The 41,884-nt window shown below is 63.2% G+C and carries 42 protein-coding genes (1 of these 42 cut by a window edge); 27 read left to right on the forward strand and 15 right to left on the reverse strand.

Annotation, left to right across the window (positions count from 1 at the left end):
* The 5 genes from peaA to OO258_RS09150 all read left to right on the forward strand — a co-directional run.
* A protein-coding gene (gene peaA, locus OO258_RS09130; RefSeq protein WP_416309200.1) for a quinohemoprotein amine dehydrogenase subunit alpha crosses the window boundary here: on the forward strand, positions 1-1,165 show its 3' portion. The gene continues 401 nt to the left of window position 1, outside the view; 1,165 of the gene's 1,566 nt are visible here — the last part of the coding sequence; the start codon falls outside the window, past its left edge; its stop codon occupies positions 1,163-1,165.
* A gap of 48 nt (positions 1,166-1,213) precedes the next feature.
* On the forward strand, positions 1,214-2,644 hold the full coding sequence (gene peaB, locus OO258_RS09135) for a quinohemoprotein amine dehydrogenase maturation protein (protein ID WP_266029912.1): 1,431 nt from the start codon (positions 1,214-1,216) through the stop codon (positions 2,642-2,644).
* A 1-nt stretch (position 2,645) separates the two neighbouring features.
* Positions 2,646-2,969 (forward strand): quinohemoprotein amine dehydrogenase subunit gamma, encoded by a 324-nt coding sequence (gene qhpC, locus OO258_RS09140; protein ID WP_014590799.1) that lies wholly within the window; start codon positions 2,646-2,648, stop codon positions 2,967-2,969.
* A 31-nt stretch (positions 2,970-3,000) separates the two neighbouring features.
* A complete protein-coding gene (peaD, locus tag OO258_RS09145; RefSeq protein ID WP_266029915.1) occupies positions 3,001-4,122 on the forward strand; it encodes a quinohemoprotein amine dehydrogenase subunit beta in 1,122 nt (373 codons plus the stop codon).
* Between the two features lie 76 nt (positions 4,123-4,198).
* Positions 4,199-5,872 (forward strand): fatty acid CoA ligase family protein, encoded by a 1,674-nt coding sequence (locus OO258_RS09150; protein ID WP_266029917.1) that lies wholly within the window; start codon positions 4,199-4,201, stop codon positions 5,870-5,872.
* Between the two features lie 129 nt (positions 5,873-6,001).
* On the opposite strand, the gene mobA is transcribed toward OO258_RS09150, so the two are convergent.
* The 3 genes from mobA to OO258_RS09165 all read right to left on the reverse strand — a co-directional run bounded on the left by mobA (position 6,002) and on the right by OO258_RS09165 (position 10,954).
* A complete protein-coding gene (mobA, locus tag OO258_RS09155; protein ID WP_266029919.1) occupies positions 6,002-6,577 on the reverse strand; it encodes a molybdenum cofactor guanylyltransferase MobA in 576 nt (191 codons plus the stop codon).
* 61 nt (positions 6,578-6,638) lie between these two features.
* The gene (locus OO258_RS09160) at positions 6,639-9,767 is read right to left on the reverse strand and encodes an efflux RND transporter permease subunit (RefSeq protein ID WP_266029920.1); all 3,129 of its coding nucleotides are present in this window, start codon (positions 9,765-9,767) and stop codon (positions 6,639-6,641) included.
* Between the two features lie 11 nt (positions 9,768-9,778).
* Complete coding sequence (locus OO258_RS09165) at positions 9,779-10,954, reverse strand: efflux RND transporter periplasmic adaptor subunit (RefSeq protein WP_266029921.1); 1,176 nt, start codon at positions 10,952-10,954, stop codon at positions 9,779-9,781.
* Between the two features lie 209 nt (positions 10,955-11,163).
* Between OO258_RS09165 and OO258_RS09170 the strand changes: the two genes are divergently transcribed.
* The 4 genes from OO258_RS09170 to ilvA all read left to right on the forward strand — a co-directional run bounded on the left by OO258_RS09170 (position 11,164) and on the right by ilvA (position 15,539).
* Positions 11,164-11,865: a response regulator transcription factor gene (locus OO258_RS09170; RefSeq protein ID WP_110744396.1), complete on the forward strand. Its 702-nt coding sequence runs from the start codon at positions 11,164-11,166 to the stop codon at positions 11,863-11,865.
* 6 nt (positions 11,866-11,871) lie between these two features.
* Entirely contained in the window at positions 11,872-13,170 is a 1,299-nt protein-coding gene (locus OO258_RS09175; protein WP_266029923.1) for an ATP-binding protein, read from the forward strand.
* Positions 13,171-13,367: 197 nt separating this feature from the next.
* Positions 13,368-13,799: a PACE efflux transporter gene (locus OO258_RS09180; RefSeq protein WP_110744394.1), complete on the forward strand. Its 432-nt coding sequence runs from the start codon at positions 13,368-13,370 to the stop codon at positions 13,797-13,799.
* 180 nt (positions 13,800-13,979) lie between these two features.
* On the forward strand, positions 13,980-15,539 hold the full coding sequence (ilvA, locus tag OO258_RS09185) for a threonine ammonia-lyase, biosynthetic (protein ID WP_266029925.1): 1,560 nt from the start codon (positions 13,980-13,982) through the stop codon (positions 15,537-15,539).
* A 106-nt stretch (positions 15,540-15,645) separates the two neighbouring features.
* Here ilvA and OO258_RS09190 read toward each other — a convergent pair whose 3' ends face one another.
* Positions 15,646-16,185 (reverse strand): type 1 glutamine amidotransferase domain-containing protein, encoded by a 540-nt coding sequence (locus OO258_RS09190; protein WP_266029927.1) that lies wholly within the window; start codon positions 16,183-16,185, stop codon positions 15,646-15,648.
* A gap of 232 nt (positions 16,186-16,417) precedes the next feature.
* Here OO258_RS09190 and OO258_RS09195 point away from each other — a divergent pair, with 232 nt between their 5' ends.
* Together OO258_RS09195 and xth are read left to right on the forward strand one after the other, a co-directional pair.
* Entirely contained in the window at positions 16,418-16,660 is a 243-nt protein-coding gene (locus OO258_RS09195; RefSeq protein ID WP_110744391.1) for a hypothetical protein, read from the forward strand.
* Positions 16,657-17,454, forward strand: coding sequence for an exodeoxyribonuclease III (gene xth / locus OO258_RS09200; RefSeq protein ID WP_266029929.1), 798 nt, complete (start codon positions 16,657-16,659; stop codon positions 17,452-17,454). The genes OO258_RS09195 and xth overlap by 4 nt, the downstream gene beginning before the upstream one ends.
* A 71-nt stretch (positions 17,455-17,525) precedes the next feature.
* On the opposite strand, the gene OO258_RS09205 is transcribed toward xth, so the two are convergent.
* Positions 17,526-19,313, reverse strand: a complete 1,788-nt coding sequence (locus OO258_RS09205; RefSeq protein ID WP_266029930.1) for a thiamine pyrophosphate-requiring protein — start codon at positions 19,311-19,313, stop codon at positions 17,526-17,528.
* Between the two features lie 147 nt (positions 19,314-19,460).
* Here OO258_RS09205 and OO258_RS09210 point away from each other — a divergent pair, with 147 nt between their 5' ends.
* Positions 19,461-19,985, forward strand: coding sequence for a cupin domain-containing protein (locus OO258_RS09210; RefSeq protein ID WP_266029932.1), 525 nt, complete (start codon positions 19,461-19,463; stop codon positions 19,983-19,985).
* Positions 19,986-20,039: 54 nt separating this feature from the next.
* On the opposite strand, the gene OO258_RS09215 is transcribed toward OO258_RS09210, so the two are convergent.
* Positions 20,040-20,372: a hypothetical protein gene (locus OO258_RS09215; protein WP_266029934.1), complete on the reverse strand. Its 333-nt coding sequence runs from the start codon at positions 20,370-20,372 to the stop codon at positions 20,040-20,042.
* A 256-nt stretch (positions 20,373-20,628) separates the two neighbouring features.
* On the opposite strand from OO258_RS09215, the gene OO258_RS09220 reads away from it, so the two are divergent.
* The gene (locus tag OO258_RS09220) at positions 20,629-21,738 is read left to right on the forward strand and encodes a Gfo/Idh/MocA family protein (RefSeq protein ID WP_266029936.1); all 1,110 of its coding nucleotides are present in this window, start codon (positions 20,629-20,631) and stop codon (positions 21,736-21,738) included.
* 37 nt (positions 21,739-21,775) lie between these two features.
* On the opposite strand, the gene OO258_RS09225 is transcribed toward OO258_RS09220, so the two are convergent.
* Complete coding sequence (locus OO258_RS09225) at positions 21,776-22,240, reverse strand: hemerythrin domain-containing protein (protein WP_266029938.1); 465 nt, start codon at positions 22,238-22,240, stop codon at positions 21,776-21,778.
* A 245-nt stretch (positions 22,241-22,485) separates the two neighbouring features.
* On the opposite strand from OO258_RS09225, the gene OO258_RS09230 reads away from it, so the two are divergent.
* On the forward strand, positions 22,486-24,102 hold the full coding sequence (locus OO258_RS09230) for a histidine kinase famiy protein (protein ID WP_266029940.1): 1,617 nt from the start codon (positions 22,486-22,488) through the stop codon (positions 24,100-24,102).
* Positions 24,103-24,297: 195 nt separating this feature from the next.
* Positions 24,298-26,373 carry a PAS domain-containing protein gene (locus OO258_RS09235; protein ID WP_416309201.1) on the forward strand — a complete coding sequence of 692 codons (2,076 nt, stop codon included), beginning with the start codon at positions 24,298-24,300 and terminating at the stop codon, positions 26,371-26,373.
* Between the two features lie 97 nt (positions 26,374-26,470).
* On the opposite strand, the gene OO258_RS09240 is transcribed toward OO258_RS09235, so the two are convergent.
* On the reverse strand, positions 26,471-27,292 hold the full coding sequence (locus tag OO258_RS09240) for a helix-turn-helix domain-containing protein (protein WP_266029942.1): 822 nt from the start codon (positions 27,290-27,292) through the stop codon (positions 26,471-26,473).
* 2 nt (positions 27,293-27,294) lie between these two features.
* Positions 27,295-27,513, reverse strand: coding sequence for a hypothetical protein (locus OO258_RS09245; protein WP_266029944.1), 219 nt, complete (start codon positions 27,511-27,513; stop codon positions 27,295-27,297).
* 19 nt (positions 27,514-27,532) lie between these two features.
* On the opposite strand from OO258_RS09245, the gene OO258_RS09250 reads away from it, so the two are divergent.
* The 5 genes from OO258_RS09250 (at position 27,533) to OO258_RS09270 (ending at position 31,866) form a co-directional block, all read left to right on the forward strand.
* A complete protein-coding gene (locus OO258_RS09250) occupies positions 27,533-27,712 on the forward strand; it encodes a hypothetical protein (protein ID WP_266029946.1) in 180 nt (59 codons plus the stop codon).
* Between the two features lie 126 nt (positions 27,713-27,838).
* Positions 27,839-28,765 carry a universal stress protein gene (locus OO258_RS09255; RefSeq protein ID WP_266029948.1) on the forward strand — a complete coding sequence of 309 codons (927 nt, stop codon included), beginning with the start codon at positions 27,839-27,841 and terminating at the stop codon, positions 28,763-28,765.
* 149 nt (positions 28,766-28,914) lie between these two features.
* The gene (locus OO258_RS09260; protein ID WP_266029950.1) at positions 28,915-29,841 is read left to right on the forward strand and encodes a universal stress protein; all 927 of its coding nucleotides are present in this window, start codon (positions 28,915-28,917) and stop codon (positions 29,839-29,841) included.
* Positions 29,832-31,199, forward strand: coding sequence for an MBL fold metallo-hydrolase RNA specificity domain-containing protein (locus tag OO258_RS09265; protein ID WP_266029952.1), 1,368 nt, complete (start codon positions 29,832-29,834; stop codon positions 31,197-31,199). The genes OO258_RS09260 and OO258_RS09265 overlap by 10 nt, the downstream gene beginning before the upstream one ends.
* Before the next feature lie 22 nt (positions 31,200-31,221).
* Positions 31,222-31,866, forward strand: coding sequence for a hypothetical protein (locus tag OO258_RS09270; protein WP_266029953.1), 645 nt, complete (start codon positions 31,222-31,224; stop codon positions 31,864-31,866).
* 72 nt (positions 31,867-31,938) lie between these two features.
* Here the strand turns inward: OO258_RS09270 and OO258_RS09275 are convergent, their stop codons facing one another.
* On the reverse strand, positions 31,939-32,364 hold the full coding sequence (locus OO258_RS09275) for a potassium channel family protein (RefSeq protein ID WP_266029955.1): 426 nt from the start codon (positions 32,362-32,364) through the stop codon (positions 31,939-31,941).
* 165 nt (positions 32,365-32,529) lie between these two features.
* Between OO258_RS09275 and OO258_RS09280 the strand changes: the two genes are divergently transcribed.
* From OO258_RS09280 to OO258_RS09310, 7 genes are all read left to right on the forward strand, one after another.
* Positions 32,530-32,745, forward strand: a complete 216-nt coding sequence (locus OO258_RS09280; RefSeq protein WP_266029957.1) for a hypothetical protein — start codon at positions 32,530-32,532, stop codon at positions 32,743-32,745.
* A 33-nt stretch (positions 32,746-32,778) separates the two neighbouring features.
* Positions 32,779-33,204 carry a YeeE/YedE family protein gene (locus OO258_RS09285; RefSeq protein ID WP_266029959.1) on the forward strand — a complete coding sequence of 142 codons (426 nt, stop codon included), beginning with the start codon at positions 32,779-32,781 and terminating at the stop codon, positions 33,202-33,204.
* Position 33,205: 1 nt separating this feature from the next.
* Positions 33,206-33,649, forward strand: a complete 444-nt coding sequence (locus tag OO258_RS09290) for a DUF6691 family protein (RefSeq protein ID WP_266029961.1) — start codon at positions 33,206-33,208, stop codon at positions 33,647-33,649.
* A gap of 148 nt (positions 33,650-33,797) precedes the next feature.
* Complete coding sequence (locus OO258_RS09295; RefSeq protein WP_266029963.1) at positions 33,798-34,973, forward strand: MFS transporter; 1,176 nt, start codon at positions 33,798-33,800, stop codon at positions 34,971-34,973.
* A gap of 27 nt (positions 34,974-35,000) precedes the next feature.
* Entirely contained in the window at positions 35,001-35,657 is a 657-nt protein-coding gene (locus tag OO258_RS09300) for an alpha/beta hydrolase (RefSeq protein WP_266029964.1), read from the forward strand.
* A gap of 128 nt (positions 35,658-35,785) precedes the next feature.
* Positions 35,786-37,141 carry an MFS family transporter gene (locus OO258_RS09305; protein WP_266029965.1) on the forward strand — a complete coding sequence of 452 codons (1,356 nt, stop codon included), beginning with the start codon at positions 35,786-35,788 and terminating at the stop codon, positions 37,139-37,141.
* Positions 37,142-37,153: 12 nt separating this feature from the next.
* Positions 37,154-38,197 carry a hydroxyacid dehydrogenase gene (locus OO258_RS09310; RefSeq protein WP_266029967.1) on the forward strand — a complete coding sequence of 348 codons (1,044 nt, stop codon included), beginning with the start codon at positions 37,154-37,156 and terminating at the stop codon, positions 38,195-38,197.
* 75 nt (positions 38,198-38,272) lie between these two features.
* Here the strand turns inward: OO258_RS09310 and OO258_RS09315 are convergent, their stop codons facing one another.
* The 5 genes from OO258_RS09315 to OO258_RS09335 form a co-directional block, all read right to left on the reverse strand.
* The gene (locus tag OO258_RS09315; RefSeq protein ID WP_266029969.1) at positions 38,273-38,851 is read right to left on the reverse strand and encodes a TetR/AcrR family transcriptional regulator; all 579 of its coding nucleotides are present in this window, start codon (positions 38,849-38,851) and stop codon (positions 38,273-38,275) included.
* A gap of 184 nt (positions 38,852-39,035) precedes the next feature.
* Positions 39,036-39,851, reverse strand: coding sequence for an HpcH/HpaI aldolase/citrate lyase family protein (locus OO258_RS09320; protein ID WP_266029970.1), 816 nt, complete (start codon positions 39,849-39,851; stop codon positions 39,036-39,038).
* Positions 39,848-40,690, reverse strand: coding sequence for an FAS1-like dehydratase domain-containing protein (locus tag OO258_RS09325; RefSeq protein WP_266029972.1), 843 nt, complete (start codon positions 40,688-40,690; stop codon positions 39,848-39,850). Before OO258_RS09325 ends, OO258_RS09320 begins: the two co-directional genes overlap by 4 nt.
* 13 nt (positions 40,691-40,703) lie before the next feature.
* Positions 40,704-41,633 carry an electron transfer flavoprotein subunit alpha/FixB family protein gene (locus OO258_RS09330; protein ID WP_266029974.1) on the reverse strand — a complete coding sequence of 310 codons (930 nt, stop codon included), beginning with the start codon at positions 41,631-41,633 and terminating at the stop codon, positions 40,704-40,706.
* On the reverse strand, positions 41,633-41,884 hold a 252-nt coding region (locus OO258_RS09335; protein ID WP_416309202.1), incomplete at its 5' end, for an electron transfer flavoprotein subunit beta/FixA family protein. The genes OO258_RS09330 and OO258_RS09335, both read right to left, overlap by 1 nt.

Raw genomic sequence — 41,884 nt, forward strand, 5'->3', positions numbered from 1 at the left:
TCGCGTCGCCTTGCAACGTCGCCCGGCCAAGGAGTGGGAGCACCTGGTCAACTTCCACCTGGGCCAGTGGCCGTCCCTCGAATACCAGGCCCAGGCGCGGGACCGCGACTGGTTGCCAATTGCCCTGCAACAGGTGGTGCCGGAACTTGCCAAGCGCTATCCGCTGGACAACCCGGCCTGGGCTGAATGGCAGCAGGCAAAACCGAAGGCCGACGTGCTGGCGGGGCAGTGGGCGTTCAGCGGCCACATGCTGGCCAAGGGCGATGTCCGTGGGGTGATGAGCGTGACCGCCGACGAGGGTGACACCTTCAAGGTCGAGGTCAAGGGCGCTTACGCCGACGGCACGCCGTTCAACGGCAGCGGTTCGGCGATCCTTTACAACGGCTACGAGTGGCGGGGCAACATCAAGGTCGGCGACGCCAGCCTGCGCCAGGTGTTCGCCGCGCTGGACGGCGAGATGAAAGGCCGTATGTTCGAAGCCGAGCACGATGAGCGTGGCCTGGACTTCAGCGCCGTGAAAGAGGGCAAGGCGCGGTTGCTGGCGGTACAGCCGGCGTTCATCAAGGCTGGCGCTGAAAGCGAAATTACCCTGGTCGGCAGCGGCCTGAGCGGCAAGCCGGACCTGGGCGCCGGGGTGGAAGTGAGCGAAGTGCTGGAGCAGACCCCGACCCTGGTACGGGTCAAGGCCCGCGCTGCGGCCGATGCCAAGCCTGGCCAGCGCGAGGTCGCGGTAGGGGCGCTCAAAGGTGGCAACCTGGCGGTCTACGACAAGGTCGACGAAGTGAAAGTGGTGCCGGCCTTCTCCATTGCCCGCATTGGCGAGAACGGCGCCTCGGTGCCAAAAGTGCAGGGCCGTTTCGAGGCCGAAGCCTGGGGTAAGGATGCCAACGGCCAGCCGCTGCGCATCGGCTACCTGCCGGCCAGCTGGAAGGTCGAGCCCTTCAACGAGCGTGCGGTAGAGGACGAAGACCTCAAGTTCGCCGGCAAGATGCAGGCCGACGGGGTGTTCGTGCCAGGCGGTGCGGGCCCCAACCCCGAGCGCAAGATGATGACCAACAACGCCGGTAACCTGAAGGTCATCGCCACCCTGGCCGACGGCGGCCAGACCGGCGAAGGGCACCTGATCGTCACCGTTCAGCGCTGGAACAACCCGCCGCTGCCGTAACGGCAAGGCGCAACGGTTTTCCAACGGATCGATTATCGGGAGGTCGCCATGGGCGCACAACTGAACCTGGTCGAACGCAACCTGCATGAAGTGCAGGTCGATGCCGACCGCATGCTGTTCCATATCCCCAGCAGTTCGCTGTTTGCCACCGATGCGGTGACCGGCAGCATCATCGACGCCTTGCGCCAGCACGGCTGCTCGGCCGAGGAGCTGATGCAGCGCCTTGGCCAGCAGTTTGCCGGCGACGATATTCAGGACACCTTGCGCGAGCTGATCGCGCTGGAGCTGGTCAGCGACGGCTCGCCGCTGACCCCGGAAATCGCCCTCAAGCAGGTCGAGCGCACCGCGCTGAATACCGTGGTACTCAACGTCAACACCGGTTGCAACCTCAGCTGTACCTACTGCTACAAGGAAGACCTGGACAAGCCTTCGGCCGGCAAGAAGATGAGCACTGACACCGCCGAAGCCTCGGTAGAGATGCTGCTCAAGGAGTCGCCCGACGAGACGCGCTACAGCGTGGTGTTCTTCGGTGGCGAACCGCTGTCAAACCGGCCGTTGATCGAGCACATGGTGGCCTACTGCGAGCGGCGTTTTGCCGAGGCGGGCAAGCAGGTGGAGTTCATCATGACCACCAATGCCACCTTGCTCACCGAAGAAATCATCGATTGGCTCAACGCCCACCGCTTCGGCCTGTCGATCAGTATCGACGGCCCCAAGACCGTGCACGACCGCAACCGCATCACTGTGGGCGGGCAGGGCACCTATGACGTGGTGCGGCGCAAGGCCGACCTGTTGCTGTCGCGCTATACCAGCCGCCCGGTAGGCGCGCGGGTCACGCTGACGCGTGGCATTACCGATGTCGAAACCATCTGGAACCACCTGTTCAACGAAATGGGCTTCGCCGAGGTCGGCTTTGCCCCGGTCACCTCAGGCGACATGGCCGACTTCAACCTGACTGGCGAAGAGCTGGTGCAGGTGTTTGCCAACATGAAGGCGCTGGGCCGCAAGTACCTGGAGGCGGCGCTGGAACACCGCAATATCGGGTTCTCCAATCTGCACCAGCTGATTACCGATATCCACGAGGGCCACAAGAAGGCCCTGCCGTGCGGTGCCGGGCTGAAAATGCTGGCGGTGGACCACAAGGGCGAATTGAACCTGTGCCACCGCTTTACCGGCTCCAACCTGCCGACCTTCGGCAACGTGCACCAAGGTGTCAAGCAAGCTCAGCTCAACGACTTCCTGTCGCAGCGCCTGGACCGCAGCAACACAGGGTGCGAAAGCTGCCGCATCCGCAACCTCTGCTCGGGCGGCTGCTACCACGAAAGCTATGCGCGCTATGGCGATCCGCAGCACCCGACCTACCACTACTGCGAACTGATGCGCGACTGGGTGGACTTCGGCATCGAAGTCTACAGCCGCATCATGGCCGCCAACCCGGCCTTCATCGATCGCTACATCACCCCGCGGAAGGCGCACTGACATGAAGCACTTGAAGCCCCTGAACAACAAGGCGCGCATCCTCGAGCAGGCTGCCGCCGAAGACCGTGTCGAAGAAGTGATGGCAATGAGTGCGGTGGCAGGCTGCACGGCCACTACCGACCCGGGCTGGGAGGTGGACGCCTTTGGTGGCGTGAGTTCGCTGTGCCAGCCGATGGAGGCCGACCTGTATGGCTGCTCCGACCCTTGCTGGTGGCCGGCCCAGGTGCCGGACATGATGAGCACCTACCAGGACTGGAACGCCCAGGCGACCAACTCGGCAGAGGACTGGCGCAACCTCGGCACCGTGTTCCCGAAAGACAAGTGACGGCCCAACAAGAATGACAAGGGGAAACCGCATGAAAGCTGGACGCTGCGCGCCACTCGCGCTCACCATCGCCGCCACGGCCTTTGCCGGCCTGGTACAGGCCGACGACACCGGGCCGGCACTGAAGGCTGGCCACGAATACATGATCGTGACCAATTACCCGAACAACCTGCATGTGGTCGATGTCGCCAGCGACACGGTGTACAAGAGCTGCGTCATGCCCGACAAGTTCGGCCCTGGCACCGCAATGATGGCGCCTGACAACCGCACCGCCTACGTGCTCAACAACCACTACGGCGACATCTACGGCATCGACCTGGACACCTGCAAGAACACCTTCCACGCCAACCTGTCGAGCGTGCCAGGCGAGGTGGGCCGGTCGATGTACTCGTTCGCCGTCAGCCCGGACGGCAAGGAGGTGTACGCCACGGTCAACCCGACCCAGCGCCTGAACGACCACTATGTGGTAAAGCCGCCACGGCTGGAAGTGTTCAACAGCGCCGATGGCCTTGCGGCCAAGCCGGTGCGTACCTACCCCATGCCGCGCCAGGTGTACCTGATGCGCACCGCCGACGATGGCACGCTGTATTTCGCCGGGCCGGATATCTACAAGATGGACGTGAAGACCGGCAAGTACACCGTGGCCTTGCCGCTTCGCAATTGGAACCGCAAGGGCTACAGCGCCCCGGACGTGCTGTATTTCTGGCCGCACCAGAACCCGCGCCACGAGTTCTCGATGTTGTACACCATTGCCAAGTTCAAGGATGAGAAGCAGGACCCGAACGACGCCGAGCTGCTGTACGGCTACCTCAGTGTCGACTTGAAGACAGGCAAGACCCACACCCAGGAATTCGCCGACCTGACCGAGCTTTACTTCACCGGCCTGCGCTCGCCCAAGGACCCTAACCAGATCTACGGCGTACTCAACCGCCTGGCCAAATACGACATCAAGCAGCGCAAGCTGATCAAGGCGGCTAATCTGGAGCACACCTACTACTGCGTCACCTTCGACAAAAAGGGCGACAAGCTGTACTTGGGCGGCACCTTCAATGACCTTGCGGTGTTCAACCCCGATACCCTGGAAAAGGTGAAGAACATCAAGTTGCCGGGTGGTGACATGTCCACCACCACGCCGCAGGTGTTCGTCCGCTAAACCGATGTGCGCTGCTTCGCGGGGTTAGCCGCGAAGCAGCCGGCACAGAAAGCACAAGAACAACAAGAGAACGCCCATGCCCCAGCCAAGCTACTCCCAGGGCAACCAGGACAAGCCCCTGCTTACCCAATGCATCGGCGACGCCTTCGACACCACCGTCGCCCGCTTCCCCGAGCGCGAAGCCTTGGTGGTCCGCCACCAGGCCCTGCGCTTTACCTGGCAGCAACTGGCCGATGCCGTCGATCAGCACGCTCGTGCGCTGATGGCCCTGGGCGTGCAACCGGGTGACCGCCTGGGCATCTGGGCACCCAACTGCGCCGAATGGTGCATTACCCAGTTCGCCAGCGCCAAGGTTGGCGCGATCCTGGTCAACATCAACCCGGCCTATCGCTCCAGCGAGCTGGACTACGCGCTTGGCCAGTCCGGCTGCCGCTGGATCATCTGTGCCGACGCGTTCAAGACTTCCGATTACCACGCCATGCTGCTCGGTCTCATTCCGGGCCTGGGGAACGGCCAGCCGGGCGTGCTGACAAGCGAACGCTTCCCTGAGCTGCGCGGCGTGGTCAGCCTGGCTGCCACGCCGCCGGTGGGCTTTCTCGCCTGGCCCGATCTGCAAGCTCGCGCTGAGTCCGTCAGCCGCGAGGCCCTGGCCGAGCGCCAGGCCCAACTGCGCTGCGACGACCCGATCAACATCCAGTACACCTCTGGCACTACGGGTTTCCCCAAAGGCGCCACGCTTAGCCACAGTAACATCCTCAACAACGGCTACATGGTCGGCGAAAGCCTGGGCCTGACCGAGCACGACCGGTTGGTAGTGCCGGTACCGCTTTACCACTGCTTCGGCATGGTCATGGCCAACCTGGGCTGCATGACGCACGGCAGCACGCTGATCTACCCCAATGACGCCTTCGACCCACTGGCCACGTTAAGTGCGGTGGCCGAAGAAAAGGCCACCGCGCTGTACGGCGTGCCAACCATGTTCATCGCCGAGCTGGACCACCCACAGCGGGGCGAATTCGACCTGTCGAGCCTGCGTACCGGCATCATGGCCGGCGCCACCTGCCCGATCGAGGTCATGCGCCGGGTGATTGGCGAGATGCACATGGCGGAGGTGCAGATTGCCTACGGCATGACCGAGACCAGCCCGGTGTCGCTGCAGACCGGCGCTACAGACGACCTGGAACGCCGCGTGACCAGCGTCGGCCGCACCCAGCCACGGCTGGAGAGCAAGGTGATGGATGCCGACGGCAACACCCTGCCGCGCGGCGAGATCGGCGAGCTCTGCACCCGTGGCTACAGCGTGATGCTGGGCTACTGGAACAACCCCAAGGCCACGGCTGAAAGTATCGATGAAGAGGGCTGGATGCATACCGGTGACCTGGCGGTGATGGACGAGCAGGGCTACGTGCGCATCGTCGGGCGCAGCAAGGACATGATCATTCGCGGCGGCGAGAACATCTACCCGCGCGAGCTGGAAGAGTTCTTCTTCACCCACCCGGCGGTGGCGGATGTGCAAGTGATTGGCGTGCCGTGCAGCAAGTACGGTGAAGAGATCGTGGCCTGGGTGCGCTTGCACCCGGGGCAAGTGGCCAGCGAGGAGGACCTGCGCGCGTGGGCCAAGGCGCGGATCGCGCACTTCAAGGTGCCCCGGTACTTCCGCTTTGTCGACGAGTTCCCGATGACGGTGACCGGGAAGGTGCAGAAGTTCAGGATGCGCGAGATCAGTGTCGCGGAGTTGGCTGCTGGATGATGCATTACCTGTACCGGCCTCTTCGCGGGTAAACCCGCTCCCACAGGTTCATCACCGTGTTCGAATTCCGTGCGGTCCCTGTGGGAGCGGGTTTACCCGCGAAGAGGCCGGTACAGGCAGCAGAGAATCTCAGCCTTGCAGCAGTTCCGGGCTGTTGAAGTTGCTCAACCGGCGATCATCATCGGCACACTCCAACCCCTGCACCGCCTCGCGCAGCAAGGCCTTCTGCAAACTCCGCTCTCCCGTCGCCCAGACCTGCTCCAGCATTGGCAGTATCCGGCGTGGCAGCACGCTGAACATCGGCTGCCAAAACCCACCCTGACGTACCATTGCCGCACTGTCACTGGCCACCGCCAGCCTTAGCAGCTCCTCGATCAAATCGCGGTCAACCAGTGGTGCATCGCAGGCCAGTACCACCATCCACTCATGCCGTGCCACCTTGAGCCCGGCAATCACCCCCGCCAACGGCCCGGGGAAGTCCGCTTCGGTATCGCCCACCAACTGGTCAGCGTACGTACGGTAAGCCTCCTGGTTACGGTTGCAGGAAATCACCAGGTCATCGCTTAGCGGCCGCACCACCCGCTGTACATGCGCAACCAGCGGTTCGCCCTGCCACGCGACCAGGCCTTTGTCACGGCCGCCCATGCGTTGGCCACGGCCGCCGGCGAGAATGAGGATGGAGCAGGGGGGCAGTGCATCAGGCATGAAAAAGGGCTCCGGGCAGTCATTGCCGGGAACCCTCCCATTTCACACGGGGCTTGTCCAGTCAGCTTTCGCTGATCCCGGCTTGTGCGTTGGCGTCACGCGCCTGACGCCGTCCCGCAAGGCGCATCACCACCACGAAGAACACCGGCACGAACACCACCCCCAGGGTGGCGCTGAGCATGCCGCCGATCACCCCGGTTCCAATGGCCTGCTGGCTGGCCGAGCTCGCGCCGGTGGCGATGGCCAGCGGTACCACCCCGAGGATGAACGCCAGCGAGGTCATCACGATCGGCCGCAGGCGCAGGCGAGCAGCCTGCACGGCGGCGTCAACGGCGTCCATACCCTGGTCGACCAGGTGCTTGGCAAACTCGATGATCAGGATGGCGTTCTTCGCCGACAGGCCGATCAGGGTAATCAGGCCAACCTTGAAGAACACGTCGTTGGGCATGCCGCGCAGGGTCACGGCCAGCACCGCACCCAGGATACCGAGCGGTACCACCAGCAGCACGGCGGTCGGGATCGACCAGCTTTCGTACAGCGCTGCCAGGCACAGGAACACGATCAGCAACGACAATGTCATCAGCATCGGCGCCTGGCTGCCGGACAAGCGCTCCTGCAGCGACAGGCCGGTCCACTCCAGGCCAGCGCCGGGTGGCAGCTGCGCCACCAGGCGTTCGATTTCGGCCATGGCTTCGCCCGAACTGTGGCCGGCTGCCGGCTCACCGGAAATCGACACCGCCGGGTAGCCGTTGTAGCGGGTCAACTGCACTGGGCCGCTGACCCACTTGGCCTGGACGAATGCGCCCAGTGGCACCATCTTGCCGCTGTTGTTGCGTACGTGGATTTTCAGCAGGTCTTCGACCTGGCTGCGCTGGTCGCCTTCGGCCTGCACCACCACCCGCTGCATGCGGCCCTGGTTGGGGAAGTCGTTGACGTAGCTGGAGCCCACCGCCACATCCAGTACCGAGCCGATGTCGGCAAACGACACGCCCAGGGCATTGGCCTGGCGGCGGTCGATCTCCAGTTGCACCTGCGGGCTTTCGGCCAGCGAGGCTTCGCGCACGTTGGTCAGCACCTTGCTTTTGCCGGCAGTGGCCAGCAGCGTATCGCGGGCGGCCATCAGCTCGGCGTGGCCCATACCACCGCGGTCCTGCAGGCGGAATTCGAAGCCGGTGGACTCGCCCAGGCCGTCGATAGGCGGCGGCAGCACCGAAAACGCCACGGCGTCCTTCAGCTGAGAGAAGGCCGCGCTGGCGCGGTCGGCAATCGATTGGGCGCTGTCGTCGGCACCACGCTCGGACCAGTCCTTGAGGGTGGTGAAGGTCAGCGCCGCGTTTTGCCCGCTACCAGAGAAGCTGAAGCCGAGGATCACGGTGGTGTTGCCCACGCCGGGTTCTTCGGCGTTGTGTGCCTCGATTTGCGCGGCCACCTGCTCGGTGCGCATGCGGCTGGCCCCTGGTGGCAGCTGGGTGTCGGTGATGGTGTAGCCCTGGTCTTCGGTGGGCAGGAACGCCGTGGGCAACTGGCTGAAGCCATAGCCCAGGACCGCCAGCAGCACCGCGTACACCAGCAGATAGCGGCCGCTGCGCTTGAGCGCCTGCACCACCCAGCGCTCATAGCCGTTGCTCATGCTTTCAAAGCGCCGGTTGAACCAGCCGAAGAAGCCTTTGCGTTCATGGTGCTCGCCCTTGGCCACCGGCTTGAGCAAGGTGGCGCACAGCGCCGGGGTGAGGCTGAGGGCCAGGAATGCCGAGAACAGGATCGACACGGCCATCGACAGCGAGAACTGCTGGTAGATCACCCCCACCGAGCCCTGCATGAAGGCCATGGGCAGGAACACCGCCACCAGCACCAGGGTGATGCCGACGATTGCACCGCTGATCTGGCCCATGGCCTTGCGCGTCGCTTCCTTGGGCGGCAGGCCTTCCTCGGTCATGATGCGCTCGACGTTCTCCACCACCACGATGGCATCGTCGACCAGAATGCCGATGGCCAGCACCATGCCGAACAGGGTCAGCACGTTGACCGAGAAGCCCATGGCCAGCATGACCGCGAAGGTACCCATCAGCGCCACCGGCACCACCAGGGTAGGGATCAGGGTATAGCGCAGGTTCTGCAGGAACAGGAACATCACCGCGAACACCAGCAACATGGCTTCGAACAGGGTGGTAATGACCTGCTCGATGGACACCTTGACGAACGGCGAGGTGTCATAGGGGATGTCGTACTTGACGCCTTCCGGGAAGTAACGCGCCAGTTCCTGCATTTTCGCCCGCACCAGGGTGGCGGTTTCCATGGCATTGGCACCCGGCGACAGCTGCACGCTGAACGCGGTGGCCGGCTTGCCGTTCAGGCGCGTGCCGTACTGGTATTCCTGGGCGCCGATCTCGACCCGGGCGACATCACCGACGGTGACCGTGGAGCCATCCAGGTTGGCGCGCAGGACAATGGCGGCGAATTCCTCGGGGGTGCTCAGTTGGCCCTTGACCACCACGTTGGCGGTGATTTCCTGGGTGTCGCGGCTGGGCAGGTCGCCGATGCTGCCAGGCGCGACCTGGGCATTCTGCGCCGCAATGGCCTCGGCGACGTCGTTGGGCGTGAGGTTGAAGCCGATCAGCTTGCCCGGGTCGATCCAGATGCGCATGGCGCGCTCCGAGCCGTACAGCTGGGCCTTGCCGACGCCCTTGAGGCGGCGGATCTCGTTCATCACGTTGCGCGCGAGAATGTCCGACAGTGCGGTTTCGTCGAGCTTGCCGTCTTCAGAGGTGAGGGTGCCCAGCAGCAGGAAGCCGGTGGACACCTTTTCCACTTGCAGGCCCTGCTGGGTGACTGGGCGCGGCAGCCGCGACTCGACCACCTTCAGGCGGTTCTGCACATCGACCTGGGCCAGGTCCGGGTGGGTGCCCGGGGCAAAGGTGGCGGTGATGGTGGCGCTGCCCAGGCTGCTCTGCGATTCGAAATACAGCAGGTTGTCGGCGCCGTTTAGCTCCTGCTCGATCAGGCTGACCACGCTCTCGTCCATGGTCGCCGCCGAGGCGCCTGGGTACACCGCGTAGATCTCCACCTGCGGCGGTGCCACGTTGGGGTACTGGGCCACCGGCAGCTGGGGGATGGCCAGCGCACCGGCCAGCAGGATGAACAGGGCGACGACCCAGGCGAATACCGGGCGGTCGATGAAGAATTGCGGCATGAATCAGGCCCTCACTGGCCGGTGTGCTGTGCGATGGGCGGTGCCCCGGATGCGTTGTCGACCTGCACCTGGTCACCGGCCTTGACGTGTTGCAGCCCCTCGACCACCACGCGCTCGCCGGGGGACAGGCCCTCGCTGACAATCCAGCGATCGCCCTGGGCACTGCCCAGTACCACCTGGCGCTCGCTGACCCGCGCCTGCTGGTCGACCACCAGCACCTTGGGTACGCCGGCGCTGTCACGCAGCACGGCGCGCTGCGGCACGCTCAGGCCGCTGGGTTGCACGGCCTGCTCCAGGCGGACGCGCACGTAGCTGCCGGGCAACAGATCGAGGTCCGGGTTGGGGAACACGCTTCGCAGGGTGATCTGGTTGGTGCTGGGGTCGACACTGATGTCGGAGAACAGCAGCGTGCCGGGTAGTGGGTAGGCACTGCCGTCGTCCTGGATCAGCGTGGCGCGGGCCTGGCCATCGCCCACCTGCTGCAGCTCGCCGGCACGCAAGGCACGGCGCAGGGCGTTGAGCTCGCGGGTCGACTGGGTAACATCGGCATGGATCGGGTCCAGCTGCTGAATGGTCGCCAGCGACGTGGTCTCGTTTTGCCCGACCAGTGCGCCTTCGGTAACCTGGGCACGGCCGATACGGCCGGAGATCGGCGCGGTGACGGTGGCGTAGCCGAGGTTCAGCCGGGCGCGCTCCAGTGCCGCCCTGGCTTCGGCCACTGCGGCATCGGCCTGCATGAAGCTGGCCTTGGCGTTGTCGTATTCCTGGCGGCTGACGGCCTTGTCGTCGACCAGCTGGCGGTAGCGCTGCTCCTGCAGACGTGCCTGGTAACGGGTGGCTTCGGCCTTGGCCAAGGTGGCGCGGGCGCTGTCGTGGTCGGCCTTGAACGGTGCCGGGTCGATCAAAAACAGCACGTCGCCCTGCTTGACGTCACTGCCTTCGCGGTACACCCGCTTGAGCACCACACCGGCGACCCGCGCACGCACTTCGGCGGTGCGCGGTGCCAGGATGCGGCCGCTGAGTTCACTGCTGATGGCCAGCGGCTGCAGTTGCAGGGTTTCAACCCGAACTTGCGGGGTGGGGGCCTGTTGGTCTTGCTCGGCACTGTCGTTGCAGCCGGCAAGGGCCAGGCTCAGCAACGCCAACAGCGCCAGATGGCGCAGGCGCGGGGAGGGGGTAGTAGGCATACGGATCTTCCGATGATGACCGTGCCTATGCTAAGGCAGGTGCTGCCCAAGCGGCTGTTAATACCTGTAGGGCGAGTGTGAAAAAGTGTGAAGAACAATCCTGTCTTGTCGTGGTGTTCTATATCCTGAGTATTCCTGTGCTGAACTGATCGCGGGCAAGCCCCGGACAGCTCTGTCAGGTCTACCACAACCTAGATCCCCAAGCGCCTATGCCGAATATTTTCCTGGTCGAAGACGACAGCGCCCTGTCCGAGCTGATCGCCAGCTACCTGCAACGCAACGACTTCCATGTGCAGGTGATCGCTCGGGGCGATCACGTGCTGGACGAGTACCGCCGGCAAAAGCCCGACCTGGTCATCCTCGACCTGATGCTGCCGGGCATCGACGGGTTGCAACTGTGCCGTCTGCTGCGCCAGGAGTCCCAGGGCTTGCCGATCCTGATGCTGACTGCCCGCGATGACAGCCATGACCAGGTGCTGGGCCTGGAAATGGGCGCTGATGACTATGTGACCAAACCCTGCGAGCCTCGGGTATTGCTGGCCCGGGTGCGTACCCTGCTGCGCCGCAGCAGTGTCAACGAGCCACGGCTGGACAACGAGCTGATCCTTATCGGTGGCCTGCGGATCGACCTGGCCGAGCGCACGGTCAGCTGGCGCGGCGAAGAAGTGGAACTGTCCAGTGGCGAGTACAACCTCCTGGTGGTGCTGGCGCGCAATGCCGGTGAGGTGATGAACCGCGACCGCATCCTGCAGCAGCTGCGCGGCATCGAGTTCAACGGCACCGACCGCTCGGTGGACGTAGCCATCTCCAAGCTGCGGCGCAAGTTCGACGATAACGCCGGGGAAGCGCGCAAGATCAAGACCGTGTGGGGCAAGGGCTACCTGTTCAGCCGCGTCGAGTGGGAGTGCTGACCTGCAATGCTCAAGATCCTGGTGCGGCTGTACCTGGTGATCATCGTCGCCTACGCCGGTGCGTTGCTGCTCATCCCCGACACCATTGTCGGGATGTTCCATGACCGCTTCATGGCCTACAACCTGGACCAGGCCAAGGGTGTGCAGTCGTTGATCGTGCGCCAGTTCCGCCAGGCGCCACGTGAGCAGTGGCCGGCAGTAGAGCAGGAGCTGGCGGATGATTTCGCGCCGCTGCAATTGCAGCTGCTGCGCATGGACCAGGCCGACTTGAGCGATGAAGAACAGGCGCGCCTGGAGCACGGCCTGTACGCAGTGCGGATCGCCGAATGGGGCTACTACGAGACGATCCTGGCGCCGCTGGACAAGCAATGGCTGGTGCGCCTGCATTCACCCCCCGACCCGCTGGACATCAATGTGCTGTCCTGGGGCGTGACCGTGCTGATCGGTGCGGCCATGCTTGGTTGCCTGCTGCTGTGGGTATGGCCGCACTGGCGTGACCTTGAGCGCCTGAAGGAAACTGCCCGGCGCCTGGGCCAGGGGCAGATGGCCGAGCGTACGCACATTTCGCCACACTCCAACATCGGGGAGCTGGCTGGGGTATTCGACACCATGGCCAGTGACCTGGAGCGCCATGTCAACCAACAGCGCGAGCTGCTCAATGCGGTATCGCACGAACTGCGTACGCCACTGACCCGGCTGGACTTCGGCCTGGTGCTGTTGTTCGACGAAGTGCCGCCGGCCAGCCGCAAGCGCCTGCTGGAGCTGGTCGGGCATGTGCGCGAGCTGGATGAACTGGTGCTGGAGTTGCTGTCCTACAGCCGCCTGTACAACGCTGACCAGGCCCGCGAGCGGGTCGAGGTGTCGTTGCTGGAGTTGGTTGACAGTGTGCTGGGCGGGTTTGCCGAGGAGCTCGATGGCCGGGGTATCCAGTGGGAAGTGCAGGCCGAAAGCGAGTTACCGCGCTTTGTGCTGGACCCACGGCTGACGGCGCGGGCCGTGCAGAACCTGGTGCGCAACGCCATGCGCTATTGCGATGAAAGCCTGCTGCTGCGCTTGCGCCTGGAAGCGGATGGCGCCTGCCTGTTGACGGTCGAGGATGACGGGATCGGCATTCCGGCGCAGGAGCGCGAGCGGATCTTCCAGCCTTTCTATCGCCTGGACCGCAGCCGGGATCGCAATACCGGTGGGTTTGGCCTGGGGCTGGCGATCAGCCGGCGAGCGATCGAGGGGCAGGGCGGTACCTTGACCGTGGCGCAGTCGGCACTCGGTGGAGCACAGTTCAGGATTCGCCTGCCTGCGGGTTGATGCAGTGCCTGTGCCCGCCTGTTCGCAGGCATGCCTCGACAGGGGCTGACATCGGTAGGGTCCCTGTGGCAGCGGGCAGGCACCTGAAGAGAAACACCGCGTAGCTGATCAGCCGAATGCTGGCTTGTCCAAATGCCAGGCTTTTTCTTCTGGGCCAGTTCTTGTAGTTTTACAGGTCGTTTACCCGGGAGCTGAACATGCAAGGCAAGGCACGCAAGATCGTCCAGGCCATTCTTTACGAAGCCATCGCCGTGGCCTGCGTGGCACCTGCGCTGGAGCTGGCGTTCGGTGCAGGCATGGCGCAGTCGGCCGTGCTGTCGGTGCTGATGTCGGGTATCGCCATGAGCTGGAACATGGGCTTCAACTGGGCCTTCGAACGCTGGGAAGCACGCCAGCAACAGCGTGAGCGCACCTTCCTGCGGCGCCTGCTGCACGCCTTGGGCTTTGAGGGCGGGTTGGTGTTGATCCTGCTGCCACTGGTCGCCTACTGGCTGGGCGTGAGCCTGTGGGCGGCGCTGCTGACCAACCTGGCGCTGTTCGTGTTCTTCTTCGTATACGCCTTTGTGTTCCAGTGGGCTTTCGACAAGGTGTTCGATGTGCCGCTCTCGGCGCAGCAAGCCAAGTGTTGACTTGTGACTGCGCGGCAGGCTAAGTTCCCACCCATGAACACTCTCCAGCACGTGAACGCCATTATTATTACCGCCATTATCAGCTTGGCGGGCTAGCGCGTACGTGCACCGAACCCGCCCTGGAGGCGGGTTTTTTCTCTCTGACTCCTGGGCAACGTGAAAATAGCCAAGGAGTCAGAGATGACCAGCTTCAGCGTCCCACGCCCTGCCGTCACCCCCCAGCAACTGCTGTCGGAGCATGTGCGGCGCATTCTTGCCGCCCCGGTGTACGACCTGGCCATCGAAACCCCACTGCAAGCCGCGCCCGCCTTGTCGGCCAGCCTGGGCAACCAGGTGTTGCTAAAGCGCGAAGACCTGCAGCCTACTTTCTCGTTCAAGATTCGCGGTGCCTACACCCGGTTGTCGCGCCTGACCAGCGCGCAGCGTGAGCGCGGGGTAATCACTGCATCGGCAGGCAACCATGCCCAGGGTGTGGCCCTGGCCGCATCGCACCTGGGCCTGAAGGCCACCATCGTCATGCCGACCACCACACCTTCATTGAAGGTGGAAGGGGTGCGATCGCGCGGTGGGCATGTGGTGCTGCACGGTGAAAGCTTCCCCCATGCCTTGGCCCATGCACTGAAGCTGGCCGACAGCGAGGGTGCCACCTTCGTGCCCCCCTTCGATGACCCGGACGTGATCGCCGGGCAGGGTACCGTGGCGATGGAAATCCTTCGTCAGCACCCCGGTGCGCTCGATGCCATCTTCGTGCCGGTGGGTGGTGGCGGCTTGATCGCCGGCATCGCCGCTTATGTGAAGTACCTGCGCCCGGAGGTGAAGGTGATCGGCGTCGAGCCGGAGGACTCCAACTGCCTGCAGGCGGCCATGGCCGCTGGCGAACGGGTGATCCTGGCGCAGGTCGGCACGTTTGCCGATGGCGTGGCAGTGGCGCAGATTGGTGCCCATTGTTTTGAGCTGTGCCGGCACTTCGTCGACGAAGTGGTGACGGTGAGCAGTGACGAGCTGTGTGCGGCAATCAAGGACATCTACGATGACACCCGCTCGATCACCGAGCCGTCCGGGGCCCTTGCCGTGGCCGGCATCAAGAAGTACGTGGCACGCGACGGGTTGCAGGGGCGAACACTGGTGGCCATCGATTCCGGGGCCAACGTCAACTTCGACCGTTTGCGCCATGTCGCCGAGCGTGCCGAACTGGGCGAGCAGCGCGAGGCGATCATCGCCGTGACCATCCCGGAACAGCCGGGTAGCTTCCGCGCGTTCTGCCAGGCACTGGGCAAGCGGCAGATCACCGAGTTCAATTACCGCTATTACCCTGGCAAGGAGGCGCGCCTGTTCGTAGGCGTGCAGACCCACCCGGTGCACGACCCGCGTGAGCGGTTGCTGGCCAGTTTGCGCGAGCAGGGGTACAGCGTACTGGACCTGACCGACAACGAGCTGGCCAAGCTGCACGTGCGCCATACCGTGGGCGGCCATGCCGCGCCGGGGGCCAATGAACGGGTACTGCGCTTCGAGTTCCCGGAACGACCGGGTGCGTTGCTGGGCTTCCTCGAACGGCTGGGCAAGCGCTGGAACATCAGCCTGTTCCATTACCGCAATCATGGCGCGGCGGAGGCGCGGGTATTCGCGGCATTGGAGGTGCCGGAAGATGAGTTGCAACGCATGCCATTGGCACTGGACGAGATGGGCTATCGCTACTGGGATGAAACCGACAACCCGGCGTACAAGTTGTTTCTCGGCTGACAGCCGTCCCCGCAGCGCACCGCGTCAATCCTGGTCGATAGCCTCCGCGATGCGCGGGTGCGCCTGCCCGGAACGATGGTCTGGGCAGTGCGCACCGGGGGCGTACTCAGCGGGCCAGCGCGTTAATCAACTGTTCATTGAAGGCCGGGATATCGTCCGGCTTGCGGCTGGTGATCAGGTTACCGTCTACCACCACTTGTTCATCCACCCAGGTGCCGCCAGCGTTGCGAATGTCGTCCTGCAGGGTCTGATAACTGGTCATCCGCTTGCCTTGGGCCAGGCCTGCCGACACCAGCAGCCAGGCGCCGTGGCAGATCACCGCCAGGGGCTTGCCGGCTGCGTCGTGGCTCTTCACCAGTTTCTGCGCGCCCGGTATCAGGCGAATGGTGTCGGAATTCTGTACCCCGCCAGGGAGTACGATGGCGTCGTAGAGATCCAGTTGGGCGTTGTCGAAGGTGGCGTCCACTGCAAACTCATCAGCAGGCTTGTCGTGATTCCAGCCGCGAACCTTACCTTCCTTGTCACCCAGTATGTCGACCACTGCGCCGTGCTTTTCCAGGGCTTCACGCGGGCCGGTCAACTCGACCTGTTCAAAACCATCGGTGACCAGAAATGCCACGCGCTTGCCATCCAGTTTCGCATTCATCGTTGAGTCTCCGTTTTCGATAGGCCTGAGAAGGAAGGCTCTTGACCCAACGTGAAGTTCCAACGCGCTGCATCAGCGGTCGGTACGTTGTGGCACCTGATACACACCCGATAGCGGTGCGGGCGTATGAAGGCAGCGCAGCGCCTTGCGACTCGCTACCGCCAATGCAGCCCGGTTGAACACTGCGCGCCCACCGTGCTCTCACCCATAATGGTTTAGCGAGGGTGGCCCGATGAGTATCGAACGCAGCATTCCTGAACTGGAAGCCTGGTACGCGCAGTACGACGACATCAGTTACCGGCGCGAGTCGCCGGATGCCTACCATCATGCGCTGGTGCGCACCGCCGAAGCCCTGCGCGACGATGGCGCCATCGATTGGGACGACTGGCTAGCGCTCAAGCAACTGGCCGATCAGGCCCATGTGCGGGCACTGGAGGACGCTGTGCAGGCTCACGTGAACGACCCTGACGCATGAAAACGCTAAAGATCGCCACCTTCAACATCAACGGTATCCGCAGTCGTTTGCCCGCGTTGCTGGCCTGGTTGCAGCGGGAGCAGCCCGATGTCGCCTGCCTGCAAGAGCTGAAAGCGGCAGACCAGCAGTTTCCGCGTCAGGACATCGAGGCGGCAGGGTATGGCTGCATCTACATGGGGCAGCCAGCGTGGAACGGCGTGGCCATTCTGGCGCGGGGCAGCGAGCCGCTGGAGGTCCGGCGTGGTCTGCCGGGTATGCAGGACGATACCCACAGCCGGTACCTCGAGGCCGCAGCGCACGGGGTCCTGGTGGGGTGCCTGTATCTGCCCAACGGTAATCCGCAGCCTGGTCCGAAATTCGATTACAAGCTGCGCTGGTTCGAGTGCCTGATAAAACATGCGCAAGCACTCTATGACAGCGGCCACCCTACGGTGCTGGCGGGTGACTTCAATGTCGTACCCACGGACCTGGACATCTATGACCCGCGTTCCTGGCTGAAGGATGCGCTGCTGCAGCCGCAGTCGCGTGCGTGTTTCGAGCAGTTGTTGGCCCAAGGCTGGACCGATGCCATTCGGGACCTGTACCCGGAAGAGCGCATCTACACCTTCTGGGATTATTTCCGCAATCACTGGGCACGCAACGCCGGTTTGCGCATCGATCACCTGCTGCTCAACCGCGAACTGGCCCCCTACCTGAAACGTGCTGGCGTGGATGCCTGGGTGCGCAATGAGGCCAAGGCCAGTGATCATGCTCCGGTGTGGGTTGAGCTGGGCGGGCGGCGGCACCGCAGTTAGCGCGTGTCGTACTGCCAACGCGGATAGATACCGCCGGGCAGGGTACGCCTGCCCCGGCGGCCTCAATCTTGTCATTTTTTGCCGGGCAGCACCGAGCTCAGGACTTGTTTGGCCGTTTGCACGATGACCCCTGCCTGGTCCGGATCGCCCTTGAGCAAGCTGCTGGCGAACTTTTTCGCCTGTTCCAGCTTGATGTGTGGGGGCAGGGGCGCCACGTTCGGGTCAGTCTTGAATTCGATCAACACCGGCCGGTCAGCCGCCAACGCCCGCTCCCAAGCGCCGGCGATTTCTTCTTCCCGTTCCACGTAGATGCCCTCCAGGCCAATGGAGATGGCGAAGAGGTGGTAGGGCACATCGGGGATCGACTGCGAGGCCTCGAACTTAGGGTCGCCTTCCATGACCCGCTGTTCCCAGGTTACCTGGTTGAGGTCTTCATTGTTGAAGACGGCGCAGATCCACTGCGGGTTGTCCCATTGATGCCAGTACTTGGCCACGGTGATCAGCTCGGCCAGGTTGCTCATTTGCATTGCGCCGTCCCCCACCAACGCCACCACGCTGCGTTGGGGGTGGGCAAACTTGGCGGAGATCGCATAGGGCACCGCCGCGCCCATGCTGGCCAGCCCGCCGGAAAGCGAACATTGCATGCCCTGGCGAACCTGCAGATCACGGGCAAACCAGTTGGCGCAGGAGCCCGAGTCGCTGGTGATGATCGCATGGTCGGGCAGGCGAGCGGAAAGCTCGTAGACCACGCGCTGCGGGTTGATCGGATCGGCCTTTGCCAATGCTCGCTTCCCCAGCGTCTTGTCCCAGCTCGCGCGCCAGCGTTCGATCTTGTCCCGCCAGCGCCGTTCGCGCTTGTGTTCGAGTAACGGCAGCAAGGCCTGCAGCGTCTCGCTGGCATCGCCCACCAGGTTCACCTCCATCGGATAGCGCAGGCTGAGCATGTCCGGCTGCAGGTCTATCTGCACCCCGCGGGCCTGGCCCTCCTTGGGCATGAACTCGGCATAGGGGAAGCCGGAGCCGATCATCAACAAGGTGTCGCACTCGTTCATCAGCTGCGCACTTGGCTCGGTACCGAGTAGCCCTATGGCGCCAGTGACCCAGGGCAGGTCATCGGGCAAGACTGCTTTGCCCAGCAGCGCCTTGGCAACGCCTGCACCAAGCATCTCGGCCACCGCCATCACCTGCTCGGAGGCTTGCAGGGCGCCGGCTCCCACCAGGATTGCAACCTTGCGCCCAGCGTTCAGCACCTCGGCGGCACGCTGCAGGTCCGCTTCGAAGGGCACCACCTTGGGCTTGCTGTAACCTACGCCAGAATGCACGGTGCCGTGGGCCCTCGCGGGCTCGTGGTAGGGCAGGTCCTGCAGGTCGTTGGGCAGGATAATGGCGGTGACCCGCCGTTCGCCGACGGCAGTACGCACTGCTCGGTCGAGCAGATGGCGCACCTGTTCCGGAGCGGACGCTTGCTGCACGAAAGCCCCGGCAACGTCCTTGAACATCGACAGCAGGTCCAGCTCCTGCTGATAGTGCCCCCCCAGCGCAGCCCGCGCCTGCTGGCCGACGATGGCCAGCACCGGTTGGTGGTCCATGCGTGCGTCGTACAGGCCCGTCAACAGGTGCGAGGCACCCGGGCCAGAGGTGGCGATGCAGACCCCCAGTTCGCCTGTGAACTTGGCATGCGCACTGGCCATGAATGCAGCCATTTCCTCATGGCGTGCCTGCACGAACTGGATCTTGCCCTTGGCCCGGCTCAGCGCGCCAAACACCCCGTTGATACCATCGCCAGGGTAGCCGAATATTCGCCGGACACCCCATTGGTACAAGCGCTCGATCAGAAAGTCACCTACCGTGCTGCTCATCATGCTCTCCCGTGCCGTATCGATAGGGGTCTGGACTGGGTAGGCGCCAGGAAAGTTTCAAGCATGTTCGCGCAGGTTTTCCGAGTGGAACCATTCAATCGGGAGTGGGTTCGCAACAGAACCGACCACTTGCCGAGGAAGCGGACCATGAAGGCCATCGACACTGCCCCTGCCACCGTGCGGACCTTGCACTTCGAGGATGACGGCGCTACACCGAACAACCGTTTTCCGGTTCTGCTGTACCACGTGCATATTGAACCGACGCAGGATGTTGCCAGCGGGTTCGAAGCGCTGTTCGCGGCGCACCGCTGGACGCCGGTCTGGCGCGCCGGCATCTACGATTTCCATCACTTTCACCCCAATGCCCACGAAGCATTGGGTGTCGTCTGTGGGTGGGCCCAGGTGATGCTTGGTGGGGAAGCTGGGCAGACCCTGGACGTGAGCCCGGGCGATGTGCTGGTGCTGCCGGCCGGCACAGGCCATCGATGTATTGAGAGCAGTGATGATTTTCTAGTGGTGGGTGCCTATCCACAGGGCCAGGAAAATTACGACACTCAACGGCCCGATGCTGCACAGCATCAGCAGGCATTAGCCCGAATCGCCAGGGTGCCAGGCCCAGAACAGGACCCGGTCTGCGGCAGTCATGGGGCCTTGATGAAGTCTTGGCGCTGAGGCGGCGGGGCGAGGCTCGTCAGCCCCCCCACGCCCTGGACAGCGATACGCTCATCAGCTGCCAGCGCCGCTGCCGCCCCCTGCGCTACCGCCTGAGCCACCCGTGCCAGTCTCCGCTCCCGTGCCTCCGCTACCCGAGCCATTGGTGGTGCCATCACCACCTGTGTTGTCAGTGCCATTGCTGTTCGTACCGCCAGATCCAGTACCCATGCCATCCCCTGGGGTACCGGAACCGGTGGCGCCGCCGTTGCCATTCATCTGCCCGCTGTCGTGCGGCTGCATAGTGGGGGCGCGCTGGTCGTTCATGTCGGTGGCGGCCAGCACCAGCGGCGCGGTCGCACCCAGGCACAGCACCAACATGAGGGAATGGGGCTTGATGCTTTTCATGGTGAATCTCCTTTCCGGTTGATCTCCTCTTCTTGGGCCGGCGCAACTCGCCATCCGTGCGCTGGCACCGACGGGTGGAGCGAACATTGCACGCCCCTCATTTTCGAGGGCCGGTAGCCGCGGCCCCTTGTTATATCGCCTGCGTGCCTGGCGTACTACGCGATGCCCGGGCAGATTTATGGAACCTCTCGCACGCTCGGCTTGCCCATTCCCATGACTCAAGCGATCAATCATCCTGATGAAAAGGAGCATTTGCATGCCCACCGCAGCAGGCAAGATTCGTTATGGCGTAGTGGCCGGAGGTTCGATCTCCCAAGGCGCCTTCATGCCCGGCATCGGTCAGACCGATAATTCGGTGATCACCGCACTGGTGACCGGCGATGCGCAGAAGGCCACCCGCCTGGCCGCTCAATACGGGCTCAAAGCCTATGACTACGCGGACTATCCGACACTGCTCAGCTCAGGTGAGGTCGATGCGGTATATGTCGCCACGCCTAATTTCCGCCACCGTGAGTTTGTAATACCGGCGCTGGAGGCTGGGATCCATGTGCTGCTGGAGAAGCCAATGGGCACCAGCGAGGCCGACTGCCAAGCGATGATCGAGGCTGCGCAACGTTCCGGAGCCAAGCTGATGATCGCCTACCGGTTGCACTGCGAACCAGGCACGCTGGACATGATCGAGCGGGTGCATGCCGGCAACTTTGGTGAGCCGCGGTTGTTCACCTCGACGTTCACCCAACGGGTGAAGACCAGCAATCACCGCGCGCAAAGCGGTTTTGCGTCCGGCCCGGTTGCGGACATGGGCCCGTACCCGCTGAATATGGTCCGCCAGCTTTTCAATGCCGAGCCTATCGAGGTCACTGCCGTCGGCGTACATTCGCCAGGTAGCACCCTCGACACCTGGGACACGGTCACCGTCAGCCTACGGTTTGCTGACGAGCGCCTGGCGCAGTTCACCGTGAGTTATACCTTGCCGGACACCGAGCGGTTCCAACTGCTGGGCACCCAAGGGGAAATCGAAGCGTCGCCATGCTTCGGTTACGGGGAGGGGGTCGCCATCAGCTACAGGGCCACGATCGATGGCGAAACCCGAATTCATGTGAACCCGGTAGTTGATCAGTTTGCTGGAGAAACTGCTTATTTTTCCGACTGCATTCTACGCAATGAGGCGCCTGAGCCTGACGGCGACGAAGGTTGGCGCGACGTGCGGGTGATAGCGGCGATTCAGCGAGCCTTGGAAACCGGCCACCCCCAGCGCCTGGACCCGCTGGCGGCGCGGCCGTTTGCCCGACGGCGCGAGCAGCGCCGTGCGTTCGCGCTGGCCGAGGTACCTCCGATGATCAACACTGAAGCACCTACCGAATAGATCAGGGCCTGCGCGCCCCTGGGCGCGCAGGTGACGCTCATGCCGCCCGCTGCTCACCCTTGAGTAGTTTCTTCTGCGCTTCCATGGCATGCCCCATCTCTTCAAGTGCCTGCTTGCCCAGCAACTTGCGGGCCGTCGGGAACAGCTCGTTTTCTTCCTCCTCGATATGATGCTCCAGCAGTTCCTTCATTACCTTGACCCGACCGGCGAATTCCACGGTCCCGGTTTCGGTATGCAGCAAGTCGGGAATGACCAGCGAGTCGACGGTACGGTGTTCTTCCTTGGCTTCGTAGTACATCTTTGCTTCTTCCTTACCGCCGGCCTGCTTGACCGCCGGGTACAGGATTTCTTCTTCCAGAGCCGTGTGAATGCTCACTTCCTGCTTGATACGCGCAAGCAGTTCGGCGCGCTTCTTGACTGCGCGCTCGGTGGTTGAGGACAGTTCCTCGAGCAATTTTTTCACCAGTTGGTGATCCTGGATCAGCAGTTCGATTGCGTTCATGCGACACCTCTCAGTGGGCTGGGAAAAGTCACGGTTGCGAACAGTTGAGCTGGCTGGAACTGGCAAGGTTCAATGCGGTTGATCAGCGCGGGCAAGGCTGCTCCTGCACGTTGCAGGTTAGCGGGAGGGAAACTAAGCGAAACGAAAATGAGTCGATATGCCTGCAACCGTCTGGGTTTCAACCGCTGCTGACATGGGTGAGCAACTTGCCCGTGGTGGCTGTCCAGATGGGACGGATATCAACCATGACCAAGGAGTTCCCCGTGAGCAGCACGAAGGCGCGCGTCAGCAACCAGGCATCAGGGGACATCTCACAGCTGCCGCACGACATGTTCTTCGCAGCTGTCGAAACCACGCGGATGCCAATGATCGTCACCGACCCGAATCGTGACGACAACCCCATCATTTTCGCCAATCGGGCTTTTCTGGAAATGACCGGTTATGCCTTGGCGGAAATCATCGGGCGTAATTGTCGGTTCCTGCAAGGCCCCGAGACCGACCGTTCGGTCATCGACGCCCTGCGCGATTCCATCAACGAGCGCGTGGACATCGCCACTGAAATCCTCAACTACCGCAAGGATGGCTCGAGTTTCTGGAATGCACTGTTTATTTCCCCGATCTTCAACGAGCGCGGCGAACTGATCTACTACTTTGCCTCGCAGTTGGACGTCAGCCGCCGCCGGGACGCCGAAGACGCCTTGCGCCAGGCGCAGAAAATGGAAGCGTTGGGGCAACTGACAGGTGGCATAGCCCACGATTTCAACAACCTGCTGCAGGTAATGGGTGGGTACCTGGGGTTGATTGCCAGCGAGGCAGACAAGACCCAGGTGGATCTCAACCGGATCCGGCGCAGCGTCGGCCATGCCCAGTCGGCAGTGGAACGCGCCAGCACCTTGACCAAGCAGCTGCTGGCGTTTGCCCGCAAGCAAAAATTGCATGGGCGCGTGCTCAACCTGAATCATCTGGTCGAGGATATGCGACCCATGATGGAGCGTACCTTCGGCAGCGATGTGTGGGTGGAATTCGACTTCGAAGCCAACCTGCGCAATTGCCGGATCGACGCGACGCAGGCGGAGGTGGCGCTGCTCAACATCTTCATGAATGCGCGGGATGCACTCATAGGGCGCAAGCGCCCGCACGTGTTCATTGAAACCCGCAACGTGATGGTCACCGACATCAACCTTTCCTTTGATGGCCTGTTGCCGGGCAGCTATGTGAGCCTGTCGGTCACCGACAATGGCATCGGCATGCCGGCCAGCATCCGTGATCGGGTGATGGACCCATTCTTCACTACCAAGGAAGAAGGCAAAGGCTCAGGGTTGGGCCTGTCGATGGTGTACGGCTTTGCCAAGCAGTCCGGTGGGGCTGCCCGCATCTACACCGAAGAGGGTGAGGGCACGACGTTGCGCCTGTACTTTCCGGTAGACGAGGCCAATATTGTTCAGCAGCAGCCGGTAAAGGTGGTTGAACGGAGTGGGGGCACCGAGCGCATCCTGATTGTCGAAGACCGTCCAGATGTGGCAGAGCTGGCAAAGATGGTGCTTGAAGATTACGGCTACGCCGCCGATATGGTGCTCAATGCGCGTGAAGCGTTAAAGCTGGTGCAGGCCGGGGAACGCTACGACCTGTTGTTTACCGACCTGATCATGCCCGGCGGGATGAATGGTGTGATGCTGGCCCGTGAGGTGCGCCGCCTGCAACCGCAGATAAAGGTTCTGCTGACGACTGGCTATGCCGAAAACTCGATCGAACGTACCGACATTGGCGGCTCGGAGTTCGAAGTCATTTCCAAGCCCTGCCAACCCCACGACCTCGCGCGCCGGGTCAGACAGGTGCTGGATGGGCCGACCGGGGTGGGCTGAGGTGCTGAAGCCGTGCGCGCCAGGCAATTGAATTGTTTTCCGCTCCCGGTGGTCGAATGCATTGCACTCGTGTCTCAGTCTGTGTACACATTCGTCTACAGCCTGGTCCTTGGGCCGCAGCCCCCGTCATGTGGGGCTTGACGGAGGCGCTCAGCCGTCATTGCCAGTATTATGAAGCTTTCCTTGAGGTGAATCATGGATAAAGACGGGGTTGCTGCACAGCCGGCACTGAATGCCGGTTCTGAAATGCTCCCTGTCGCAGATGATTCCTCGGAAAAACTGCGGCTTGTGCTGGAAGCCGCTGCTGTCGTGGGCACCTGGGTCTGGGATATTCCCAACGATCGGGTGACAGCAGACGAACGCTTCTCCCGCTCGTTCGGGATACCTGCCCAGATGTGTGAGGCGGGCATTCCGATAGCCGAAGCTTTTACCGCAATCTACCCGGAAGACCGTGAGCGTGTTCACCGCGATATCCAGGAAGCGATGGCACGAGGCGGTGCGTTTCGCTGTGAGTACCGGGTGCGCAACACGGACGGTATCTACCACTGGATCGAAGCCAACGGGCATGCTGAACTGGATGAAGCCGGGCAAGCCATTCGCTTTCCGGGCGTGCTCATGGACATCGAATCGCGCAGGGCTGCCGAGGCAGAGCGGGATCGAGTGTCGGCGCTGTTGCGCACGTTCACTGCTGCCGTGCCAGGTGTGGTCTACGCAAAGGACCTCGAAGGCAGGATGCTCATTGCCAACCATGGGGCGACCCAGCTGATTGGCAAACCCCCTGAATTTTATCTGGGCAAGACCGATCTCGAGTTTCTCGAAGACAAAGCCCAGGCACGCCAGGTGATGGAGACAGACCGGCAGGTAATGCGTGGCGGCAAGGCGGTGCAGATCGAGGAGCGGGTCGACATGCCCGATGGCTCGGAGACCACTTGGTTATCGGTCAAAGCCCCGCTCGTCGATGAGGTCGGGCAGGTCATAGGGCTGATCGGTTCCTCCATTGACGTGTCTGCCCGAAAACGAGCCGAGGCGGCGCTCCTGAATCTGAACCGCACGCTGGAGGACCGGATCAGTGAGGCGGTGGCCCAGCGTGAGGCGGCACAGGAGGCGCTGCGTCATGCGCAAAAAATGGAGGCCATAGGCCAGCTCACAGGGGGCATTGCCCACGACTTCAACAATCTGCTGGCCGGAATCATCGGCAGCCTGGACCTGGCCCGCTTGCGCGGCAAGCAAGGGCGCGCTGAGGATGTCGAACGTTACATCGCGGTTGCGCACCATGCGGCGCAAAAGGCGGCCGCGCTGACGCATCGGTTGTTGGCATTCTCTCGCCGTCAGCCGTTGCAGCCAGTCTGCATGGATGTGAATGGGTTGATTGGAGGGCTCCAGGACCTTGTCTGCCGCACCGTCGGCCCGTCGATTTCCCTGACGGTCGACTTGAATGCGCCAATGGCCACCTGTCTGGTAGACCCGGTCCAGGTCGAAAATTCGCTGTTGAACCTCTGTATCAACGCGCGCGATGCCATTGGTAAAAGGGCCGGCAAGATTTCGATTGTGACCGCCAACCATACCCTCGTGGCAGGCCCGGAGCTGGATACCGAGCTCCAGCCCGGTAATTACCTGACCATCAGCGTGACTGACAATGGCGTGGGCATGTCTGCCGAAACGCTGTCGAAAGCGTGCGAGCCGTTCTTCACCACCAAATCCATCGGCGAAGGCACGGGGTTGGGGCTGTCGATGGTTTATGGTTTTGCCAAACAGTCCGGGGGGCAAGTCAGGATCTTTTCACGGGAGGGTGAGGGGACGCGCGTCGAGCTTTCGCTACCCGCTGCCATGGGCCAAGCCGAGCCCGCCGGTCGCGCAGTGCATCACTCTGATTTCTCCAGCAGCTGGCCAGACCGCACCGTGTTGATTGTCGATGACGAGCCGTCCGTGCGCTTGTTTGTCAGTGATGTGCTCAGCGGTCTGGGGTGCACGGTCATCGAGGCGGCTGACAGCCAGGCTGGCCTGCAGGTACTGGTTTCAGACACACGCATCGATTTGCTGGTGACCGACATTGGCTTGCCCGGCGACATCGATGGCCGTGAGATGGCAGCCGCCGGGCGCAAGGCTCGCCAAGGCTTGCCCGTGATCTTCATGACCGGTTATTCGCGCCCTTCGGTGTTCGAGGATGGCCTCCTGCGGGATGGGTCGGCAGTGCTGACCAAGCCGTTTGCTGTCGAGGAGCTGGTTGCCAATGTTCACGCGATGTTGGAACCGCGCCCAGCGTGTTCATGAGCGCAGCCAGCATAGGGTTCGGTGGACCCAGTGGCGGCACCACGAGCGGTTCAGTTGTGTGCCATCCTTGCGCGGCGCCACGGTGCCGTGGCTAACTTCAGTCTGTCGAGCATGGCGCGTTCAAGGTTTGCTTGCGATCACTGTCCGGGTCGCCCTGCTGGAGCGCTATCAATGCGGGCATGTCGAGTATTTCCACCAGCCTGCCGCGCAGGTCGACGATACCTTGCGCACGCAAGCGGGCGACCGACCGGCATACGGTTTCCAGGCGCAGGCCCAGGTACGATGCGATATCCTCGCGTGACATGCGCAACATGAAGCCATGGGCGGAGTAGCCGCGGGTGACGAAGCGCCCGGACAGCCCGATCATGAAACTGGCCAGGCGCTGCTCGGCGGTAAGGTTGCACAGCATCAGCACACGCTCGTGCTCCCGCACGATCTCCCGGCTCATCAAGCGGTTCAGGCTTTGCTGCAATACCGGAAAGTCGCGCGCCAGTGCTTGCAGGCGACGGTACGGGACTGGGCACACTTCGCTGTCTTCCAGGGCAATGGCGTCGCAGACGTGGCGGTCGGTGGCGATGGCGTCCAGGCCGAGCACGTCACCCGGCATCCAGAAGTTGATCACTACGCCCTGGCCTTCGGCACTGTTCATGCTGGTCTTGAAACTGCCACAGTGCACCGCGTAAAGCGTGGTCAAGGGGTCATTGGCGTTGAACAGCGCTGCGCCTTTGCGGATGCGCAGGCGTGGCCCGATCAGCGCGCCCAGGCAACTGTTGTCATGCAGGGGTAGACCGGTGGGCAGGCACAGGCCGCTGACCCGACAATCGCGACACAACGTGACCAGCGGTCTCAGGTGAATCGGCGGGGACGTGCGCGACGTAGCTGGCTGCTCGAGCAGCGTGACTTTCAGTTGGCCAGACATGTTCAAGCCCCCCTCGCACATCGCACATCCGCGTGGGCTGTCACGCCTGAACGGGGCGACCAGCCTGCCAGCATGTCCAGCGAATGGGGGGCGTTGAGGCGGGCGTTGAGCCGCTCGACAAACTGTTGGGCTTCAGCTGCCGTGCTGAAACTGACCCGCCACTCGTCCAAGCGGACCCAGCAGCGGTGCTGTTCGGTGTTGTTCTCGACGTAGACCTTCATGGGTGCCTCCGGAGCATGCATGGGCAAAAAACTGCGCAACAATGCAAACAAAGGCATCCCTGCCGGCAACGCACGAGGCTCAAGGCCTGATCGCCACATCCACGCCGCATTTGCCTACGAGCGCCATGGCACGCCTCCGGGACTGGAGATTGTTGTTGGTACGGAAGTAGCGTGCGCCCTGCAAGGGGCGAATCGTTGATCCACGTCAAGTTTGTATGCTGCGGGAGAGACCGTTGGTCCGTGGGGCGTCAGTTGACAAACGTCAAGTCTGCAGAGCACGGGTGAACGATGCTTGGGATACCTATCGCAATCGCAGAGGTGTGCCATGGAAACCCCGCAAAGACTGCTGTTGATCGCATCGCCCCTGATGCGTCGAACCCCCGTCTACGATCGAGCCGCGGCCTTGGCCAAGGCCAAGGGCATGGCGCTGCACATCGTGGCTTTCGATTATGTGGAAGGGCTTGCCACGGCGGGCCTGGTAAATGACCAGGCACTGGCGGTGATGCGCGACGGCTACGTGCTGCAACATCGGGAGTGGCTGGAAAGCCAGGCGCAGCCGATGCGGCGTAACGGTGTCACGGTCACCACCGAAGTGGTGTGGGTGCAGCATCCCTTGAACGAGATTCTGGTGCACCTGCGCGAACAGCCGTTCGCCCTGCTGATCAAGGAACTCGAGCATGAGCCTTGGTGGATGCGCGCCATGTTCACCTCCCTGGATATCCAGCTGCTGCGTGAAACCCGCATCCCGCTGCATCTGGTGCACAAGGCCACCCATCCATTACCGCGCAGGATCCTGGCGGCCGTGGACCTGTCCCGGCCCGAGGATCAGTTCGAAGGCTTCAATGACCAGATCATCAGCGAGGCGCTGAAACTGGCTTTGCAGTGCAGCGCGCAGATCGAATTGCTGTATGCCTACGACCTGGGTTCCATGTACCTGGACGCCGGTGGCAGCCGGGAGCATTCGTTCCTCTTCGATTCCAACCTCGCCCGGACGCTCCACGAAGCCCAGAGCGACGCCTTCCAGGCCCTTGCCGAGCGCAATGGCATAGCCGTCGAGCACCGGCATATGCGCATAGGTGACCCGACCAAGGTCCTGGGAGTGTTCATGGACAACAATGATATCGACGTACTGGTCATGGGCAGTTATCACCACCACGGCATCGGCTGGTTCATTGGCAGCACTGCCGAGCGGGTATTGCATCGCTTGTCCAGCAGTGTGCTGGTGATTTCCCCCGAGCATTCCCGGGGGTAGGGCACAAGGCCCGCAAGGGCCTTGTTTTCAAGCGCGCAGGTCAAGTTCGGGGCGGATCATGTGTTTCTGATCTGCATCAAACGCCAGCACAGCCGCACCCGGAGAATCCTTTCCATCACCTACCAGCCGCGCAAGCCCGGAGGTTCACCATGGGTCAATATCGACAACTGCTGGTGCTGCTTACCGAGGTCAATCCCCATTCGGCGGCGCTGCGCAGAGGGCTGGCGCTGGCGCATGTCAGCGGTGCCAGCGTGCACGTGCTGGGCCTGTTCGAACCGAGTGAGGAGCACCTGCTGCGCGAAGAGCGCCTGAACGAGGCGGATATCAAACGCCAGTACGACCACTATTGCCTGCAAATACGCGCGCTGGTCGAGCGGCACCGCGGCAGCGGTGTGGCGCTGACGGTGGACAGCCTCGCCGTCGACGATACATGCAGCGAAGCCATCGACTACATCAGCGAACTGCAGCCTGACCTGGTCATCAAGGACTGCGAACCCGCCTCGGCCCTGGCGCGGCTGTTCGGCACCCCGCTGGACTGTGCATTGATGCGTGGCAGCAAGGGGCAGACCCTGTTCGTACCGAAGGCGGCTGTTTCATTGCCGCGGCGCATTCTGGTCGCCGTGGATACCGGTTTCAGCGAGACGCCGGACGCTCAGCAGCGGTTCAACCGGGGGCTGATTCACGTGGCCGAGGCACTGGCACTGCAGTGCGGTGCTGCGTTGCACCTGCTGTCGGCCTACAACCTGGCCGGGGTGTTCGCGGCAGACATGACTGTCACCCAGGCATGGATCGAGGAGATGCGCGAGGCGCTTCAGCAACCGTTCGATGCGTTGGCCGAGGCCGAAGGCGTGGCGCAGGACCGCCGGCACTTCATGGAGGGCGGGCCGGTGCAGGTGATCCGCGAACAGGTCGCGACCCTTGAGATAGACGTCCTGGTGATGGGCGTGGTGCAGCCCAAAGGGCTGGACAAGCTGCTGGGCGACACCACTGAACGCGTCATCGGCCACCCACCGTGCAGCGTGCTGACCGTTCATCCCCATGTGTTCGAGAACCAGGAGCCTTGGCCATGCAACTGACCTTTCTCGGCGGCACCGGGACAGTGACCGGCAGCAAATTCCTGTTGACCCGCGACCGCACGCGGCTCCTGGTCGACTGCGGGCTGTTCCAGGGCTACAAGCAATTGCGCCTGCGTAACTGGGAGCCCTTGCCACCGGCACTGAAGGCGCTGGATGCGGTGGTACTCACACACGCCCATCTCGACCACAGCGGTTACCTGCCGGTATTGGTCAGGGAAGGCTATAGCGGACCGATCTATGCCACCCCGGCCACCTGCGCCCTGGCTGAAGTGCTCTTGCTCGACAGTGCGCGGCTGCAGGAAGAGCAGGCCGAGCATGCCAATCGCCACGGCTACTCCAAACATACGCCGGCACGGCCGCTCTATACCGAGCAGGATGCGAAGCGGGCGCTGGCATTGTTGCGCCCGGTGGAGCTGCACCAGCCAACGCTGATCGCCGAAGGCATGCACCTGCTGTTGCGCACGGCTGGCCATATCCTGGGCGCGGCGACCGTGCAGATCAGTGCCGAGGGGCAGACCTTGATCTTTTCGGGTGACCTGGGCAGGCCGCAAGACCCCATCATGCGCGCGCCGGAATTGATCCGCACGGCGGATGTGCTGCTGGTGGAGTCCACCTACGGTGATCGCCAGCACCCGGCAGAAGCGACCGAGCAGTATCTGGCCCAGGTCATCAACCAGACCCTTTTGCGCCATGGCATCGTCCTGGTTCCTTCATTCGCTGTCGGCCGCGCCCAGCTGCTGATGTATTACCTGTACAAGCTCAAGCGTGACCGGCTGATCCCGGACATCCCGGTGTACCTCAATAGCCCGATGGCCACCGATGCCACCGCCCTTTATCAGCAGTTTCGCAGCGAGCATCGGCTACCGGCGGCGGAGTGCGCCGCGATGTGCAAGGGCACACGGATCATCCGTACGGTCGATGAGTCCCGCCACCTGGACCAGCTGCGCGAGCCGGCGGTAATCATTGCCGCCAGTGGTATGGCCACCGGTGGGCGGGTGCTGCACCACCTGAAGGCGCTGGCCCCCAACCCGCGCAACAGCATCCTGTTCTCTGGTTTTCAGGCGGGAGGCACGCGCGGCGCCGATATCGTCGCCGGCGCCAGCAGCGTACGCCTGCAGGGCGAAGACGTACCGATCCGGGCACAGGTGCACGCCATGGAAAACCTTTCTGCCCACGCTGACGCCGACGAGATCATGGAGTGGCTGCGTGGCTTCACCCGGCCACCGCGGCAAACCTACGTCATCCATGGCGAGCCACACGCCGCCGACACCCTGCGACGGCGAATCAGCCTGGAGCTGGGCTGGCAGGTGTGCGTGCCGGAATATCAGGAAACCGTAGCCATCGACCCTGTGCGCTGAACCCCCGGCGCGGGAGGTAGTCATGAACATGCAAGCACGAGCGAAACTCCGGGCCTGGATGCACCGGCCCAGGGGTAGCCTGGGCTGGATCGTGGCCATCGCCGCGTTACTCGTCGCGGCCTCTGTCTACCAGGCTTTGAGCTCGAGTTGGCGCATGCCCATGCGTGATCCGGCCGTGCTCCTGAGCTTGCTGGCATTGAGCGTGGCGCTGGGTTGGGCCGTTCAGCGCGGCGTGAAACGCACGGTCGGCAAAGCCATTTTCAATGGCCAGGAGACGGGCTGGCAGGCCAGGCTGGCATTCCTGCGGTCGATCACCCGGGAATCGAACGTGCTGATGGGTACGCTGTTGCTCCTGGCGGTGCTGGGCGGTGCCACCCTATGGTTGGCCGGGCGCTCCGTGGAGCAGATCGTGGAAAACTGTTCGGCCACCCTGCAGGCACAGGTGCAAGCACCGGAAAGCGAGCAGCTTGCGGCGTTGATCGGCAAGCCTGTGTGCACCTGCCTGGCGCAAACCTTTCTGGCGCGCAATGGGGTGATCCGCCTGGCGTTGTTCAACACCCCGCTGCAGGAAGTGAGCGGTCTGCGGGCGTTGACCCCGGCTGATGAGCAGCGCTGCCTTGCCCAGTTCGATCTGTTACCCGAGCAAGGCAGTGCCGCCACGCCCTGACCGCAGGCGCCTGATGAGCGCACCTGCGCAGGCGGGTCGCGGTGGCTTGGCCTTGGCGTGATCGTTCGATGTTTATTTGGCTTTCCAGTACTTCTGCATTTCCAGAAACAGGAACGAGGCGGTCCAGGTGATCAGCACCAGGCCCGTGAGCGCCTGCAAGCCGGTGAGGTATTTGAGGTGGCCGATAGGCGCGATGTCGCCGAAGCCAATGGTGGTGTAGGTGGTGAAGGAAAAATACACGCAGTCCAGAAAGCTCCCGTCAAAATTGCCGCTGAGTGTCCCCCAGCCCTCGGCATGGGCCATCAGGTAATAAGCCAGGGCGAAGCACCAGACCTCCACGGCATGGGCCAACAACGCGCCGAACACCCCCGCGACGATACGGAACCGGCTCCACAGCCTGAGGCGCGGCAGCCAGTCATTCAGGCGCAGCAGGCATTCGTAGTGAATGATCACCACCAGAATCACGATCAGCATGTTGATCAGCGTGACAGTGAGCATTGTCATTACTCGGGCCGGGGCGGGTTGAACAGGCCGACTGCACGGTCGCCAGCACTGCAATAACGACTGCCAGTCACTATAGCGCCTTCCCGTTTTCTACTCCTGGGCCGGCCGACGCGGTTGACAAATGTCAGGTCGCAGCGGGTGGCATTACCGATACTCAGGGTGTCTCGAGACGCAAGAGGGTATGCACATGCAACGCTATCTGCTGCTCGGGCACGCCTGGAGTCGGCAGAGGACAATGCCGCCACCGCCCGGTTGCGCGCCGACCAGATGTGCTACCGTATCGACCTGGTCGAGCAGACCGCCAATGAGGCCCTGCGCCGTGCAACCCAGGCTTTGGTCCAGGTGCAACAGTTGCAGCAAGCCAAGCGCAAATAGCCGCCATCTCACACCGATGGCTCGGAGTTGGGCATGACCGATTTCACCCCTTGGTCGGCGCTGGCAGGCGGCGCCATGATCGGCCTGGCCGCGGGGCTGTTCGCCGTGGCCAATGGGCGTATTGCGGGTATCAGCGGCCTGATCGGGTCGTTGTTGCAGCGTGGCGAAGAAGGGCGTGGCGAGAAGGCGTCATTCCTGCTCGGCATCATCGCTGCGCCGCTGCTGTGGCGCTTCTTTTCCACGTTGCCTCCGGTGCATTTCACAGCCTCACCGTTATCCCTCATTGCGGCCGGGTTGCTGGTGGGCATGGGTACGCGTTACGCCGCAGGCTGCACCAGCGGCCATGGCGTGTGCGGCCTATCTCGGTTGTCGCCACGCTCGGCGGTGGCAACGCTGTGTTTCATGGCCGCCGGTTTTGCTACCGTCTATTTCCTTCGTCATGTTGTGGCAGGTACGTAACATGCAGCGATTCATTGGTTTTCTGTCCGGCGCCCTGTTCGGCATGGGCCTGTTGCTGTCCGGCATGGCAAACCCTGCCAAGGTCCTCGGGTTTCTCGACCTTGCCGGGCAGTGGGACCCCTCGCTGGCACTGGTCATGGTCGGTGCCATAGGCGTGGCCTTGCTGCCCATGGCGTGGGCAAGGCGGCACACCCTGGCATTGCTGGGGGGAAAGATGCAATTGCCAACGCGGCGTGACGTCGACCGCCGGCTGGTCGGCGGTAGCCTGCTCTTTGGGGGCGGTTGGGGGCTGGCCGGCCTGTGCCCCGGCCCTGCGCTGGTGCTGCTGGCCGGGGCCTATTGGCAGGCTTGGGTGTTCGTCGCGGCAATGGTCACTGGGATGCTGGTGTTCAACGTGGTGGAAGCGGCACGGCGCACAGGATCATCACCGCGTCGCCCGGCATAGCTGAAATGCCGGGATTCAATAGCAGGCCTTCGCTCATCCCAGTAGACTTGAGCCGCCGCGCTATGCTTCGCGCGCAACAGCGCCCCCTCGACACCCATCGGCGACGGTAATCACCGGCGTCGATCTCCTCCGTACATGAAGGCCGTTTGTGAACGCTGCTCTACGTCTCCCCGGACCCATCGGCATCTTGTGCCTGGGGTTACTCCAGATCATGGTCTGGGGTGGGTCCTTCTTTATCCTGGCGGTCATGGGTGAGCCCATCCTGCGCGAGACTGGCTGGGATGGCCATTGGGTGTATGGCGCGCTGTCGCTGGGCTTGATGGTGTCCGCACTGCTGGCGCCGCTGGCGAGCCGCCTGGTGGTTCGCTACGGTGGTCGCCTGCAGATGGCCGCGAGCGGAGTCGTGGTGGGGGGCGGGCTGCTGATCGTCGCCAACGCGCACAGCCTGCAAGTGTTCTTGCTAGCCTGGGTCGTCATTGGCGCCGGCATGGCCATTGGTCTCTACGAAGCCCTGTTTGCCACCCTTGGCGCCTTGTACGCCGAGCGGGCGGGCAGGGCGATCACGGGTATCACCTTGATCTCTGGTTTTGCCACGACCATCACCTGGCCGCTGGTAGCGTTCGCAATCGAGCAATTCGGCTGGCGGGTCACCTGTAACGCTTATGCGCTGATGCTCATTGTCGTGGTCGCGCCGCTGTACCTCTGGGTGCTGCCGGCGGGGCCGCACGGGTCAAAAAGCAAGCCTGCGCTAGCGGCGACCGATGTCAGCGTCGACCGACGTCTGTACCTGTTGCTGATGTGGATCTTCGCGATCGGGGCGATCATCATGACCGCGGTTTCGGTGCAACTGGTGGCAGTGCTGCAGGGGTTGGGCCACAGCCTGACCACGGCAATCGCGCTGAGTGCGCTATTGGGGCCCAGCCAAGTGGCATCGCGCGTGCTGCAGATTGTCGCCCGCAAGCGACACCCGATCTGGACCGCGCTGGTTTCTTCGGTTCTGGTGGCCGTGGGCGTGGCACTGGTTGCCCTGGCGCCTGGCGCTACGGCACTGGGGCTGTTGCTCTACGGCTGCGGCAATGGCTTGCGGGCCATCGTCCGGGGTTTGCTGCCCCTGGCGCTGATGCCGCCGGCGCAGTACGTGGCGCTGATGGGCAAGATGTCGCGTCCTTCGCTAATCGGTCAGGCGGTGACGCCGCTGGTCGGCGGCTACCTGCTTCAGCACTTTGGCGCCATGGGGGTGCTGGCAACGCTCGCTGCCTTGGCCGTTGTCAATGTCGTGCTGGTGCTGCTGGTCATGCGCTCACTGCCGGGCAGGGCCGCGTGAGCGCCAACCATCGAGGAGTCAATTGCAATGTCACGACTGGACCGTGAAGAGCTGCTGATCGATGGCGGGGTGGGCAAGCTCCACCTGCTGCTCGATCATCCACCCACCCCGCCGAAGGGCGTGGCGATCGTCAGCCATCCGCAACCGCTGCTGGGTGGCAGCCCACGGCACATCGTGCCAGTGACCCTCGCCCGGCAGTTGTGTGCCAGCGGCTGGCTGGCGGTGCGGCCGAGTTTTCGTGGGGTGGGGTTGAGCGAGGGCAGTCATGATGGCGGCATCGGCGAGACTGAGGACAGCCTGGCGGTGCTTCAGCACATGGCTGCAATGATGCCTGGGCTGCCCATCGCCTTGGTTGGGTTCTCCTTCGGCGCCCATGTGTTCGCCAGGTTGGCCAGCGCATCGCCTGGAGCGTTCGATGCCTTGGCCCTGCTGGGGCTGCCGGTCGGCGATGTGCCCGGGGGCCGCCATTACCCCGCGCCGGCCTTGCCCGACGATTGCCTGCTGGTGCACGGCGAGTGCGACCAGATGGCGCCTCTGCCGAGCCTGCTGGGATGGGCCGCTGGCGAACAACGCCGCGTATCGGTGTACGCCGGCGCCGACCACTTTTTCAAAGGCTGCCTTGGCCGGGTCGCTGAAGAAGTCTGCCGCTATCTGCAGTACAAACGGCCCGAAAGCCCGGCGTAGAGGGCCATGCCTGCCAGGCATAGCTGTTAGACCAGTGGCACCTCTTCCCCCAAAACGACGCTATGCAAAGCTGTACCCGAGTTGGCAAAAAAAAAATAACAACAAGGGTAGCGATCATGAATGCAGACATGAGCACGGCACGTCCGTTGACGCGCAAAGAGCGCACCACCGCAATTGTGGGTGTGTGCTCCGGCAACCTGGTGGAGTGGTACGACTTCTTCATCTACGCCTACACCTCGATCTACTTCGCATCACTGTTCTTCCCCGCTGGCGACCAGACCAGCCAGCTGCTGGCCACGGCAGGTATCTTCGCTGTCGGTTTCTTCATGCGTCCACTGGGTGGCTGGATTTTCGGCTACATCGCCGATACCCGAGGGCGCAAGATCTCGATGATCATCTCAGTGTTCATGATGTGCGGCGGCTCGTTGATGATCGCGGTCATGCCCACGTATGCCACGGTGGGTGTCGCAGCGCCGGTGCTGCTGGTGATCGCGCGGCTGATGCAAGGGTTATCGGTAGGCGCCGAGTACGGCACCGGCGCCACCTATATCAGTGAGGTATCCCGCGCCGGGCGGCGCTCGTTCTACGGCTCGTTCCAGTACATGACGATCATCGCCGGGCAACTGCTGGCGCTGCTGACGGTTGCGGTACTGCAACTGGTGCTGTCGGAACAGGACCTGAAGGCCTGGGGCTGGCGGGTACCGTTCCTGATCGGCGCGCTGGCTTCGATCGTGGTGGTCATTCTGCGCCGCACCATGCGCGAGACAGCCACTGAAGCGGGCATGAAGAGCAAGGAGTCCGGCTCGCTCCGAGGCCTGATGCAGCACCGGCGCGCGGTGTTGCTGACCTTTACCATCACCATCGGCTGCTCGCTGTACTTCTATACCTTTACCGCGTACATGCAGAAGTTCCTGGTAGTGAGTGTCGGTATCCCGGCCCCCACCGTGAGCATCATCATGGCTTCTGCACTGGTGATCTTCATGCTGGTGCAGCCGGTGTTCGGCATGCTCGCAGACAAAATCGGCGTGCGCCGCAACATGATCTTGTTCGGCCTGCTGTCCACCTTCCTGGTTATCCCGTTGCTGTCCGCGATCAAGACAGTGCAGGACCCGCTCGCCGCGTTTGGGCTCGTGCTCGCCGGGTTGCTGATCGCAGCCTTCTATACCCCGGTCACCGGTGTACTCAAGGCCGACTTCTATCCGCCGACCGTGCGCGCCCTGGGTGTAGGGCTGCCTTACGCCGTGGGGGCCGCAATGTTCGGCGGATCGGCCGAGTACGTGGCGCTGACCTTCCGGTCCTTGGGGATGGAGCAGTACTTTTACCTGTACGTGGCGGTCATCGGCGCCATCACCCTGGTGTCGGCGCTGCTGATGCCAGACCTTGGCAAACACGGTTATCTCGATGGCGACGGCAAGGTCGAAGCAAACATCGGCGTACGCAAGTTCATGGGCCGTAAAGCACTGCCCACCCACCCGAGCCACTGAGGGAAGGCGAGCATGATTGCTGAAAGGAAGAAGATCGTGCGCTTCGACGTCTGGTATCACCCGGTGATGGCCCAGATCCTCGAAGCTTCGCCCGATGTCGTGCTGCAAACCGTTGCCCGTCACCAGTCGCCTGCCGTCATCCTGCAGGCGCTGCGCAGCTGCCAGGTGTACCAGGTGCCTTCGGCGCGGGACGAACTCCCGCGACCGTGGTGTGTGACCGAGGCGCTGCTGTGCCAGTTGCCTGACCTGCTGTGTGTCTCGACCAATGGCGCCGGTTTCGACACGGTGGATGTCGAAGCCTGCACCCGCGCAGGCGTGTTGGTCGTCAACCAGTCTGGCGCCAACGCCCAATCGGTGGCCGAGGCCACGGTTGGGCTGATGCTCGATTGTGCGCGGCGTATCAGCGAATCAGATCGGCGCCTGCGCCGGGAACGCGGGTTTTCGCGTGAAGACTTGATGGGTAGCGAGCTGTGCGGTAAGACCTTGGGGCTGGTCGGTATCGGTGAAATCGGTACCCGTGTCGCACGCATAGCCCAGGCGTTGGGCATGCAGGTGCTTGCCCATGATCCTCTGCTGAGCGCGGAACAGATCGGCCAGCGGGGCGCAGCCAGTTGCACGTTGCCGAGCCTGTTGCAGCACAGTGATGTGGTCTCGCTGCATTGCCCGCGTCTGGCTTCGACCTTGAACCTCATGAACGCGTCGACTTTCGGGGCGATGCGCAAAGGGGCTGTGTTCATCAATACCGCACGTGGCGGCTTGCATGACGAGGCCGCGTTGTATGACGCGTTGGCTTGCGGGCATCTTGGCGCTGCGGGAATCGACGTTTGGGACCAGGAGCCGCCGGCATTGGATCACCCCTTGCTCGGCCTTGAAAACGTAGTCGGCCTTTATCACACCGCAGGCGTCACCCGCGAGGCCCGCAAGCGCATGGGAGCGTGGGCGGCTGAGCAGATTCTGCAGATCCTGCGCGGCGAGCCAGGGCCACGTATGGTCAACCCGCAGGCGTTCGATGTGTTCCGGCAACGGCTGAAGGCCAGTGACCATCGCGATACCTAGTGCCGCTTGCAGTACGCTCTGGCGGGCGCTGATCCGCCAGAGCATGTATTCCCCACTCACCTTGAAGGCAGTTCGTCAACCGGGGCATTGCCCGGGCTGCAGCAAGGCATTGCACATACGCAAGATGTGCTGCTCGATCCATCCTTCCTCGAAGGCCGCATTGCCAACCCGCAGACTATTGGCGCTCTCGATGATCGCCAGGAGCGCAACGGCGGCCCGGGCTGTGTCGCGTACGCAGTACTGACCGATAGCGCAACCCCGCTCGATGACCTGGTGCAGTGGCTCGGCCAGTTGCGCCATTGCCCGCTCCAGCCAGAGCCGGTGGCGGCCGTGCAGGTGCCTGGTTTCGTGACGAAGGATCATCTCCTCCTGGGGAAGGGCAACTTGCCGTGCCAGCGCAAAACGCACATAAGCATGCAGATCTTGAGGTTGGGCGCGGTTTGCCCAGGCCTGCTTGCGGCGCTCGACGATATCGAGCACGACATTGAGCAGCAGATCCTGTTTGCAATCGACGTGATGGTAAAGGCTGCCGGGGAGAATACCGACGCGCAGGGCCAGCTTCCTCATGGTCATGGCGGTGTAGCCCATCTCGACCATCAGTTCGGTTGCAGCCTGGGTCAGGGGGGAGGGGCTGGGACGGGCGGCTTCAAGCATAGGCCGGCATCCTCGACAGTGCGCCCAGCAGCCGGCAGAGCAGGCGTTTGCAGTGGCGCCGGGACCTGGGTGTGCCAGTGAGCAGACACATGGGGCACCTCTCTGGGTAGATGCCCCCGGTACCGCAGGCCGCTGCGCGTCAGAACAGAAGGAGTATGCGGTGCCGGGGGCGATAACGGGAGCGTCAGCCGGCCTGGAGCAGCATGGCGCGGGCGCGCAGGATGACGGGAGCGTCGACCATCTGGCCATCGAGGGTGAACACGCCAGCGCCAGTTTCAGCGTGTTCGACCACCCGCTGCGCCCAGTCCAGCTCGGCAGCCGAAGGCTTGAGCGCGGCGTGAATCACGCTGACCTGGCCAGGGTGAATGCACAGGGCGCCGGCAAAGCCCATGTCCCGGGCGAAGCGCACCTGACGCTGCAGCCCGTCGGTGTCCTGGATGGCAGGGAAGACGCCGTCCAGCGGCGCAGCCAGCCCGGCGACGCGGCTGTGCAGCAACACCGCATAGCGGGCATGGTCCAGTACCTGCCCGGCGGCGGCACTGCCGACGTTCAGCCCGAGGTCCAGGCCCAGATCCAGGCTGCCGAATGACAGACGGTCGACGCCTGTCGCTGCCGCCAGGAGGGGCAGCGCAGCCAGGCCCTTGGCGCTTTCGATGATCGGCCACACCGCCTTGCCGGTGGCATGTGCGCGTTCGATCTGGCCGACGGTTTCCGCCTTGGGCAGCAAAATGCCGACGACGCCGGGGTGGCGCTGGCACAGCGCCAGGTCGGCCTCGTGGGCCCAGTGACCGGGCGCGTTGACCCGCACAAGTACCTGGGCCTGGGGCTGATCACTGAGAAACTGCTCAAGGTTATCGCGCGCCTGTTCCTTGAGCGCCTCTTCAACGGCATCCTCCAGGTCAACGATGACCCGGTCGGCGCCACTCACCAAGGCCTTGGGAATGCGCTCGGGGCGGGTAGCCGGGACGAACAGCGCAGTGCGTACGATCTCAGCGCTCATGGGCGTGCCCCCTGGGCGAATTCGATTTCGCCAACCTGCGCCTGACCGGCCTGATTACCTGCCCAGACCTGCGCCTTGCCGTCACCGGTCAACCGCCCGCCGACGTGGAACGCATCCGGGCAGATCAGCGGGCGCACACCGCGATAGCTGAAGCGGCGGACGTTCAGTTGCGGGTTCGCGCGCACGAATGCACGCAGGTTCAGGGTAGCGATCAGCGGGCCGTGGACCACCAGCCCCGGGTAGCCCTCGGTTTCAGTGACGTATGGCCAGTCGTAATGGATGCGATGTCCGTTGAAGGTCACTGCCGAGTAGCGGAACAGTAGCGTCGGATCTGGTTGCACGCTTTCGCTCCAATCGCCCTGGGGCATCGGCTCGGTGCCGCCGAGCTTGGGCGGCGAAGGCTCGCGATAGACGATGTCCTGCTCTTCGAGCAGTGCCCGCTGGCCGTCCTGCACATATTCATGCTGCACGGTGACGAACATCAGGGAGCCAGTACGCCCGTGCTTCTCCTCGACATTGAGGATGGTCGAGCGGCGGGACACCTGGGCATCGATCCGCAGCGGGCGGATGAATTCCAGGCGTCCTCCGGCCCACATGCGGTTGCGGTTATCCGCCGGGGGCAGAAAACCGCCCCGCGCCGGATGGCCATCGCCACCCAGGCCGGCCGCTTCGACTGGCTCCTGGAAAAACGCCCAGTGCCAGAGTGCGGGCAGGGCATCACCCGGCGCGGGTGCCGGCTCGCTCAAGGTGGCGGCAATACGCTTGACCAGGTTATGGCTGATGCAGTCATGGACGGTCTCGCTACGGCCAATCCATGTTTGGGGTGCAGGTGTGCTCATTTTTTATTGTCCTTTACAGCGTCGAAGTCAGTTCCGGTACGATCTCGAACAGGTCGCCGACCAAACCGTAATCAGCTACCTGGAAGATAGGTGCTTCTTCATCCTTGTTGATCGCAACAATGACCTTGGCGTCCTTCATGCCGGCCAGGTGCTGAATAGCGCCGGAGATACCCACGGCGATGTACAACTGCGGCGCGACGATCTTGCCAGTCTGACCGACCTGCATGTCGTTGGGCACGAACCCTGCGTCTACCGCCGCGCGCGAAGCACCAACCGCAGCACCGAGCTTGTCGGCCAGGCTATACAGGTGGCTGAAGTTGTCACCGTTGCCCATGCCACGGCCGCCGGATACCACGATCTTGGCGGCGGTCAGTTCGGGGCGGTCGGACTTGGCCAACGCTTCGCAGACAAATGACGACAGACCTGCATCTGCAGCACCGGCCAGTGCCTCGATTGGCGCGCCGCCGCCTTCTGCCGGCACGGCGTCAAAACCGGTGGAGCGCACGGTGATGACTTTTACCGCAGCGCTGGATTGGACGGTGGCAATGGCGTTACCGGCGTAGATTGGACGCTTGAAGGTGTCCGCGGACTCGACCGAAATGATCTCTGAGATCTGGTCAACATCCAGCAGCGCAGCTACCCGTGGCAGGAGGTTCTTGCCGTTGCTAGTGGCCGACGCCAGCACATGGCTGAAGTCGCGGCCCAGGTTGGCCACCAAGGGCGCCACGTTTTCCGGAAGCTGATGGGCGTAGGCGGCATCGTCTGCCAGCAGCACTTTGCTCACGCCAGGGCACTGCGCGGCGGCGAATGCCACACCGGCCACGTCGTGTCCGGCTACGAGCACCACGATGTCAGCGCCGATCTGGCGAGCGGCGGCCAGGGTGTGCAGGGTCGGGCCAGCGAGGGAGTGATTGTCGTGTTCAGCAACTACCAGAATGCTCATCAGATCACCTTCGCTTCGTTTTTCAGCTTTTCAACCAATTCGGCCACCGACCTGACCTTGATACCTGCACTGCGGGCGGCCGGGGCTTCGACTTTCAAGGTCTTGTTGGTGGAGGCGAGGGAAAAAACGCCCAGATCGTCAGGCTTGACGGTCTCCAGCGGCTTCTTCTTGGCCTTCATGATGTTCGGCAGCGACGCGTAGCGTGGCTCGTTCAGGCGCAAGTCGGTGGTAACGATGGCTGGCAGGTTCAG

Source organism: Pseudomonas sp. DCB_BI, assembly GCF_026240995.1.
Taxonomy (GTDB): Bacteria; Pseudomonadota; Gammaproteobacteria; order Pseudomonadales; family Pseudomonadaceae; genus Aquipseudomonas.

Bases quoted from the DNA above. Each gene is read 5' to 3' on its own strand.
- peaB (WP_266029912.1), top strand. From the start codon at position 1,214: ATGGGCGCACAACTGAACCTGGTCGAACGCAACCTGCATGAAGTGCAG.
- qhpC (WP_014590799.1), top strand. From the start codon at position 2,646: ATGAAGCACTTGAAGCCCCTGAACAACAAGGCGCGCATCCTCGAGCAG.
- peaD (WP_266029915.1), top strand. From the start codon at position 3,001: ATGAAAGCTGGACGCTGCGCGCCACTCGCGCTCACCATCGCCGCCACG.
- OO258_RS09150 (WP_266029917.1), top strand. From the start codon at position 4,199: ATGCCCCAGCCAAGCTACTCCCAGGGCAACCAGGACAAGCCCCTGCTT.
- mobA (WP_266029919.1), bottom strand. From the start codon at position 6,577: ATGCCTGATGCACTGCCCCCCTGCTCCATCCTCATTCTCGCCGGCGGC.
- OO258_RS09160 (WP_266029920.1), bottom strand. From the start codon at position 9,767: ATGCCGCAATTCTTCATCGACCGCCCGGTATTCGCCTGGGTCGTCGCC.
- OO258_RS09165 (WP_266029921.1), bottom strand. From the start codon at position 10,954: ATGCCTACTACCCCCTCCCCGCGCCTGCGCCATCTGGCGCTGTTGGCG.
- OO258_RS09170 (WP_110744396.1), top strand. From the start codon at position 11,164: ATGCCGAATATTTTCCTGGTCGAAGACGACAGCGCCCTGTCCGAGCTG.
- OO258_RS09175 (WP_266029923.1), top strand. From the start codon at position 11,872: ATGCTCAAGATCCTGGTGCGGCTGTACCTGGTGATCATCGTCGCCTAC.
- OO258_RS09180 (WP_110744394.1), top strand. From the start codon at position 13,368: ATGCAAGGCAAGGCACGCAAGATCGTCCAGGCCATTCTTTACGAAGCC.
- ilvA (WP_266029925.1), top strand. From the start codon at position 13,980: ATGACCAGCTTCAGCGTCCCACGCCCTGCCGTCACCCCCCAGCAACTG.
- OO258_RS09190 (WP_266029927.1), bottom strand. From the start codon at position 16,185: ATGAATGCGAAACTGGATGGCAAGCGCGTGGCATTTCTGGTCACCGAT.
- OO258_RS09195 (WP_110744391.1), top strand. From the start codon at position 16,418: ATGAGTATCGAACGCAGCATTCCTGAACTGGAAGCCTGGTACGCGCAG.
- xth (WP_266029929.1), top strand. From the start codon at position 16,657: ATGAAAACGCTAAAGATCGCCACCTTCAACATCAACGGTATCCGCAGT.
- OO258_RS09205 (WP_266029930.1), bottom strand. From the start codon at position 19,313: ATGAGCAGCACGGTAGGTGACTTTCTGATCGAGCGCTTGTACCAATGG.
- OO258_RS09210 (WP_266029932.1), top strand. From the start codon at position 19,461: ATGAAGGCCATCGACACTGCCCCTGCCACCGTGCGGACCTTGCACTTC.
- OO258_RS09215 (WP_266029934.1), bottom strand. From the start codon at position 20,372: ATGAAAAGCATCAAGCCCCATTCCCTCATGTTGGTGCTGTGCCTGGGT.
- OO258_RS09220 (WP_266029936.1), top strand. From the start codon at position 20,629: ATGCCCACCGCAGCAGGCAAGATTCGTTATGGCGTAGTGGCCGGAGGT.
- OO258_RS09225 (WP_266029938.1), bottom strand. From the start codon at position 22,240: ATGAACGCAATCGAACTGCTGATCCAGGATCACCAACTGGTGAAAAAA.
- OO258_RS09230 (WP_266029940.1), top strand. From the start codon at position 22,486: ATGACCAAGGAGTTCCCCGTGAGCAGCACGAAGGCGCGCGTCAGCAAC.
- OO258_RS09235 (WP_416309201.1), top strand. From the start codon at position 24,298: ATGGATAAAGACGGGGTTGCTGCACAGCCGGCACTGAATGCCGGTTCT.
- OO258_RS09240 (WP_266029942.1), bottom strand. From the start codon at position 27,292: ATGTCTGGCCAACTGAAAGTCACGCTGCTCGAGCAGCCAGCTACGTCG.
- OO258_RS09245 (WP_266029944.1), bottom strand. From the start codon at position 27,513: ATGAAGGTCTACGTCGAGAACAACACCGAACAGCACCGCTGCTGGGTC.
- OO258_RS09250 (WP_266029946.1), top strand. From the start codon at position 27,533: ATGGGCAAAAAACTGCGCAACAATGCAAACAAAGGCATCCCTGCCGGC.
- OO258_RS09255 (WP_266029948.1), top strand. From the start codon at position 27,839: ATGGAAACCCCGCAAAGACTGCTGTTGATCGCATCGCCCCTGATGCGT.
- OO258_RS09260 (WP_266029950.1), top strand. From the start codon at position 28,915: ATGGGTCAATATCGACAACTGCTGGTGCTGCTTACCGAGGTCAATCCC.
- OO258_RS09265 (WP_266029952.1), top strand. From the start codon at position 29,832: ATGCAACTGACCTTTCTCGGCGGCACCGGGACAGTGACCGGCAGCAAA.
- OO258_RS09270 (WP_266029953.1), top strand. From the start codon at position 31,222: ATGAACATGCAAGCACGAGCGAAACTCCGGGCCTGGATGCACCGGCCC.
- OO258_RS09275 (WP_266029955.1), bottom strand. From the start codon at position 32,364: ATGCTCACTGTCACGCTGATCAACATGCTGATCGTGATTCTGGTGGTG.
- OO258_RS09285 (WP_266029959.1), top strand. From the start codon at position 32,779: ATGACCGATTTCACCCCTTGGTCGGCGCTGGCAGGCGGCGCCATGATC.
- OO258_RS09290 (WP_266029961.1), top strand. From the start codon at position 33,206: ATGCAGCGATTCATTGGTTTTCTGTCCGGCGCCCTGTTCGGCATGGGC.
- OO258_RS09300 (WP_266029964.1), top strand. From the start codon at position 35,001: ATGTCACGACTGGACCGTGAAGAGCTGCTGATCGATGGCGGGGTGGGC.
- OO258_RS09305 (WP_266029965.1), top strand. From the start codon at position 35,786: ATGAGCACGGCACGTCCGTTGACGCGCAAAGAGCGCACCACCGCAATT.
- OO258_RS09310 (WP_266029967.1), top strand. From the start codon at position 37,154: ATGATTGCTGAAAGGAAGAAGATCGTGCGCTTCGACGTCTGGTATCAC.
- OO258_RS09315 (WP_266029969.1), bottom strand. From the start codon at position 38,851: ATGCTTGAAGCCGCCCGTCCCAGCCCCTCCCCCCTGACCCAGGCTGCA.
- OO258_RS09320 (WP_266029970.1), bottom strand. From the start codon at position 39,851: ATGAGCGCTGAGATCGTACGCACTGCGCTGTTCGTCCCGGCTACCCGC.
- OO258_RS09325 (WP_266029972.1), bottom strand. From the start codon at position 40,690: ATGAGCACACCTGCACCCCAAACATGGATTGGCCGTAGCGAGACCGTC.
- OO258_RS09330 (WP_266029974.1), bottom strand. From the start codon at position 41,633: ATGAGCATTCTGGTAGTTGCTGAACACGACAATCACTCCCTCGCTGGC.